Genomic DNA, 57,671 nt, shown 5'->3' with positions numbered 1-57,671 from the left:
GGAAGAAGCGGGGCCGAACTGAAATATGACAACGGTGCAGGATCTATGAATCTTCAGGATCAGGGAGGAGCTAATATGCATTTTGACGGAGCAGGCAATGCAGCTACCAACGCAGCTGTTTCCAAAACGATTAATGTAGGAAAAGGAAGTGAAAGTCTGCTGAAAATGGACAATGCAGGAAATATATCTTTAACGTGCAATACCAATATTACGCTTACAACCGGTAAAAGTTCGCTGACAATGAAATCAGACGGAACGATCCTTATCAATGGAAAAGTGATCGGTTTGGATGGTTCTGACGGAGTAGGTGTAAAAGGAGGACAAGCGATAGAGATCAATTCTCCTAAAAACCACATTGGAGGTGAAACCAAACTTGACGGCGGTGATGTATTCGTAAATTAAGGGCTATGGGAGTTGAAATTATTAATGAAAAAGATTTTTGGATATGCTCTGAAGGAGCAATGCCGACTCCTTTTCAAGGCACCAGAAAAAGTAACAAAACGAGTGATGGTAAAGTATACATCACCGTAGAAGATACCAGTACCGTCAGCTGGATTGATTTCGGCTGTAAAAAATATATGCTCTTACTGGCCATCGTTGCTGCACTGGCAGTTGTTGTAGCGGTAGCGGTAGGGGTGCTCACAGTAGCAACAGGCGGTATGGGACTTGTACTCCTGGGAGCTGTGGCCGGGCTTGTAGGAGGCGTCATCGGAGCTGTCGTAGGCGGATTGTTATGCGGGCATAAAATGGGACCTGCAAGAAAATGGATGGGAAATAAATCCGATTTTATTTCTACAGGAACAAAAACCATTACAGGTGCCCATCAGATGGAATGCAAGGCAGGAGGACTCATCCAGTTTGCTCCTAACATTAAAAGCTGGCTGGACGCTTTTGGCTTTGCTGCCGTCAGCTACAGTGCCAAGCTCACAGAATGTTTCCTGACCGGAGCACTTATCGGAACAGGCGGACAATTGATCGGAGTAGGATCCATAACAGGTTCTGCGACAGCTACCACCAGTACTCTCGCTGGAAGACTGGGACTTGGAAGAGGTCTTTCTGTTTTAGGCAGGGTAACTTCTTCCGGAGGTACATTGGGGACAGGACTCAATTTTTCCCGAGCAGCGATGGCACTGGCAAGGCCTACAGGAATGAGTATTTTACGTAATTTAGGAGCATCCATTGGAATAGGAGGCGGAAGCATAGGTGCTGTTCTACTCGGCGGAAGGGTAACTCATGGAGGGGAAGCAGCCTGGCGTGACTATGCATTAGGTCAGGAAGATCCCACAGCATTAGCCAACAGCGCTGCAAAAGGAGCATTACCGGAATACGAGTTCGGAAACCGTATTGCAGAACAGGGAATAAGCGGACTCCGTTTTTCAGATGCTATGTTTCTGTTTTATGGACTGAATTTTAAAGCTCTTCCCAAAGGTATGGCCATGAGCCCAAGCGGAAAACCTTATTATACCAGGAACAATCCATGGGGAATAAAACCCGGAACTCCGGTCCCTAATGAAGCTAATCCGTTCTTTAAACCTCCTTCCGGCAGGGCTTACGATGATGGACGACCAAGTTTCAGAAATGAAGCAAGACTCAATGAGCAGATTTATAATAACGCAAAAGGGCCGAATGGAAAAGTGTATGACCCTGTTCCGAATGGTAAAGAAATAGTCTGGCGACCAGGTGAACCATTAAGAGGAAACTGGTACAAAGGCCATAAACCCGGATATGAATACAGGCATCTTGTGAGAGCATTAAGAGAAGGAAGAATTACGGAACAGGAGTTCCTTGATTATTATAATGATCCACAATATTACAGACCGGAAACACCTGAGACCAGCAGTTCCCATTCCCATGAATCTGATGTTTCGCTATATCCTTTTGACCAATAAAAATTTTATAAAATATGAATATTCATCAAGCAGCCATAAAAGAAAACTCAGCGGAATTAAAAAAAATATTGGAAGAACATCCAGAAAGCGTCAACGAACCGGAAAAAGGAATGTTGCATACTGCACTAATGTTTGCCGTTAAGATGGAGCGTATAGAATCTGTACAGCTTCTGTTGGATCACGGCGCAGATCCTAATCTGCAAAACGTTGAAGGCAGAACAGCTTTACATCTGCTTCCCGAGCATCAGCCCATTGCATGGACCAGTGTCAGCAATAAAATAAAGATAGCAGAATTACTGCTTGAGAATGGAGCAGATCTCACCATTACAGATCGTTTCGGAGGACAGCCGTTATGGTATGCTGTTTTTTATGTTAAAACTCCGGAAGATCTCAACCTGGTCAAGATCTATCTGAAATATGGCGCAGATCCTGACTACAAAAACAACGGACAAAGTTCTTTAGATTTTGCCAAACAAATAGATTACCAACCTTTAATAGAAACGCTGGAAACCTAATAACCTGATTTATATTTTAAAATAAATGATTAAACAAAATATGGAGCTAAGAAAAATATTACACAGTGAATCAAAAAGTCATAATGAACCTCCTCTTACTTATGATGAAGCTGTAGAATTATTCAATAAACTGGACTGGACTGATGAAAACACTTTTTACAATCAGGACTTTGGGGATTCTTATTTGCAGCTAAAAGCGATGAGAAATGACGAAGTTTTTGACAATAAAGACATCAAAGTAGAAATACTGGTTGATGAAAATATTATCAAATTTGCCGTCACTAAAGTAAACAGACAGGAAGCGCTGGATCTGATAAAATATTATTTTGAGCACAGTGAAATTGGGGATATCACATCCTATACTACAGAATTTATTTAAGATCATAAACCTATGCTGCACCATAAAATCATCATTAGTCAACCATTCAATGAGCAATATGAGCTGGTGATCGAAACGAATTCCAAACTGATTGACAATCATATGACCTCAAGAACGATCATGAGGTATGATTTTACCGTCATCAGATGTAATGAGAACGAAATAGAGTGCCGTCTCATCTTACTGGATCTTTTTCTGGATCAGTCTAATAATGATCTGGTAAAAGAAATAGCACAGGTTACGGCTGCCTTCAACAGAATGTTTAATGAGCTTCATCTGAAATTATCGCAGAAAGGAGAAATCCTGCAGGTTCTGAATATGGATCTTGTACTATCAAAATGGCAACAGACAAAAACAGAAATGACAGCAGCACTTTCCAATAATGATGAACTGAGAAAACTGATTGCCGTCAATGACTCACTGTTTACCAACAAAGAAAAACTGGCACAGACTATCCAGAACAGCGAATTTCTGCATATGTACTTCGGGCAGGTATTCAATATTGAACTGCCTAAAACCAAAAGGTTAACAGGCGCCAACATCCTGAATACCGCCAATCTGGAATGGGATATGAACATCAGTGAACAAAACGGGAATAATCCAAATGACATTCATATTCTTGTCAATACTTATCCGGTACGCCCACTTTCTGAAGGGTATCTGAATGCTGCTTACGGCCAGTTCAAAGACAGAATAGACCTGGATCTGCTCAATTTTACAATGTTTCAGAAAGAAGAACGGTATATCGACAGAAATACAGGAAAACTGAAACAATCCATAGTGGAAAAAGTAGAGGAAATAGGTCATGAACAGGTCTATCAAAAGTTTTCCTATCAAATGATCAGCGATACTGAAAAGAAAATACAGCAGAAGACACCTGTGATTTCCTGAGATAAAGTCTACCCCCAAATATACACGCAATGAAACCAATAATTTCTAAAGATCATACAGAGGAAATCCGGGAAAAAAGATGGAGCAGGTCTTTCCGGATCGGAAATAAGGAGTTTCTTTTGGGGGCATTAAAAGAAGGAGCTGTTTTTTTTGAATATAAAACTGTAAAAGGAGAAAAAATTTATATCAAAAGACATCTTATCCGAAGACTGTTCATTGATAACAGATTAAGGCTTGTGCATCAGTCACAGCATAAAATTCTTAAAAAGCTATAAACAAAGGCTATTTAATACTTATTTTCCGTAAATTCAGGCCCAGACAGTCTGAATCTGCGGAAAAATTTTGTATACAATAGTCAACATCTGAAAGAAAGAAGAAACAGGAAATGGTCAGACAGAATTAAACTGTAATAAATTTTGTTACATTAATGAAATGTAGTAAATTTGCAGTAACAATTTGATTTAAAATAAATACAATGAAAATAGAAATCTGGTCGGATGTAATGTGTCCGTTTTGTTATATAGGAAAGAATAATTTTGAAAAGGCTTTAGAAAAACTGCCGTTTAAAGATGATGTGGAAGTAGAGTGGAAGAGCTTTCAGCTTGACCCTACATTAGACGCTGAAAAAACTCAAAACACCATTCAGTATTTCAAAGAAAAGAAAGGAGTTCCTGAATCTCAGGCAACACAAATGCTCAGTCAGGTTACCCAGATGGGGAAAGGAGCCGGAATTGATTTTAATTTTGAAAAAGCATTAATCACCAATACCTTTAGTGCTCACAAACTGCTTCATTTAGCCAAAAAACACAATAAATCCAATGAAATGGAAGAAGCTTTATTCATCGCTCATTTTATTGACGGTAAGAATGTGGCTGACCCTGAGGTTTTGGTTTCCCTAGCTGAAAATTTAGGAATTGACAAAGAAGAAGCAAGAGAGGCTGTGACTTCAGACCAATTGGATTATGAAGTAAACCAGGATATTCTGGAAGCTAGAAATAATGGAGTTTCCGGGGTTCCGTTCTTTGTTCTTAATGGTAAATATGCAGTTTCGGGGGCACAACCCGTAGAAGTATTTGAAAATGCTCTTCAGCAGACCTATAAAGAAACTGTGAGTCCTTTTAAAGATCTCTCCGGAAGCAATGGGGCTTCCTGTGATGCGGATGGATGCAGTATCTGATAAAATTTTAACCCCAAAACATATGCTTGTTTTGGGGTTTTTAGTATAATATGTTCTATTTTTGATTGTATTTAGAAACACAAGAATATTTACATTTAAAATAGAACCATATAAAATGGCCGCAACGATTCTGAAAACCGTTTCAATTCTTGCTTATTTATTCATAATTTTAATGGGAACCATGACTGCTATTCCATTGGTTATCTGGTTGCTGTTCACTGCTTTTGATTTTGGGAATTTAGATCAGATTTTTGCTGTTTTGGGAATATTCGGAATTCTTCTGAATCTGGTAAAATGGAAAAATAATGTTCCACCGGCAATTTTAAGTTTTCTTATGATGCTTTCCCCTGTGATAAGCAGAATAATACAGGTCCCCTTTGAACAGTTTAATTACTTATTATTTCAGATTCCTCTGGCAATATTCATCATTGGTTATCCTGTGTCTATCATTCTTACTGCGAAAAGACAGAAGGAGAAGACAGCATAATATTTGTTCAAACACAGAAAAACTGCCGTATCTTTGTCATTCAGTATAACACCTGAAAAAATCTACTATATCAATGATAAAAATTAATAATGAACTTCAGTATCCGGTGGCAGACACTCTTTTTGTTTTTGCATTGGATTCTGAAGCAGGAAAGGAATTTGACGGAAAAAATAAATTAATTACAGGCATCGGAAAAGTGAATGCAGCGATTGAGCTTACGAAAGAAATTCATACCAGAAAGCCTAAGCTGATCGTTAATTTAGGTTCGGCCGGAAGCAAAGGTTTTCATAAAGGAGAAGTCGTATGCTGCACAAAATTTATTCAGAGGGATATGGATGTAAGAGGGCTTGGATTTAAACTCTATGAAACACCACTATCCGGAGTTCCTCCTGTTTTGGAATATGGCCTTAAAATGGATGCCTTGAAAGAAGGGATCTGTGGAAGCGGTGACAGCTTTGAAATGAACCACTCAGAAACAGATTATAATATCGTGGATATGGAAGCGTATCCTCTTGCATTGATCGCCCAGCAGGAAAACATTCCGTTTTTATGTTTAAAATATATTTCTGACGATGCAGGAAGTGAAGCAGCAGATGACTGGAGTGTGCAGGTACACCTGGCGGCGGAAGCATTTAAAAAAATCCTTTTTTCATAAAATTCGAAAGTAGAATGGCATCAATTATCATCAATAAAGCAGTATCGGAAGATCTGGAAATCATACAGAATCTGGGAATACAGACCTTTTCAGAAACATTTTCAGCAGACAATTCTGAAGAAGCAATGAAGAAGTATCTTGAGGAAAGTTTTAATACTGAAAAAATAAAATCAGAACTCAATAATCCGGATTCGCAGTTTTATATTGCTTGGGAAGAAGATGAACCTGTAGGCTATCTGAAAGTAAATTCCGGAAAAGCTCAGACTGAATTGCAGGATGAAAAAAGTCTTGAAATCGAAAGAATTTATGTGAAGAAAAGCCATCACGGTAAAAAAGTAGGACAACTTCTTTATGACCAGGCCGTAGAAACGGCAGGAAACCTTAATAAATCTTATCTATGGCTGGGTGTTTGGGAAGAAAACCTGAGAGCATTACACTTTTATAAAAAAAACGGGTTTGTGGAGTTTGATAAGCATATTTTCAGGCTTGGAGAAGAAGAGCAAACGGATCTGATGATGAAGAAAATACTGGATTGAAAATAAAAATTTCTAAATACTGGAATAGCTTTTTTAAAATATCTGTGGTTATGTCAGTCACTGATGAAGTAATGATTTATTGTGCATCAGTGGCAATAAATGGTCTCGCAGATTACGCAGATTTTCTTTAATTTCATAATTATACGTTCTTTTGGAACTAATGAATACTTCAGAATTTTTACAACAAATCAGTCAGTATCATCCGCTATCAGATGAAACAATCAATGCCTTATTAGAAATCTGTACGGAAGAAGTATACCTTAAGAATGATCATCTTCTGGAAGCCGGAAATATGGCAAGGTATTATTATTTCATAAAATCAGGACTGGTAGGGTATTATACTATAGATGAGGGAGGAGATTCCATTTATAAAATTTTCTTTGAAGAAAACAGTTTTGTGGCTTCTACAGCGGCCATTATTAAAAATGAACCGAGCAAATTCAGTATTATTGCACTTGAAGACTGTGCAGTGATTCAATATCCGGTAAAAGCCTACCGGGAACTGCTTGAAACACATCATGATCTTGCACTTTTTCATATTCATTACCTGGAAAAGAACTGGGTGGTAAAAAAAGAACCGTTAGAAGTTTCTCTGAAATATGAAACAGCAAAGCAACGTTATTTATTCCTTCTTGAAAACCGGTCTCTATACAACCGGCTGAAACAAAATCAGATCGCTTCTTATCTTGGCATCACCCCTACGCAATTGAGCAGGATCAGAAAGGAACTTAGTTAAATTTACCATAGATATAAAGAAAAATAAATGAACAAGCTTCAACATATGTTGAGGCTTTTATTTTTTTTCTGCCACATCTTTGTTCTATTATAAGATCATTAACAGGAACGAGGTTTGGTTTTAAAATAAAACATCATACATTTATAAAGGTGTTTTGATAGAATGCCATCATTCGTTAAACATTATTACAACATGAAAAAGTTAATCAACATTGTCATTGTCCTGACTGTCTGTACCCAGCTTTCAGCGCAAAAAATCATTCATCAGGAAATCTTCAGTCCCAGAATGAACAAAAAGATCAAAACAATCATTATTACCCCGGATATTCAGCCGCAAACCACTTATCCATCTGTATATATTCTTCATGGTTTCAGCGGCAATCCGGACAGGACAATTAAACAGGATATTCCTGATCTGGTGCAGAAAGCCCAGGAATATAAGACAATATATGTTTTGCCGGATGGTAACTACAGTTCGTGGTATGTAGATAGTCCTATTGTTAAAGATTCACAGTATCAGACTTTTATAGGAAAGGAACTCGTAGAATTTATTGATAAGAATTATCCGGTGAAGGCTGAAAAAAAATTCAGGGGAATTCTAGGCTGGAGTATGGGAGGTTATGGAGCTACTAACATCGGAGTTATATACAATAAAACCTTCGGCATTGTAGGAAGCTCATGCGGTGCTCTGGATTTCAATTCTTTCGGACAGGGCTATGCCAAATATATGGTAGATAAGGTATTGGGACCTTTATTATCCATGAATCCGGTCTTCCTTACCGATTCTAAGATTAAGCTCATGGCAGAAGCAGGCCAGCATTATATCTTCGATTGCGGTACGGAGGATGTTCAGATGATCGGAATGAACAGGAATTTTCACAAAAAACTTACAGAATCAAAGATCCAGCATCTTTACATAGAATCTTTGGGAATTCACGATGATAAATACTGGAGCAGGTCACTCTCCGAACAATTAACCTTATTTGATAAATATTTCAGATAAATAGAAACTGCTTTATATAAATGATATATAATGCAGTTTTTCAAATGTTTACAATGTATATCGGAATTAAACTTTCATCATTTTATCATTCTTTTTGCCAATGGAGTGTAACATTTTTCAATTCCTTGTATTTTAAAGGTATATGGATTTCGAAAACTTATATCAGCTTTATTCACCCAAGATATTCAGACTCTGTCATGGATATTTCAATGATGCTGATAAGGCTAAAGATATTACACAGGAAACATTCATCACGGTATTTGAAAACCTGGGCACCCTGAAAAATAACACTAATATTCCGGGATGGATTTTCAGGATCGCTACCAATAAATGCCTTCGCCAGATTGAAAATGAAAAACGCCGTCCTGCAGTAAAAGATTATAATTTCACAAAGATAGAAGCATCAGAAACCATTCATGAAGATGAAAAACTGATCCACCTGAGGGCCTGCATCAATGAACTTTCTGAAATTGACAGGCTGATCATAGGATTATTTCTGGAAGATATTTCTCAGGAGAAAATAGGAGAGATCATAGGAATAAGCTACTCAAATGTAAGGGTTAAAATCTACAGGATCAAAGAAATTCTATCAAAAAAAATGAAAGCATATGAAAGATAATTTTGATGATATTAAAGATTTATGGCTTTCAGGAGATCATCAGGCTCCCGATATTGAAGCTGTAAAAAAAGAGGTTTTACTGCTAAGAAAACAGAAGAAAGATCAGATAATACGTTGGTATCTATGGGTGGGTGCATTTTCATTTTTCATCATTTCCTATGTGATCTATACAGATGATCTGAACAGTATTTATAAAAGTGTATCAGAATTTATTCTGCTTTTTACCGGCTGTTTTCTGCTCTATTATTCATGGAAATCCATACGGTATCACCAGAAAGAATATCTGCTTAACGGTCATGAATTTCTCAATAATATCAGGGATGAACGGATAAAGGATGAAAATAAAAGAATTATTGTGTCATGCCTCAGCAGCACATGGGTTACAATTGCCATTTTTCTTTACTTTTTTGAGACCTTATTAACTTCTGAAAAATGGCTTTTGATCACTTTCATATTACTGATAATCTTCAACATGGCCATCTGGCTGATCATTCATCCGTTCTATAAAAAAAAGAATGTGAAAAACTCAACGGTATTCATCAATACCATTGAAAGACTTCTTAAGGAGATACAATAAAATCCAGGCAGCTGGAAAATATTTCAAGTAGTTTTCAGGCTTTACTTTTCTTACTTCAATAACCTAAAACAATATACTATGATCTTAAAATGTATACTGCTGTTTTTTACAGCATGCTGTTCTTATGCCCTGTCCGGACAGACTAAAACTCTGCAGCATAATGATGTCAAGAGAAAATATATTATTTATACTCCAAAAGGATATGAAACAGCAACCGGAAAGAAATATCCTGTGGTTTTCAACTTCCACGGTGGCGGAATGACCCCGGCTGAACATATGCTGTATACCCAAATGAACAAAACAGCGGACCAACACGGCTTTATTGCAGTATATCCCAAAGGAATCAAAGAAGACTGGAATGTCGGCTTCGGAATGTCTTATAAAAAAGGAACAGATGATATCGGATTTATAGAAGCACTACTGAATCAGATCGAGAAAGACTATGCTGTTAATTCTCAAAAGGTGTATGCTGCCGGATTATCCAGAGGCGGTTTTTTCTGTCACCGGATTGCGGCTGAACTTCCCCACAGGTTTTCAGCAATTGCCACGGCAGGAGCTACAGTTCCGGATTCTGTAGCTTATTATCATCAAAACAGAAAAGAAATAGGAGTTCTGATGGTACATGGAAAATCTGATGCTATTGTAAGCTATGACGGAAAAGACTATGGATACTTGTCTGCCCGGCGCTCTTATCAATTCTGGCAGCCGACCAATGTAAAAAAAGAAAAAGAAATTACCAGGGTTATTAATAAAAATAAAAATGATCAGACTTCTGCGGAGATCAGAGAAATAAAAGCAGGAAACAAATACATCACGCTGATTTCTATAGAAAATGGAGGACATACCTGGCCGGGATCCGATGATTTTAATATCGGACTTCCTATTGGTCTCACCTCAAAGGAAATTGACTTTAATGAATATATGTGGAATTTTTTTAACAGGCAGAAGTAGGTATTTTCACTATCTTAAAATAAAAACAGCTTGATATAAACTTTATATCAAGCTGTTTAATAAAAAATTAAATCTAACAAGTTCTCACTTCATTCACCTTCATCTTATAGTTTTTAAGTAAGAATAATGTCACAATTCCTACAACAAGTTCTATCAGTGCACTTCCCCAATAAATGCTTTTGATTCCAAAATAATGCGGTAGAATCAGCATCAGCGGAATGTACAGAATAACCTGACGAAGGAAAACCAGGAAGCTGGCTTTCTTGCTCTGATTTACTGCCGGATAATAGGAAAGTGCCAATACCGTAACCGGAAGCAATGGCAATACGGAAAAGAACAGCCTGAAATCAATAATCTGATGATGTTCTGCAGAATACCCTGGAAGCATCAAACCGATCAACCGCTCCGGAAAAATCAATGCCACAAGAAAAAATGGCGAAAGTATACCGACACCGGCGAAAATATACGTTCTCAGAAATTTATCGGCCCTGTTAAACTGCCCTGCGCCAAAATTGATCCCCACCACAGGCTGTAACCCCCGCATCAACCCGAATAATGGAGTGAGCAGAAACAGGAAAAACCTGTTCAGAACCGTAAAAAAAGAAATGTCTTTTTCCGTTCCGTATGCTGCAATCGCATTGAATATGATAATACTCTGAATGACTCCCATCACAGAAAGGATCATTTCAGGAAGCCCCAGTTTTAAGATTCTTTTTCCAATAGCTGCATCATAGGAAAAAGACTTCCAGCGGGTTGAAAACGAGCTTTTTCCCTGAGCATAATAATAAAACCCCAGCAATGAATAGATCAGCATTCCGCAATTGGTGGCCCATGCCGCACCGGAAACACCCCATCCGAATACAGAAATGAAAACGGGTTTCAGGATAATATCAATAATAAGTCCTGCCGTGATCATTACAGCAGCGGTTTTCATCTTTCCTTCTGCTCTCACCAGCATATTCAAAGCCAGACCGTAGATCCAGAAAATCGTTCCGATGAGTGTTACCCGGAAGTATTCCACTGCAATGGTCTGAAGGTCTCCTTTTGCCCCCATCATAGCCATTAATTCATGGGCAAATATGTAAGCCGGAATAGTACACAGCAATGAAAAGAAGATACAAAGAACATTGAAACTCCCAAATAACCTGTACAGCTTATCCTGATTATTTTCCCCGATCCATATGCTTACAGCAGCTCCGGCACCGGTTCCGGCAAGTCTTCCGAATCCCAGAACAATCTGCGACAGGGGATAGGCCATCCCAACAGCTGCCAAAGCCTGCGTATTGATAAGGTAGCCCACAAAAATAGCATCCAGAAAATTGTTGATTCCATACAGGACAATAGCCGCAACGGCAGGCCATGAAGTTTCCCACATGACCTTTTTTGTATCACCTTCTAGGATGAATGTTTTGCGGTCCATGTTTTTTGGGTATTAAACTCCTGAAAAGCAATTCTTTTTTCTACCTTATACACCTCTCTTCCTGCAACAGCATTGATGATCAGTGCATTTCTGTAAGCTCCCATTCCCAGGTCCGGTGTCACAAAACCATGCGTATGAAGCTCTGCATTCTGTACAAAAATGTTTTCAGCCTCGTCGATGGTGTAATAACGGCTTACCTCGAACAATCCACCCTCAGTTCGCTGGATCAGGTTTTCAATGCCCTTCAGGAACTTAGGCTCTTTATATTTGTAACCTGTAGCCAGAATGATATAATCTGAAATATGGGTGAAAGTTGCATGATCCTGCACATGGGTAAAATTGAGTGCATATGAATTCCCTTCGGGTGCAATACCATCCAACTGGCAGCTTGGTTTTAAAGCAACGTTTAAAGGGGTATTACCAACGCTCATTCCGTATAGGGTATCAAAAATATCATTGATCAGCTCAAAATTGATTCCTTTATAAAGTGGTGGCTGCTTAGCCAGGACAGATTTCCGTTGTGAAGACGGCATATTGTAAAAATGATCCACATATTCCGGAGAAGTCAGCTCAAGCGTTAGTTTGGAATATTCCATAGGAAAAAAACGGTCCGGCCTTGTAAACCAGCTCATGAAAATACCATCTTCAGTTTCCGGAAGAAGATCCTGAAATATTTCCGCCGCACTCTGCCCGGAGCCTATGATTGAAACAGAATCCGCACTCAGAATATCTTCCTTATGATTCAGGTACTCAGAAGTATGGATAACATTCGGGAAGTTCTTACCTTCCATAAAAGCAGGAAGATTGGGTTGGGTACCTGTTCCTAATACAATCTTTTTGGCGGTATATTTCATTACATCATTATTTTTAAGATCCAGAACATCGATGATGAATAACTGTTCTGTTTCGTTAAAATGAATATTCTCCACTTTTTTCCCGAACAGACAGCTCTGAAGCTGATCAGCCGCCCACTGGCAGTACAGGTTGTATTCTTTTCTTAAAATAAAAAAATCTTCTCTGATGTAAAATTTATACAGACGGTCAGTCTCCTTTAAAAAATTGAGAAAACTGTATTTACTTTTCGGATCGGCCATGGTGACGAGGTCTGCCATAAAAGGAACCTGTAATGTAGCATTATCCAGCATCAGTCCCGGATGCCAGTCAAAACCTTCAGCCTGATCAAGAAAGAGTGCTGAAATACTTTCTACTGGCTCAAGAAGTGCTGCTAAGCCCAGATTAAAAGGACCAATCCCGATCCCTATAATATCATATATTTTATTATTTTCCAATGTATTTTGTTTTTATAAGTTAATATTAAAAAAGGCTTCAGCTTATTTCAGCTGAACGGAGCCGAAGCCTTGTATATTTATTCTCGCAGATTTTAAAATTACTTTTACGTGAAATCTGTATAATATGCGAGATAGAAGCTCATAATGAAGCTATTACTCATTAAGCATTATTTGTTTCCAGTCTGCTTTCAGGACACTTTTCCCAGTAATTTTCACGGGTACAGAAAGTAAGATATGCTGTTTTATGAGGCATGGTAATCACTCCTTCTCTTGTATATCCCAATCTGGTAATCAGCCTGTCTGTAGGAACGGCCTCTACAGAAGCTTCTCCAATACATTTACCAACTTCCGGAAGTGAAAAAATATAATCTAAAGCAACCTGAAAGGACTCAAAAGAGTACTTTTTATCTTTACGGGTTTCAGCAACAAAGAAGTGTGTTCCGTAATCTGAAGGAAGTGAATCATAATAAGCACCCACAATATCTCTCATCGGCCAGTAAGGTTCAAAACTGAACTGAGGAACTCCATTTATCTCTCCGATAAAACTATGCTGTTCGTCACTGGGAAGAATTGTTCTGAACCAAAGTTCAAGATCCCTTTTTGGGCCATCCATTTTCCAGTACGGCTTGGCATGCTCCATGTTGAACCACTCATGAACCATTTCAAAATCACGGTCTATATCAAAAGGTCTGATGCTGATGGTGATATTTTCATCCTCAAAATGACGGGAATATACTGTTTCAATGGTAGTTGGTTTGATCAGCTGCTGGCTGTAGAAATATTTATTAAGAGGATTCGGTGTATCCAGAAAAACAGCAGGATATTCAAGTGATTCATCTGCTTCGTTGATGTTCTGCAGGCTCGTGATCAGGTTTCCTTTTGTATACCAGTTTCTTTTATTCGTAATATAGCTTACCAGGCCGGTTTCATCTTCATTTTCAAGTTCTTTAAATGCTTTATATACAAGATCGATCAGTTTCTTTTCATCTGCTAATCTGTTGCAACCCAAAGCATTTACAACCCCAAGGATATTGTTGGTAACCAGATAATAGGTATATTTCGGGGCTAATGATTCTTCATCAATAATCGACTGACTTTCATCTGCAATACCGGGAAGAGCAGCAGAAACCATATCTTTTCTTCCTTCTCTGAAGAAAAATCCCTGATTATCTCTGAAATAAATCTTTGCCGGGAAGCCGTTTTTATCCAGTTCTATCATTACATTCTGCTGATGAAATTCACAAGCCAGCCCGTATGTATTCAGAATTCTGACAATAGGTCTCACACAAAGATGAAGGTATTGCTTGAACCATTCTACAGCAATCTTCTCTACAGATTGTCCAAGCTTTTCAGCTGTAGTGGTAATAATATTCTGAAGTCTTGAAGGCTTTCCAAGAATACCGTCCTGGCATAGTGCAGCCAAAAGCGTTACATTTTTATTCTTCTGTTCTCCCTGGAATGGGTTTCTTCTGATGCTGATATTAAACCCGTTAATGACTTTTCCATTGAAAGTAACCGCCATAAAGGCAGGATCTACCATAAAATCTATTTCCGGGAAATCTTTCTGGAGATTTTTTCCCCAATCTGTTTTCAGAAGCATGCTGATGTCATAGCCACGGTGAAGCTCCGGATACAGGTTAATTCTTTCGGAGTTGGTGATTTTTACATGAAGGGAAAACTTAAACATCCATTTATTGTCTTCATTGTAGACCGTTCTTACTGACGAAGTAGGAGTGAAGTAATCTCCATAATGTCCCAGAGCGAAAAGAATTCCCTGCTCTTCCATGATCTGTACGTTTTCCTGTCCCATAAGATAATCTGCTTCCCATGGATGCATTGGTAAAATATGGTATTCCGGATGCTGATCCCAGAGCTTTTTATGTTCCGGATTAAGGGTTGGGTAGATCTTTTCAGCCAATTCTTTGCTCACAAGTTCTCCATCTGCATTTTTTTCAATCATATTTTCCGGATTGACAAGGAAATAGAACAGCTGGAATCTTCCCGAAGTTTCCGGAGAATATTTCAACAGATCCTCACCAACGAACCCCTGTTTCGATTTTGGAACCGGGTGAAGGATATGGCCTAAGATCAGAGACTGTTCTGCCTCAATAAAAGACATTTCCAGATCATTGATCGTTTTTTTAGTGTGCAGGGAATGATACAGATATTCTGTCAGGTTATCAATACTGTTATTTAATCTTTCTAAAACATTCGCAGCATCAATTCCCGGATGAATTTCTTTTGCATATTCTGCGGTAAGGGTCATAAATCCGTAAACATCCAGTTCAGAAACTTCATCAGTCTTCAGAGTTCTCATCAGAACAGGAAAATCAAAAAGATGTCTTCCGCTTTCTGAAAAGTAAACAACAGGAATATACACATCGCATCCTATTGAAGAAAAATCGATGCGGATATGAAGATTCGTAGGGGTTTCCTTCAGGTAAACAGCAATGCCTTCGTCATATTTTGGAATACCAAGGTACCGGCTCCAGTTGGTAAATTCTTTCAGGTAGCAGTTGATAAGCGATGTATAGTTTATCTTTTCTGCATATTCAGAGATATTAGTTGACTTCAATGTATTCATTTCCGTATTTTTTAATAATTTTAAGTACTGATTTAATGTCTTCAATTGTGGTAAGAGGATTTAAAATGGTAAACTTCAGATAGAACTGTCCGTTTACTTTGGTTCCCGCCGTAAGGGCATTCCCTTGTCTATAGAGTTGTGATTTGATGTAAGTATTGATCCTGTTCAGGTCAAATGTTTTAAAAGGATCTGCCGTATAACGGAAGACCAGTGCTGAAATATCCGAAGTGTTCAATAATTCAAAATGAGAATCATTTTCCAGGATATCAACGGCTTCACGGGCAGTCATGATAATTCTGTCGATATAATTTCCCAGTCCCTTTTTACCAATGATTCTAAGCGTAAACCAAAGCTTTAGGGCATCAAAACGTCTGGTAGTCTGTATCGATTTATTCACCTGGTTCGGGATCTCATCTTCATCATGATCTTTGGGATTCAGGTAATCCGCATAGTGGGTGATCAGTCTGAAATAGTTTTTATCCTTTACCAGAAATCCGCTGCTGCTTACCGGCTGAAAGAATGCTTTATGATAATCTACCGTTACGGAATCTGCCTCTTCAATTCCATTGAGTAAATGGCGGTATCTTTCTGTTAAAAGCAAAGCACAGCCATATGCTGCATCTACATGGAACCAAAGACCGTATTTTTTTGCTATTCCTGAAATATTGATCAGCGGGTCAACATTTCCGAAATCTGTTGTTCCTGCGGTAGCAACCACTGCAATAGGAATATTTCCGTTTTCAATTTCTTTTCTTATTGCATCTTCCAGCAGCACACTGTTCATACGGAAAGACCTGTCTGTCTTGATCTTAATGACTGCCTGCTCACCAAGTCCCAGCATGGAAGCACTCTTCTGAATGCTGAAGTGAGCCGCTTCGGAAACAAAAATCCTGAAACGGTGTGCTTCTTTGGGAAGTCCGTCTTTTTTAATGTTGTGATGTAAATATTTAACGGAAAAATGATCTCTTGCCAGAAGCATTCCCATAAGGTTGCTCTGGGAGCCTCCGCTGGTAAAGATCCCGTCTGAGGATGTATCAAATCCGATTTCATTGCAGGTCCATTCGATCAGTTTCTGCTCCATCAAAGTTCCTCCTGCACTCTGATCCCAGGTATCCAGAGAAGAATTGATAGCACTGATCATTGCTTCCGCAGCCACTGCAGGTATAACGACCGGACAATTGAGATGGGCTACATATTTAGGATGATGAAAAGCAACGGCATGCTGTGTATACAGCTCATTTACCTCGTCAAAAAGCTCTTCATAGCTTATAGGAGGTGAATTGAGATCGATATATTCAAACTGTTTTCTCAGCTCTTTGGGAGAAACCCCGCTGAAAGGCTGATGAGTGTCTTCTAAAAATGCAATGACACTCTGCTGCGTTCTGTGCATGGCATTCTGGTATTCGTGAATATTGATATCACAGAATAAATTTTCCAGATTGGGGAAAAGAGTCTCCTTTTCCGCTGCGGTATGCCCGGTAATAACTGTGTTCATAAATATGGTGTGTTTGTGCTCTTTTTACCCTTTGATCGTAAATTAGAGTTGAAAATTAACGATGCATTTTAAATCCATCCTGCAGGAATTTAAAATATTTAAACTTGTTAAATCTTTTAAATTTTTTCCGGCTTTCATGGTTTAAAATGCATCTGTATTGGATTGTTGGAATTTAATAGTTAATCGTGTAGCCTACAGAAAATGTTGTTCCCCGGCCCTGATAAGCAAATGCTTTTTGAGGTGCTCCATAGAATAATACGGAACGCTGCCCCCAAATCGTAGTATATTGCCTATTAAAAATATTCTGAACCCCGAAATTAATGGTTCCTCTGTTCAGTTTTACATCTCCCATAAAATTGAACAGGGTATAACCTGTGATTTTCATATCTGCGAGATCAGTATAATTCATAGAGTTCTGCATCTGCAGTCTCAGTGAAAATCTTTTGGCATTCCATCCTGTGAAAACCATAAACTTAGACGGGTTTGTGGTATAGACAGATTGGTTTTGCCAGCCCTTATCTTTGGTTTCGGTTTCAGATTGCATCAGGAGTACATTTCCCCCCAGTTCAAGGCCTTGTGCGAAACGATATCCCAAAGCTCCTTCAAAACCATAATTCCTGAGTTTTTGGTCAAGTAAAGAAATCGTGAAAGCGGCATTGTCAATTTTCAGGGTTTTGCTGGATAATGCATAGAAAATTGATCCCTGTGCATATAATCCTGCTTCCGAACCTCTGTTGTGCCTGAATCCTAATTCAATCTGATCGGTTTTAATTCCGCTTAAAGGCTGTTCTGAAATATTCATGCTATTCTGAAGATTCCAGCGGTTGTTGCTCAGCTGATATTTTCCGAAACCATAGGATTTGGCAGCGTCAGGAACGGCAAACCCCTGTGAAAAGCTGAACCAGGTCTGCCATGCGGGTGTAAATTTGTATAATATGCTTGCATTAAGTAGTGTAACGTCGTAATTATTTTTACCTCCTTTCACAACATCTGCAGAGTTACCATAGCCGAAATGCATATACACCTGCTCTTTAAAACCTACAAAATCATCCAGTTTTACATTGATGAACTGTTGTCTCACTCCTCCGGAAAGGGTAAGTTTCTTTGTAATATTCCAGTCTGCCTGAATAAAACCTGCCAGTGTAAAGATCTTGGTGTCCGGGTATCTTCCTACAAAAGCATCTGCCTTATTGATCAATCCTCCCGATTCACTGCTTATTTTAGGGTTAAAAATAGCCTGGTCTCCTTTAAAATTTTCAAAATCAAGGTCTGTACCGTAAGTAAAACTGAAAGCATTCCAGTTTTTGGAAAGAACAGCTTTTGCTCCATATACATCTGTATTTCCTCTGGCTGAAGAAAGAAATACGGGAAGAGTAACACCTGCCGGAGGTTTAGGTACTTCTGCGAAAGAAGCCCCAAAATCTGCCTCTTCACGTCTTCCATAAGCCTGAACAAGTAAATTGTGACCTCCTAAAATATTACGGAGACTGTATTGAATATTAGCCATAAAACGTTCTGTACGGGGAACCACATCAGAATCTGCACCTCCAAGTACATTGATCAGGTCAGGATTTTTTGTGGTAAATCCTGTAAACCCGGGACCGAAAGAAAGCCATTTTTTGTTTCTGACCTTAGAATTGTAGTACTGAAGATCTACATTCAGATCCTGATCAGGACTCAGTTTGAAGCTTATTCCACCCAGAAGATCTATTGATCTGTTGTATTGAAAATCTGCCTGTTTTACATCAGTAATAATCTGATCTCCATTGGCATCAAAAGCTCCTTCATTTTGAGTAAAGGCAGCCCCCAATCTGAATTTTACTTTATCATTCCCACCTTCAACAGACTGTGCGATCCTTTTATCAAGATCATCCTTATGAAAGCCTGTTTTTAATCCTACAGAGGTTTCAAAAGCAAGTTTATTTGAAGTGGGTCTTTTAGTGATAATATTGATAATTCCCCCTGTAGAATCTCCACCATAGATGGCAGAAGCACCGGACAAAACTTCAATTCTTTCGATATTAAAAGGATCAATGGCATCAAATTGCCTGCTGGCTGCTCTGGTACTGTTCAGGGAAACTCCGTTGAGCATTACCAGGACATTTCTTCCCCTCATATTCTGGGCATAATTGGTTCGCCCCTGGTTTCCGAAATCAAACCCGGGAATCATATTTCCCAATACCTCTTTCAATCCGGCACCGCCTTTTATTTGAGTCTGGAGTTCTTTTTCCCCAATGATCCAGACTGTTCCCGGAATATCGCTGATTTGCTTCGGGGAACGTGAAGACACCAGTACAATTTCGTTGATATCTTTTGTTGTAGTAATACTATCCTGCCTGCTCTGAGCAGAAGTATGTGCAGTAAAGGCAGTCAGTAGGATGACTGAAAGTACATATTGTCGTTTCATTTATTTAGAACAATTAAAAATAATGGGATAAATATAGAATATAATTGTCCAAAAATTAACAATGATATTTATCACATATTTCAAATCAATGTGAGTACAGTAAGAATAATTCTACAATCAGATACTTCCTTTTATATAAAATTCTGCACTATAGCTTATTTTTTATCAGTCCCAAAATGAGACAAAAAACAATGAAAAGAGAAATAAAAATCTTTAGAATTAACGAAAATGTAATATATAAAATCGAAGAAAATTTGAAAATAGCTTTAAAATTGAGGGTGAAAAAATCCCCAAAATCGTAAGTCAGCTGATCATTTTTGCATTTTTTGAAAAAACTTCAACACTTTTTTTCATTTCATCAGCATTCAAATCGCCAAATCCTAATCTCATGGCAGTAAGGTTTTTATTCTGATACAGAAGCGTCTTGGGGATAAAGAGATTATCCCGGGCACAATTACGGCTCAGCTTCATCAGATTGAGCGGAACTTTCCATTCTAACCAGATTGCCAGACCACCTGAAGGTTTCTGAAAGGTAATAAGATCATCCAGATTGTCCTGAAGCAACGTACAGAGATTATCCCGCCTCTCCTGATAGACCTTTAGAGATTTTTTCAGATAACGGTTGATTTCTCCTTCCGCAATCATTTCCCCCAGGGCTCTTTCCATCAGAATATCACCTTGTCTGTCGATGATCCCAAGGTATTTTCTCATTTCAGACATGAGGTTTTCCGGAGCTACAATAAATCCGGTTCTGAATCCCGGTGCCAATGACTTACCAAAAGAGCCGATATAGATCACCATACCATTCGTATCTGCGCTGGCCAAAGGAAGAATAGGGCTTTTATCATAATGGAATTCATAATCGTAGTCATCCTCAAGAATCACAAAACCATATTCCTGGGCGAGTTCCAGAAGCTCAAACCTTCTCTGGGCACTTAAAGCAACCGTGGTAGGATAGTGGTGATGCGGGGTAAGATAAAGCATTCTGATCTTCTGCTTTTTGCAGGCCTCCCGCACACTTTCTACAATAATCCCGTCTTCGTCTATAGGAATGGAAACCATCTGAACTCCGGTTTTCATAAAGATCATATTGACAGAAAAATAGCTTAAAGCACCTACCAGTACTACATCTCCGGCGGAAAGAAGAATCTCGGAAACAATATAGATACTCATTTCCGTACTTCGGGTGATCAGCAGATTATTTTTAGAAATAGGAAGCCCACGGGACAGGTTCAGATACCGTGATAAATGCTCCTTAAAGAATTCACTGCCGTCATGATTATAATGCCCGGATATTTTCTGATTAGACTTCCGTTTAAGAATAGAGCTGTAAAATCTCGAATGCTGTCCGATCTGTGTAAGCCTGATATCAGGAACACCATCATTAAAAACATAATCACAATCGGAATGTTCAAACGGATTATCCAGTATATTGGATGTTTTAAAAGAAAATCCGGTGGTTTTAGGATAATTCTGAAGGCTTTTTTGCTCAAAATCATTCATTTTTACGGGTTTTTCCTGTTCTTTACCAATAATGAAAGTTCCTCTGTTCGGAAGAGATTCTGTCCAGCCCTGTGCAGATAATTCATCATACACAGCCACAGCAGTATTTCTGTGGATGTCCAGCATTTCACTGAAAGTCCTTGTTCCCGGCAGTTTGGTTCCAAATGGCAGAAATCCTCTTTGAATGGTATTGATCAGCTGATTGGCGATCTGTAAATAGATCGGAGTTTCTGATTTTCTGTCAATTTTTATAAAACTTTCATAAGGAATTCTAACCGGACTATCCATAATATCAAAACTGGCACCATTGAACCATCCGGCAATATACTACTTTTGACATCAAAATAAAAATCTATGGAGTTTCATCATCTGTTAAATAAAATTGTACAGGAAGAAAATACTCATGCCAAATGGCTGAATACGCTTTCTTTTATGGAAAATGCCGGGGCAAGAAAAATATCAAAATGTGAACATCCTGTTCTGGTTACTCAGATTCAACTGAAACATGCTGCAGAAGAGCATCGCCATGCTTATTATCTGAAAAAACAAATCGGGAAAATAAATCCGGAGCTTTGCAAAACCTATGAAAACGAAGAGCTTCTTGCAGCAACGGCAACCCGACAGTATCTTCATTCCCTTGATATCAAAGCCTGCCGTTATCTTCAGAAAGTATTTAAACTTAATAAAGAAGACCTAAAATACGCAGCCTATCTTTTTGTAACCTATGCTATTGAAGTCCGTGCAGATGAATTGTATCCCGTATATCAGGATATTCTGACCAAAGAATCTTCAAAGATTATGGTAAAATCTATCATTCTTGAAGAAGAAGGCCATCTGGAAGAAATGATCAATCAGCTTAACGATTTTTCTGCTGAATGGAAAAGCCATGCAGACCACATTCTTACCATTGAAAAAGAATTGCACGAAAAATGGATTGGTGCTATTGCCGAAGAAGTAGCACAATTGAATTATGCATAACGGCACCTTATATTGTCAACAATCTCTCGATAAAAGAAAAAAGGAAGGAAGATTACGGCGCTTACAACCCAAATCTGAAGGAATTGACTTTTATTCTAATGATTATCTGGGGCTGGCCCGAAATGTAGAGTTTCAACAGATATTGTTGAAAAATGTCAATGACCAACCTGAACTTCTTTCGGGAAGCACTGGCTCAAGACTCATCAGTGGAAACAGTTCATTAGTTTTGAAGACAGAAGAATTTGTTGCTGAAAAACACCAGTTTCCGGCAGCATTGCTTTTCCCGTCAGGTTACAATGCCAATCTTGCGTTGTTTTCAGCGATCCCCAACCGGCATGATACAATTATTGTAGATGAACAGATTCACCGTTCCGTACATGATGCCTGCAGAATGTCAAATGCAAAAAAGCTGAAGTTCAGACATAATGATTTGCAAGATCTTGAAAAAGTGCTGCAAAGACAAAACGGCCCCTGTTATATTGCTATAGAAAGCCTTTACTCAATGGAAGGGGATTTTGCACCTATTTTGGAAATTGCTGAACTTGCCAGTCAGTATGGAGCAGATCTCATAGTAGATGAAGCCCATTCTTTTGGCATTTTAGGGTATGGGATGATTGAAAAGTATCAATTACAGGATAAGGTTTTTGCGGCAGTGGTAACTTATGGAAAAGCTTTAGGCACGCACGGAGCTGCCATACTCTGCAATGAATCGGTAAAAGAATATCTGGTCAATTTTGCTTCACCATTTATTTATACTACTTCCGCACAGGATTTCCAATGGATGAGTATAAAAACAGGATATGAATTTCTGGAAACCCATCAGGATCTGAATATAAGACTTCAGGAAAATATAAGAATTTTCAGAAATCAGGGATTATGTTCGCCTTCGGTTGATGGTAGCCCTGTTCAGGCCATAATAATTCCGGATAACCTGAAGCTGAAAACACTGCAGAATACTTTAACCGATGAAGGATTTTTAACCTACGCTGTATACAGTCCGACCGTAAAACAAGGTAGTGAGAGGCTAAGGATATGTCTTCACAGTTTCAACACGGAAGAGGAAATTTTGAAACTGACAGGAATTATTAAAGAATTTATTTAAAGTAAAGAACACGTAAACAAATTTGATTCTAAAATCACCCCGAATCTCAAAAAACATGAAATTATTTATAACAGGAATAGGTACCGAAGTTGGAAAGACTGTATGCTCTGCTGTTCTGGTTCAATATTTTAAAGCAGAATACTGGAAGCCTGTACAATCCGGAGACCTGCATTATACGGACAGTCATAAAATTGAAGCCTGGACTGATCAAACAGTCTGCTATCCGGAAACCTACAGACTGCAATTAGCCGCTTCTCCTCATCAGTCTGCCCGGGAAGAAAACCTCCATATCGATCTTGATCGTTTTCAACTACCGGAAACAGATCAGCCTTTGATTGTAGAAGGAGCAGGCGGGTTGATGGTTCCTCTTTCTGACAACAGATTTATTATCGATCTGATAGAAGTATTGAATCTTCCGGCGGCACTTGTGATCAGGAATTATCTGGGATGCATCAATCACAGCCTGTTGTCAATCATGGCATTGAAACAGAGAAATATAAAACTCGGCTATTTAATTCTCAATGGAGAATTTCCCGAAGATACGGAAAGGGTCATCTGCAGCTTCGTTGAAGAAGGAACAGAAATAATCAGAATTCCTGAGATAGGAACTCCTGACAGAGAACATATAAGAGCTGCCGCAAAGCAGCTGACAATAACAAAATTATGATAATGGATAAGAAAACAACAATCAGAAACAACTGGACCAAAGAAGAAATTGAGGAAATCTATCATTTGCCGCTGATGGAACTCATCTATAAAGCCGCCACCGTACACAGAGAATGGCATGACCCTTCAGAAGTACAGATCTCCACATTATTATCGATCAAAACAGGAGGCTGCCCGGAAGACTGCTCCTATTGCGGACAGGCTGCCCGCTACCATACCAACATCAAAGTACAGGCTTTATTACCTACTGAAACAGTGATTGCCCATGCCCAGAAAGCAAAAGATTCCGGATCATCGAGGTTCTGTATGGCTGCAGCATGGCGTGAAGTACGTAATAACCGTGATTTTGACAGAGTAATTGATATGGTAAAAGGAGTGAATGAGCTGGGGCTGGAAGTATGCTGTACTTTAGGAATGCTTACGGAAGAACAGGCTATCAGACTTCAGGAAGCCGGATTGTATGCCTATAACCACAATCTGGATACTTCTGAACAGTATTATGAAGAAATTATTTCCACAAGAACCTTTGATAACAGGATCAATACAATTAATAATGTACGGAAAGCAGGGATCACAGTATGCTCCGGAGGAATCATAGGCCTGGGAGAAACCCACAGAGACAGGATTTCAATGCTGCTGACTCTGGCTACAATGCCTAAACATCCGGAATCTGTTCCTATTAATGCTTTGGCAAGGGTAGAAGGAACTCCGTTAGCAGAAAATGAAAAAGTAAATACCTGGGAAATGGTAAGGATGATCGCTACGGCAAGAATCATAATGCCGTCTTCAATGGTAAGACTTAGTGCCGGACGTATAGAAATGGATGAAACGGAACAGGCATGGTGCTTTATGGCGGGTGCCAATTCTATTTTTACCGGAGAAAGAGAAACCTTACTGGTTACCCCGAATCCGGGAGTATCTGAAGATATGCAGATGCTGCAGACCCTTGGCTTAAAACCGATGATGAAAAAAGAAACATGCTGTTAGAGCTATAAAAAATATAGATTAAAGATTATGGGGAGTTGGATCATCAGTATATTAATATGCATCATAATGTTGCTTTCTGAGTTTTTGAATCATTTATTCTTAACGTTATAGCTCATAGAAAATATTGATTAAATGTAAAAATATTCGTTCGCAAAGGCATTCTATTCAGCAAGGCATAATGCTTTTTATTGCTGAGTGAAACGCCCTTGCGAACTTAAGACAACAGCACACAAAGTAAAACTTAGCGATCATTGCATTATTTAAAAACTCATCACTCATTACCCTATTTTACATCAATATATGAATACAATAATAAACAAAATCAGCCTGCAGAAAAGAGACAAAGCCGTCAACTGGCATCCTTATACTCAAATGAAGACGGCCAATAATACCCTTCCCATTGTAAAAGGAAAAGGAATTTATCTCTACGATGAAGAAGGGAAAAAATATATGGATGTAGTTTCTTCATGGTGGGTTACACTTCATGGGCACGCTCATCCTTATATTACACAGCGTGTTTTTGAGCAGTTGAATACATTGGAACAGGTTATTTTTGCAGGTTTCACTCATGAACCCGCCGTAGAGCTTTCTGAAAGACTTTTAAAACTATTGCCGTCTGATCAGGAAAAAGTATTCTATTCTGACAATGGTTCTACGGCAGTGGAAGTAGCATTGAAAATGTGCATTCAGTATGCTCATAACCAGGGAAAAAAGAAAACCAAGATTCTCGCTTTTAAAAATGCCTATCACGGAGATACTTTCGGAGCAATGTCTGTAAGCGGGAAAAGCTATTGGACCCAGCCTTTTGAAAGCATGCTGTTTGAAGTGGTTTTCATTGATACTCCCAATCCGGAAAATCTGAAACAATTACAGGCTCAGATTACAGAACTGGCTGATGAAGTGGCATGTTTTATCTATGAGCCTTTAGTTCAGGGAGCGGCAGGAATGCTGATGTATAAGGCAGAAGATCTTAACAGCCTGATGAAAATATGTAAAGAACAGGGAGTCCTTATGATCCAGGATGAAGTTTTTACAGGGTTTGGGAGAACAGGAAAGCTTTTTGCAGCAAATCACCTTACTGAACAGCCGGATATTATGTGCTTTTCAAAAGGACTGACAGGAGGGACCATGCCCATGGGAATTACTACATGCAACAGCCGTATTTACGATGCATTTCTGTCTGATGACCATCATAAAACCTTATTTCACGGACATTCTTTTACGGCGAATCCATTAGCCTGTGCTGCTGCTTTGGCCAGTATGGAAATATTACTACAAAAAGACACTCAAATGAATATCAACCGTATCACTCAACAGCATTCAGTGTTTGTAAAAGCACTTTCCACACATTCTCAGGTAGAAAATGCCCGTCATATCGGAACTATTCTGGCTTTTGATTTTAAAACAGGTCAGCGAACCTCTTATTTTAATGAAATAGGAAAAAAACTCTACAATGAATTTTTACAGAGGGGAATTATCATGCGTCCCCTTGGAAATGTTCTGTACCTGGTGCCTCCTTATTGTATTTCGGCTGAAGAACTTGATTTTGTGTATCAGAATATTATGGAAGTCCTGGAACAGTTTAAATAAACTGATCCTCTTCAGATAATAATTATTTTTAATTTTTTTAATGTACCTTATAGGTTTCCGGAACCTGTAAGGTTTTCTTGTGTAATGATGGTGGATGTATTTTTACAGCTCCAGTTCGGCTTTCTTCAGAATAGGAATCAATTCCTTTAATTTATCTTTATTGAACTTCAATACATTCTTATTCAGATCATAAGAGGGAATTTTGATATAATTCCATGAAGAAACTTTTTCCAGGATAATTGCTTCCGAATTCAATATTGCTCATGATCATAAATCAGTATTGAATTGCCTGATCTGCGTTTTCATTTTTAAATAGTTTTTATCCCGGTTCATTTCCCCATGAGTGAAGTTCAGAAAGAATAGGCCCCAGTTTTTGTCCTTTTTCCGTTAGCTTATAATATACTTCCGGAGGAAAATTATAAACTTCAATCCGTTCAATAATAAGATCATCTTCCAGCTGTTTCAGCTGCTCTGCCAGTACTTTCTTAGAAACACGCGGCATACTCCGCCAAAGCTCTACAAAACGTACCTTTTCCACTTCAAAAAGGTTATGAAGGATCAAAGGTTTCCATTTACCAGAAAGGATATTCAGGCTTCGTCTTAATCCGCAGTTCTTAAATTCTTCAAAATTCATCAGTCAAATGAATATTTATGGTTAACATTTTGGTAACCTTCGATTGTTTTACTTTTACCAGATAATATCTTTGTTCAACAAAAATACTCAAAAATGAAATTACAATTATGGCGTAATGCCACATTGGTGCTGAATATTGATGAACTTTCCATCCTTGTGGATCCAATGCTTGGAGAAAAAGGGTCTATGGGAAAAATGCCTATGACAGAAAGTGAATTACTGAACCCCCTTGTAGATCTACCTTTCAGCAGGGAAGAATTGCATAAAAAATTAAAAGGGATTGATGCTGTTGCTGTAACCCACCTTCATCCTGACCATTGGGATGCTGCTGCTGTCGAACTTTTAGACAAGAATATTCCAATCATCTGCTCCGATGTTATTTCAGATCACATGGCAGGACAGGGATTTACAAATATAGTGATCGTAAATGATCGGCTGCAATGGAACAACATTGAAATATCAACTACCAATGGCCGCCACGGAACCGGAGAAATCGGAGAGAAAATGGGAATCGTCAATGGATTCGTTTTTAAAAAAGAAAATAAATCCGTTTATATTGCAGGAGACACTATCTGGTATGATGAAATTGCCTTTGAAATAGATAAACATCAGCCACAGCACATCATTGTAGCCGGAGGTGCTGCTACTTTTGATGTTGGAGATCCTATTATTATGACAAGTAATGACATTATAAAAGTCTGTAAATATGCTCCGGGATCTGCTGTTTGGGTAACCCATCTGGAAGCGGTAAGCCACTGCAGAGAAGACCGGAAGTATACCAGAAAAAAGATCAGTGAAAATGGACTTGAGAACAGATGCTTCATCCTGGAAGACGGAGAAGAAGTGGAACTTCATTTGTAATCTCTGAATACAGAAAACCATTCGAAAAGAATAAATACAGATCCAAAACAGAAAAGGATAGAATTTTCTTCTATCCTTTTCATGTGCAGAATGGCGGCTAATCTTCTACATACTTATTTCTCGCAGCCTTCATTCCGAAAAAGAACATCAGTACTACTGCAGCACTCAGAAAATAGAATGAGCTGTTCCAGGACACATCCCAGTCATGCAACTTCCCAAACAGCGGCGGACCGAATGCTGCAATCAGATACCCTACAGACTGAGCCATTCCGGAGATTTTTACCGCATTGATACTACTCTTGGTTCGGGCAGAAAAGAACAGAATAGACAAACTGAAAGACAACCCGTTAGAAATACCTATAATCACTGCATTCACATAGATCCACTCAGACTTCAGAAATACAAACATCATCGTGCTTCCAAACATTAAAGCGCAGATAAAAATAATCATAATGCGCTGATCTTTCATTTTACTGGCGATAATCGGGCAGCAAAACGTAATAGGGATCATCGTAATCTGGATCACAAAAAGTACCCATCCCGAACTTTCCCCCTGCATATGATAATCAGCAAGAAATGAAGGTAGCCAGGCCACCATACAGTAATAAAATAAAGACTGCAGACCCATAAAAGCACTGATATTCCAGGCCTGTGAGGACTTGAACATATTAAAATCCGAAGTACTCAATGCCGTTTTAGGCTGTTCAGGATTCTTTTTATTGAATATAAGTTCGAGGATCAAAACCAGTAATCCTAAAGCTGCAATTACCAGCCAGATTCCCAGAGAACCACGCCATCCGAATCCTGTCCATTCACCAATTTTCACACTGAATCCGGAAGCCAGCGCTGCAGTAAGGTTCATCGATACAGCAAAAATACCGGTCATCAGGCCTATTTGTTGGGGGAAATTATTTTTAACATATCCCGGAGTCACCACATTGCCGATGCATATACCCAATCCAATAAACAGTGAACCAAGGAATAATAGCCAAAGTGATCCTGTAATACGAAGGAATAATCCGAAACTTAAAATAATAACGGAATACATCAGAAGCTTACTGATCCCCAACGTATTTGAAAATCTGCTTACCAGAACAGAACAGGCTGCAAACATAAAAAGGGGAATAGACGTAAGCAGGCTGACCTGAAAATTATCCAGTTTCAAAGCATCCCTCACATCTCCCAGCACCGGAGATACGGCAACAATAGGGGAGCGAAGATTACTGGAGATCAGAATAACTACCAGAACATTAATGATCAGCAAAGCATACGAAGCATTTCTTTTTATTTCATTCTTCATCATAATAAAATCTTTTGTGCAAAATTAGCATAGTAATTTTGTTTAATTTTGCCAAAGTTTTAACATAAAACGACATGAACACCAACAACAGTATTGAAGTAGATGAATTGAACAAGCCTTATTTTGTATGGTTTGAAGAAAACTGGATGCATGATGACGTACTCCATAAGCATCAAAAAGGACAATTGGTATATGTGGAAAGCGGGTTCCAGTATATTACCATTGAAGAAAGGATCTATCTTCTGCCACAGAACCATGCCGTCTGGATACCACCTGGCGCTGTTCATAAGACCAATTCACATTCCGAAAAGATCAAACTGATGATTATGTTTGCCGACATGGCTGGAAAAGGTTCTTTTTATCAGGAGGTGAATGTTTTTTCTGTACCTCCTGTGCTGAAAGAAATGATCAGATATGCTGAAAAGTGGTCAAAGCTTCTTCCCGAAAACCATGATGAAATGATATTTCTACAAGCTCTTTTTAATGAGCTTCCCCGTTTTGTGGAACATTCTCTGAGACTTCATATCTGCCTTCCAAAAGACAAGCGCTTAACAGGTGTTATTGAGTATCTTCATCACCATTATCACGAAGATATTACAATAGAAGAACTGAGTGATATAGCTTTATTATCTTTACGTTCATTGGAACGGATCTTCAAGAAAGAAACAGGACTTACTTTAATTAAATATCAGCAAATGCTCCGTATAATTAAAAGTCTGGAATTGCTGAGTTCGGGAAATTTTACCATTTCAGAAACTGCATATGAAGTAGGGTATAAGAGTGTACAGGCCTATACCCGGAGTTTTCAGTCGGTGATGCAGTTCAGACCTAGTGATTTTATAAAAAATATCCAGCAATAATAAAATATAAAGCAGACGAAAATAAACACCTAAAAGTGATTTAATAAAAGAGTGAAAGCTTTTAACCTTCTTAATAAAAGATGTTTTACTTGTGTTTTAATATCAATAATTCACATTTTGTAAATTTCGAAATAAATTGTAAATATTCGATTATATCATCAATAAAAACAAAAAAGGTCCCCAAGAATGGAGACCTTAAAAAAACACAAATGATGAAAAAAAATTATTTCGATTCACAAATATAAGTAAAATTTATATTATGTAATGCATTATATCGGTATTTTTTTTAAATATTATTTATTTTAAGTAAAAATAATTATCATTTAAATCCTTTGTATTTTATTCAATATTCCGGAATTCAGCCTTAGACTTATATAGAACCCAATTTTACCGGATTTTGTCATTCAGAAAAAATCTTTTTAAAAAAATTATTCCGTAAAGAAAATTTTCATTTTTAGAAAAAATATTTCAACCTTAATGGATTTAGTATCCAAAAGCATGGTCTTTTTTAGTCTCATCAGAGTAAAAAATAATGGGGTGTGATCTGACTCCGGATTTGCCCTTGTGATTATACTCATAAAAAAAGAGCCGGAATTTCCATTTATTTGTTTTTAAAATTCATCGCATGAAGCCAAAGTCAATAAAAGGAGTGCCTCAGCAAAGAGCCGGCGGTTTTCATGATACTGAAAGTTATAAACAATTTGATGAGGCACATCTTCCGTTAAAATTTGAGATCCTGAAGAAAAGATTCTGCCTTATCAACCGATGGAAATCCTATTGTGGAGAAGCTTTTGCTGCATTTAAGCTCTATGACTCCAACGGTTCTCCGGTAGAACGTGAACCGCAGAAAGGTGATTTTGTACGGATCAATATTCCCGGACCGGGAGAAACAGAAGCTAAAGGATACGACTGGGTGGAGATTACAGATATCTGCTTTTATCAGGATGCCTATTCTGAAAGTGTTACCATGACCTGCAGACCTTCTCAGGATCCCAAGCATGGAAAAAAGGGACATATTGCACATTTTTACAGTTCCCGGGCCACATCCACTTTTATGATTTCAAGGAATACGACTCATTTAAAAGCTGCTGTATATGGGCGAAACGAAACTCCTAATTTTAATGCCAACTGGTTTGATGTTATCAGAAATATTATGGTGGCAGCAGGAGGAATTATGGGAATTGCCAAAATTCAATGGAAGCAGCTTACCGATGGATTTCTGGATTTTGATTAATACACAAGGAGGTGAGAAATAAAATTATAAGGCTGGAAGAGGGAAGTTACTAATGCATGTAATTAATGATTTCATATTCAATAAAATAAAACTATGTTTGTTTTTAGGACTTTAAATTTCTCCATTCTTCCGGCCCTATAAAATCTTCTTTCCTTTTTGATCTAAGTCAAAGTTCTGCACGAAGTGACTTTTTATTTTCGCAGCTTTAAATAAAGCTATGGTAGAACTTGAAAAAATCATCTGGATATCCATTATTCTGATCATCATCATCTCTGTAAAAGATAAAATAAAACTGGCGCTTCCTCTCTTGCTTGTAATTGCAGGCCTTATTCTGAGCCTCACGCAACTGGTGCCATCTATTGACATGAGCCCTGAAATGATCTTTTATGTGGTACTTCCTCCCATATTATTTGATGCAGCCTGGAATACTTCCATTCCGGATTTCAAAAAGGAGATCCGTACAATTTCAGTTCTGGCCATAGGATTGGTTTTTCTCACCACAACAATTGTTGCCTGTATTGTACATGCCATTATTCCAGGATTCAGCTGGCCTGTTTCATTTGTTATGGGAGCTGTTATTGCTCCTCCTGACGCTGTAGCAGCAACAAGCATTACAAAGACACTTCCGCTGCCCCGGAAGTTGACAACTATTCTGGAAGGGGAGAGTCTGCTGAACGATGCTTCCGCTCTTATTGCTTATAAATGTGCTGTTGTAGCCATTACCAGCGGAGTATTTTCATTTTGGGAAGCAGGATTTCAATTTATCAGCAGCAGTCTTGGCGGAATTATCATTGGCCTTGTCATGGGTTTTGTATTTTTAAAACTGCACAGATACTTCAACGGTAACAGCAGTACTGAGACTTTTGCCGTTATTCTGCTTCCTTTTGCTGCCTACAGTCTGGCAGAGCATCTTGATTGTTCCGGAGTACTGGCAGTCGTTATTCTGGGTATGTTTCTTTCATGGAATTCTATTTCATTATTCAGAAGTGAGAGCAGAATGCAGATGAGCCATTTCTGGGACGTAGCTGTTTTTGTTCTTAATGGTCTGGTATTTCTTATTCTTGGAATGCAGTTGCCCGGCATTATTTCAAACATCCCGGAAACCGATTTACCTGTGCTTATTTTCTATGGACTTTTGTTATTTATTGTTCTGGTAGCTATACGACTGGCTGTTCTTTTTTTATTTCCTCTGTTTTCCAATAAAACAACCGAAAAAAAGGAACCATTTCTGACCCCGTCAAAAAAAGAATATATCATTCTGTCATGGTCCGGAATGCGGGGGGTGGTTTCACTGGCTGCCGCACTTGCTTTACCGCTCCGGGATGATCTGGGGATGGTTATAGCTCAGAGAGACACCGTTTTATTCATATCATTTGTCGTAATTATTTTCACTTTACTCATCCAGGGTTTAACACTGCCGAGGCTTATCAGCATGATAAAACCTTCAGTATCAGACAAGGAAGAAGAAAAAGAACTGAACTTTCTTCTTTTAAAAAAATCTTTGTCTTTCCTGAATGATTATCAAACGGATAATGAAACAGACGAAAATGCACTGAAAATGATGATCAAAAAACTTGAAAAAGAAGAAGTACAGTTAAAAAACAATAATATCAATACCCATTTCTCACATCATACCGCATGGAAAAAGGCTTATTTTGAGCTGGAACTGGAGCTTGCAGCCTGCCAACGGGAAAATCTTATAGAATCTTATCACCACGGCATATTTTCACTTGAAACCATCCGGAAAAAAGAAACAGAGCTGGATTTCTGGATGACAACTATCCAGCATGAAATAGCATCTTCCGGCTCTTATTCTGAATAATCATATTCCTTTTTTGATCTAAGTCAAAGTTTGGCATTGTCCATACAAAGACATTTGCATCCGAATAGTATTTAAAACAAAATTTATGAATCTAACATTAGAAAAAGGGCAGACCCTTGATTTTTATAAGGCAACTACTCCTATTATCATTTCAGTGTTTGGGGTATATCTTACCATAGGAATTGCGTTGGGAGTATTGCCGGAATTTGTTCAGAAGCATTTAGGATTTGGCAGTCTTACCGTAGGTCTTGTCATTGGGCTTCAATCTCTGTCAACCCTTATGACCAGAGCCTATTCCGGAAGGATAACAGACACCAGGGGAGCCAGGAAGAGTAAGATGGCCGGGGTTGTATTAGCTGTTATTGCAGGAGTTGCTTATGTTTTGGCCGTATTATTTCAGGCAGATCATTTCTGCGCACTTGCTTTTTTACTGCTGGCAAGGATCATTCATGGGATTGGCGAAAGTTTTCTTGTTACAGGAGCACTTACCTGGGGAATTGGTCTCGCAGGGCCTTCGAAATCAGGTAAAGTAATGACCTGGAACGGAATTGCTATGTATGCGGGAATTGCTGTCGGAGCACCGCTGAGTATCTGGCTGAGTAAAGAATATGGGGTACTCCCGGCATTTGTCTTTATTATATTACTTCCTCTGGTTAGCTGGCTTTCTACGGCAAAGCTACCATCAATTCCGGTAGATAAAGACCATATCAGGACTCCTTTTTATAAAGTGATCGGCGCTATTTCGGGACAGGGGCTCAGTCTTGCATTCTCTTCTATGGCATTCGGATGTATTGCTTCTTTTATTGCTCTGTTTTTTACAGAAAAAAACTGGGGAGATGCTTCATCCGCATTTATGGTTTTCGGGATTTGTTATGTGGTAACCCGGGTTCTGTTTGCTTCTTTTCCTGATCGGTACGGAGGTTTTAAAATTGCCTTTATCTCTCTGATCATCGAAGCAGCTGGGCAGATCCTGATCTGGACCTCAGTTTCTGAAATGGCAGCTATTATCGGGTGCGGACTGACTGGAATTGGATTTTCACTGGTTTTCCCGGCCTTAGGGGTCCTGGCCATACAAAAAGTGAAACCGCAGATGAGAGGAACTGCTTTGGGTGCCTATGTAGCCTTTGTAGATCTTTCATTAGGCCTTGCCGGTCCTGTAGCGGGGCTTATCGCCGGATGGCTTGATTATCAGTCGGTATATCTGTTTGGTGGGATCAGCTGTGCACTTTCTCTTCTTATCTTACTGTTTAATAAAAAATAAAATACATTGTATGACAACTCAGAAAATACGTTCTGTTTTCAGAATGAAAGACAAAAAATTTCTTACGCCTCATCTTATCCGTACGGTATTTGAGATTGACGATCATCAGGCTGAGCTATTAGCTTATGTACGATCCGGTTCCAATAATAAAATATTTATTCCTCACAGTGCTGAAGAACATGATGTATCGGTAAGAACTTACACAAACCGGAAGATCGATCTGGAATCCAGGGAATTAACGGTGGATTTCGTATCTCATGGAGATAATGGTCCTGCTTCTGCATGGGCATTACAGGCTGTTCCCGGAGATACACTGGAAATAGGAATGAAGCAGAGTACAAGGCCTCTGGTGCCGGAAGCCGACTTCTATCTTCTCGTAGGAGATGCTACAGCACTACCGGTAATATGTGCCATTGCAGAGCAGCTGCCATCGTATGTAACAGCAAAAATAATACTGGAAGTGCATGGAAAAGAAGATGAACTTATTGTATGTTCCGCTGCTGATATTTCTGTAGAATGGCTTCATAATCCCCAGCCCGAAAAAGGGAGCCACCTGGCAGAACAGGCCCGGAAAACAGAATTTCCTCAGGGAATACTGAAGGAATATGTATACATTGCTGCCGAATATACTACGGTACATGAGCTTCGTCACTACTTCAGAACAACTCTGCAATGGGATCCGCATGGGCTCTATGCGTGTTCGTACTGGAGAGCAGGCCAGTCGGAAGATGAACATTCTGAAAAAGGGTAATCCATAGAAAAATAAGGGCAGATAACAGCATTTATCGCTACATTTGCCAACGACTGATCTTATACCCAATGGAAGAATTACTGATTTCATATATTAAAAGTAAAATATCGGTAACAGAGGAAGAAACGGAAACCATTCTCTCTTATTTCAAACCGATCAAACTCAAGAAAAACGAGCTGCTTCTCACCAATGGACAATCCAGCCAGAGAACCTTTTTTGTAACGTCAGGATGTCTCCGTATATTCTTCATCAATGAAGAAGGGCAGGATTCCACCAGATATTTTGCTTTTGAAAATCAGTTTGCCACGGCACTTGTAAGCTTTATTACTTCTGAACCGTCTGAAGAATTTATCCAGGCAGTTGAGGATTCGGAAGTGTATTATATCACCCACAAGAACTTTTATCATCTTCTGGATATTATCCCGCAATGGGAAAAGTTTTACAGGATTTATCTTGAGATCGCCTATGTCACCAACACCAAAAGACTTATGTCTTTTCTGGTTCAGGACGCTCTGGAAAAATACCGCCAGCTGTTGGATGAAAATCCTATCATCGTGCGCAGGCTTTCCAACAAGATGGTAGCCTCATATCTCAATATCTCACAGGAAACGCTGAGCAGGCTGAAATCTAAGCTCTGAATTCAGCTCGGTTTAAGAGCCTGTGATTTTCAAATGTGTAATTATTTTTTTGACAATGAACAGTCTCCCAACGCCGGTTCTGAATATTTCCACAGGAATTATTCTGCTGAAAAACAAAATAGCAGCCCACACTTATCACATTAAGATTCAGAGTCAGGATTTTTCACAGATTCAATCTGTAATGGGATCAGCTATAGATATTTATCAGTCTAACCCACATTATGATCTTCATCCGGTAGTTCAGCAATATGTTTTCTGGGATTATGAGCCTATTCATCATATTGCAGATATTGCCATTACTGCATGTTCTGATGATGATGAGAAAAAATGGATAGAAAGCCTTCAGGAAAGAGATACACTCTTTTTCAGACTGCTTTCCGGATCATGGATACCGGACCAGGCAACTGATCATTATTTTCTGATCAGTGATGTAAAAGCATTATCCCAACTCTACGAAATCAACAGGTCATTGCCCGTAAGCAAAACGGTAACAGCTGTTGCTTATTCAGAACAGGAAGATTATTTTTTCCCGGACCTTGATCACAGCTTCCCAGTACAAACCTTCGTTATCCAGCCGATAGATCCGATAAAAATTATGGAATGGATCCTGAGATTTTACCGTAAAAATATTCAGAATGCAGTAATATATGTATTGGGAGATTCTCCGGCAGTTTCTTTCATCTATCAAGATTTAAAAGATCAGCCTCTTTTGGGAATCCGTGCTATCTATTTAAATCCTTTTTAAACTGCATAAATTCTTAAAAAATTAATACAGGCAGGCTTTTCAGAAAAAATTTAAGCCTTATATTTGCAGGACAATGTTAAAATGGTTTTCTATATTATGCTCGATGATGTATGTACTGGCTACCACCAATGCGGGGGAAGTTCTTAAGGTACCTATGTTTGTAGAACATTATATGGAATATCATGGAAGCCTGTCAGAATTTGTTATGGAACACTATGACAACCATAAAAAAGATGCAGACTGGGATCTTGATCAGAAACTACCTTTTATTAATCCGCCTATTGTACTCACGGTACATGCCCAGCTTCCGGAACTTGGTTTTGAAATAAAAAAACCTAAGGAAATTACTATTCCTCAAAAAAACAGTATCTATCAGGAAAAAGATTTCTCCAACCTTTATCTTTCCAGTATATTCCAGCCTCCACGGCAGTCTTAGCTGATATAACAATTAAAATCAATGCTTTACAGTCTATGCAAAGCAATCCATTTATTACGTATCAATTAACCCGTCGTGCCATATTATTTCACCACAAAAACAATCAGGATCTTATTTTAAAAAGGTTTAAGAACCATAATTATCTCTGATCTTTTTGACTTTTTTTGTGGCCAGATTCAACTTTAGCCAGTTATATAAGCATTCCGGGTTAGCAATTAATCATTTTTCATGTTAAATAAAATTATTGAGTTTTCTGTAAAGAATAAACTCATCATAGCCTTGTTTACCATAGGTCTCGTACTTTTTGGGATTTATGAAACCACCAAACTTCCCATTGATGCACAGCCTGATATCACCAATAATCAGGTTCAGATCATCACCACTGCACCGTCTTATGGAGCTGCAGACATAGAACGTCTTGTTACCTTTCCTATTGAACAGGCCACCAGTAATATCAGCGGAATTACTGAGCTCCGCAGTCTTTCACGTTTCGGGCTTTCTCTGGTGACCGTAGTTTTTGATGATGAAACGGATGTGTACTGGGCCCGTCAGCAGGTACAGGAACGCTTACAGCTGGTGCAGGATAATATTCCTGACGGAATTGGAAAGCCGGAGCTTGGACCTATTTCCACAGGTTTGGGAGAGATTTTCCAATATGTGGTAAGGGCCAAAAAAGGGTACGAAAATGTATATGATGAAACTGAGCTCAGAACCATTCAGGATTGGGTGGTAAGACGCCAGCTGCTGGGTACCAAAGGAGTTGCAGACGTCAGCAGTTTCGGAGGAAAACTGAAGCAATATGAAATAGCCATCAACCCGAATAAACTTCAGGCATACAACATCAATATCAACGATGTTTTTGCTGCTCTGGAAAAAAATAATCAGAATACAGGAGGAGCTTATATCGAGAAAAAAGAAACGGTTCTTTTCATCAGAAGTGAAGGACTTCTTGGAAGTACAGAAGATATCGGCAGCATTCAGGTTGCAGAAACCGGAGAAGGAATTCCTGTTCATATTAAAGATGTAGCATCTGTAAAAATAGGTTTTGCTACAAGATACGGTGCAATGACCTATAATGATACCGGAGAGGTTTCAGGAGCCATTGTACTCATGTTGAAAGGAGAAAATGCCAATAAAGTAATTGCCAATATCAAACAAAGGCTTGAAAAAATCCAGGAATCTTTACCGGAAGGCGTAGTCATTGAGCCTTTCCTTGACCGTGCTAAAATGGTGAACAATACCATCAGTACGGTAAAAACCAACCTTATGGAAGGTGCTTTGATCGTCGTATTTATTCTAGTATTGTTCCTGGGCAATTTCAGGGCAGGTTTACTGGTTGCTTCAGTGATTCCCCTTGCGATGCTTTTTGCGATCATCATGATGAATATCTTTGGTGTGGGAGGAAACCTGATGAGTCTCGGAGCGCTGGACTTCGGTCTTATTGTAGACGGGGCCGTTATTATTGTAGAAGCCGTACTGCATCAGCTGGCCCATAAAAAGCATTTCGGAAAAGACAATATGCTCAGCAAAAAGGAAATGGATGAACAGGTGTCAGGCTCAGCGACTAAAATGGTCAACAGTGCTGTATTCGGGCAGATTATTATCCTGATAGTGTACCTTCCGATCTTTACCCTTCAGGGAATTGAAGGTAAAATGTTTAAACCTATGGCCCAAACGGTAGCATTCGCTCTTATTGGCGCTTTCATTCTTTCTCTTACTTATATTCCGATGATGAGTTCTCTGGTTTTGAGCAGAAAGAAAAAGGAAAAAGATAATATTTCAGACAGGGTAATGACCAAAGTAGAAGCGGGCCATCAGAAACTCCTGATAAAAGCTCTTAAATACAAGAAAACCATTATACTTACCGTTCTGATTCTTTTTGCAGGCGCTGTATTCACATTATCTAAAATGGGAGGGGAGTTTATTCCGTCTCTGGAAGAAGGTGATTTTGCTGTAGAAATGAGAATTCTTCAGGGAAGTAATATCAATGAAACAAAAAAAGTGACCACCCAGGCCTCCGGAATTCTTTTAAAACAATTTCCTGAGATACAGAAGATCGTTGTTAAAATAGGAAGTGCTGAAATTCCTACAGAGCCTATGCCTATGGACGCCGGAGATATGATCATTGTTTTAAAACCTAAGAAAGAATGGACATCTGCAAGCTCATTCCCGGAGCTTTCTGAAAAGATGAGTAAAGCCTTAAGCGTTATCCCAGGTCTTACTACCAGTTTCCAGTTTCCCGTACAGATGCGTTTCAACGAATTAATGACCGGAGCAAGACAGGATGTAGTTTGTAAAATTTATGGAGAAAACCTGGATAGTCTCACTGTATATGCCAAAAAACTGGGAAGTATTATCAATACTGTAAAAGGGGCTCAGGATCTTTATATAGAGCCTGTAGTAGGGGCTCCGCAGGTGGTCATTGATTACAACCGTCCGGAACTGTCACGCTATAATATTTCCGTGGCAGAGATCAACAGGGTGATCAATATGGCTTTTGCAGGACAGACAGCAGGCGCTTTATATGAAGGAGAGAAAAAATTTGATATCGTTGTCCGTATGGATAATGAGCATAAAAAGGATATTACAAGTATTCAGAATCTTCTGGTACCTACCGCTTCAGGAGAACAGGTTCCGTTATCTCAGCTGGCCACGGTGGAACTTAAGGAAAGCCCTAATCAGATCCAGAGAGAAGATACCAAAAGAAGAATTATTGTTGGGTTCAATGCAAAAGGAAGAGATGTACAGACCATTGTAGAAGAGCTTCAGCAGAAAGCCGGTAAAAATCTTAAATTTTCTCCGGGATATACCATTTCTTACGGCGGTACATTTGAGAATTTAAATGAAGCTAAAGCCAGACTCGGCGTTGCTGTTCCTATTTCCCTGGTGATGATCTTCCTGTTGCTGTTCTTTGCTTTCGGTTCTGTAAAGCATAGTTTGCTGATCTATACGGCCATTCCTTTATCTGCTATTGGCGGGATATATTTTCTTGCGCTGAGGGGGATGCCTTTCAGTATCAGTGCAGGAGTAGGATTTATTGCCTTATTTGGGGTAGCTGTACTTAACGGAATTGTTTTGATATCGGAATTTAACCGTTTGAAAAATAACGGAGTAAGCAATACCAGCAGAATTGTACTCATGGGAACCAGAATCAGGCTTCGTCCGGTGCTGATGACTGCTTTTGTAGCATCTTTAGGGTTTTTACCTATGGCTTTAAGCAACGGCGCCGGAGCAGAAGTACAGAGACCTCTGGCAACTGTTGTTATCGGTGGTCTGATGCTGGCCACTCTTCTTACCTTATTTGTACTTCCTATTCTCTATGTCTTATTTGAACATATTAATAAAGATAAAATGAAATTTTCTAAAACAACCAACTATAAAAAACTATCTGTTCTCTTGATCCTGCTTTCTTTCGGAAACATTCATGCCCAGGAAAACATTACCTATGAGCAGGCTCTGGAAAAAGCTTTTCAGCAGAACGGAACCCTTAAAAGTTCAAAATTAATTTCTGAATATCAGGATAAATTAAAAGCCAGTTATCTGGATATTCCCCAATTGGAAGTTACAGGTGGATTTGGACAGATTCAGGGAGAAGAAACGGATAATTCTTTCGGGATTTCCCAAAGGTTCAGCTTTCCCACAGTATATTCCAAAAGAAAACAGATGCTGGATGCAGAATGGGCGGCAAGTGTGATCAGTCAAAATCTTACCAAAACACAGCTTACTAAAGAAGTTACAGAGGTTTTCTACAGAATTTTAGTACTGCAGGAAAAGAAAAAAGTACTGGAATATATCAGCAGGCTGTATAACAATTTTGCCGAAAAAGCATCTTTAAAATTAAAAAAAGGAGAAGCCAATATCCTTGAGGAATCAACTGCTGAGATTCAGAAGGAACAGGTACAAGTGCAGCTGAATTCCCTTGAAAATGATCTGCATATTTCAAAGCTTCAGCTTCAGCTATTACTCCAATCCGAGCAGTCTTATCAGCCGGTCGCTGACAAGCCGGTGATGAATGTAGGACTTCAGATTTCAGAAGATAAGGTGAAACAACATCCTGAGCTTCAGTATCTGCAGCAACAGATCAAAATAAGTGAGGCAGAAGTACAGCTTGAAAAAAGCAAATTGCTGCCTGAACTTCTGATAGGGTATACCAATCAGAGTATGAAGAATATCAATAATAACCGCTTCAATTCGGTTCAGTTAGGTGTTGGTATTCCATTGTTTACAAAAGGACAGAGAGCTTTAGCTAAGGCCGCTCAGACGAAAATCGCAATCACTGAAAACCAGTATCAGCGTAAGGAAATTGAACTTAAAAACAGATTGGGACAGCAGATCAGCAATTATATGAATTTGCAAAGGATCATTGAAAACTATGAACAGAAACAGCTTCCCAAATCTGAAACGATCTTACAAACCGCACAAAAGCAAATGGAAGTAGGTGAAATTGATTATCTGAACTGGGTGATACTCGTTAATCAGGCCGTGAAAACAAAAGCAGATTACATCGATCAGCTGGAAAAGCTTAACCAGACCGCAGCGGAACTTAATTTCTTAATTTCAAAATAACAGCGTAATGCATTTCAAAAAAATATCCATACTCAGTCTTGTTTCAGTACTTGTTCTTTCTTCATGCTCAGGAAAAAAAGAAGAAGAGAAAACAGTGTATGAAAATACAAAATTCAGCAAAAGCACTGAAAATACCGTTCATCTTACAGAAAAACAGATACAGTCTGTAGGAATAACCACAACTTCCATTCAAAACAGAAATATGGAAAAACTGGTAAGGCTGAACGGGAAAGCGGTAATAGCACCGTCTCATATCAGTTCGGTTTCAAGCATCATGGGTGGTCATATCAAGGCAATCAATATAATCAATGGCAGCCGTTTCAGTAAAGGGCAGGTACTGGCAGTGGTGGAAGACCCTCAGTTCATACAGCTTCAGCAGGACTATCTGGTGACGAAAGCACAGCTTGAGGCAGCACGGTTGAACTTTAACCGTCAGAAAGATCTCAATACCAGCAAAGCCAGCAGCGACAAAACCATGCAGGCGGCTCAGGCAGATTATGCCACATTAAATGCTACCTTAAAAGGACTTGAAGAGAAACTCCGCATTATCGGAATCAATGCCAAAGGCCTTACCACCGGAAATATCCGCAGCAGGATCAATATTTATGCTCCGTTCAGTGGTTTTGTAAGTAAAATTCTGGTTAATAACGGTCAATACATCAACCCTGCAGATACTTTATTTGAGCTGATCAATCCGGCCGGATTACTGCTGGAACTTAAAGTCTTTGAAAATGATGTAAATGATATAAAAACAGGGCAGGAAATCCTTGTGTACAACAATCAGAATCCTGATGTGAAATCCAGTGCCAGCATTGTAAGTGTTTCTCCAAGTATTGAAACCGGAGGTGCTGCAACCGCTGTAGCCAGACTGTCTTCGGTGAATACTGCTTTTGTAAAAGGAATGTACATCAATGCAGAAGTCAATATCAGCAGCCGTTATACCCAGGGGCTACCCAACGAAGCCGTGGTTGCTTTTGAAAACAAAAATTATGTGTTTGAAGACCTGGGAAAATCCAATTATAAAATGATTCCTGTGGTTACAGGAATTGCGGATGATCAGTTTACAGAAATTATAAAAGCAGATTATTTAAAAGATAAAAAGATAGTACAGAAAGGAGCTTACAGTCTTCTGATGATGCTGAAAAACAAGGCAGAATAATTATTCAGTACAATTAAAATAAGGGAATTCAGCAACAGAATTCCCTTATGAAAATAATAAATTTGTATGAAAAAATTTCTTTTAAAACAAGCTTCTCTTATGCTTTAAATGTTGAAAAATGAAATGATTTATGATTCTTAAAATTACTGTTAATACATCCTATACAGCAATACCGGAATGGCAGGAAATTTTTACACCTGTTTTCAGGTAGTTTCCAGAAATACAGATCATGAAATAACATCCTTAATTCAATTCCAGCCTGAAGCCTGAAATAATAATCTGTGTATCATGATTTAAAAAAAGAACCGAGCCTGCTATCATCAGTTTTTTATAATAATTGGCCGGAAATTCTCAAAAAACTGACATTTGACATATTTCTCAATATTAGAGTTACTATTTACTGCATAATTAATTTTAAAATGATATTTTTAGCATGAATAGTTTGAAAGGATTTTTAGTTGCCTTATGAAAAGATTTTTTTTTGAAAATATGACAACAAAACCTTTGCACAATTTCCATATTCCTGTAATGGGACTGGCTTATACAATAGACAGCCCGATCCGTGTTGCACAGTATGGAATATCTTCTGTGATCTCTATTATTGACGATGAGATCCTGGAAAAAATGAAAAACTTTTACAATAAAAAGTTTAATCTGGACTATCTGGGAATCTCAACCAAAACAGAAGATTACAGAGCCAAAAGAATCACCGCCTATCTGGATATGGTGGATGATATCGTGAACGAAAAATTTGAATCGTTCAAACAGGAAATCAGCAGAAATACAGAGTCTTTAAAAGATTTTATAGCCATGCTTCCGAACACTTCGGATCTGAAAAACAGCCTTCAGAACCTTATCAGCCAGAAAGACAACTGGAGCTCCGGTATCAAAAACTTTATTGAAGCCAATCTGAAGCCGGGAAGTATTGATGTCAATATCATGACAAAAGTGGATAAGGACAATTACAGCAATAACGAACAGCTTCCTGTGATGTATAATGATGCCCATGCCTCATTGCGTGGATTTGCAAAAAGTAAATTGTCTTCATCAATGGTCCTTTCTGCCGGAATGAACCCCCGTCTGTACAGCTATATGGAAGAATTTGATGATTTTTTTCCGGACGAAAACGGAATGATCAAAAAGAAGATCATCCTTAAAGTAAGTGATTTTCGTTCTGCCATGATTCAGGGAAATTTTCTGGCCAAAAAAGGATTGTGGGTTTCAGAATACAGAATAGAATCCGGTCTGAACTGCGGAGGCCATGCATTTGCTACGGAAGGAATGCTCCTTGGTCCGATCATGGAAGAATTCAAACAAAAGAAAAATGAGCTGATACAATCTGCCCACACCCTCATGATATCAGCTCTGGAAAAGAAAGGAAAACCTGTTGTAACTGAACCTCTGGAGATGAAAATAACCGTTCAGGGCGGGGTAGGTACTTCAGAAGAACATGATTTTCTGCTTCAGCATTATGATGTGGACAGTGTAGGATGGGGATCACCGTTTTTACTGGTTCCCGAGGCCACTTCTGTAGATACCGAAACCAGAAAGCTTCTTTTACAGTCGAAAGAGCAGGATTTTTATTTAAGTAATATTTCTCCACTGGGCGTTCCTTTCAATACTGTACGGGGAACTTCCAACGAAATTTTGAAACAGCAAAAAGAAGCCAAAGGAAAATACGGAAGTTCATGTCCGAAAAAACTCCTGGCACTGAGCAAAGAATATTCTCCGGAAGGCACCTGCACTGCATCTAGGAAATATCAGGACATCAAGCTGAAAGAACTTGAAATTTCCAGGGAAACTTTAACAGAAGAAAATTATTACAGAAAAAAATCTGAAATTACAGATAAGGCCTGTCTGTGTGTAGGACTTGTGAATGCTGCGTATATGGAGCAGAATCTTGAGATAAAAGGTGAAAAACAGGGTGTTGTGATATGTCCCGGACCTAATATTGCTTTTTTTGATAAAGAAGTTTCACTCTCCAGCATGGTGCAGCATATCTATGGTAATGCCAATGTACTTTCAGATAACCGGAGACCGAACATGTTTATCAACGAGCTGAAAATGTATGTAGATTATCTGAGAAAGGAAATTACAGATTCAGTACAGATTACCCATTCCCAAACTAAAAAATGGAATGTATTCAAAAAAAATGTACTTGAAGGAATAGCCTATTATCAGGATCTTTTCAAAGGTTCTTCATTCTTCAGAAGCCATTCGCAGGTGATCAGCCTGCAACTGCAGAACTATAAACTGGAGCTTTCGGCCATTGAGATTCCACAGGTTGAAAAGTGAAAGTATTTTTAATTGTATAGATGAAAAAGCAGCCTTTATCGAGGGCTGTTTTTTTGTATAATTGATAAGTAAAACAGCTTATTTTGTAACGGAAGAATGCTTTCTTATTCGTGAATTAGTGACAATTATAATGGTCCCATAAATAAACAGATGATTCAGTTTTCCATAAACATCTGCGATATCTGTAAAATCAGCGTGAGACTGTATTATACTTTTAAGAAAATAAATCAGCCGATATTCAAAATAATTGAGGAATTATGGGCTTTTCCATTTATAATAACTATGATTCGAATGGCTTTTTTAAATGCTTTTAAGGCATAATATTTCCTACCTTAGAGGATAGTTAGTAAAATTATTTTTATGGAAAAAAGAGAGATCAAAAACACAGATCTTGCCGTAGCTCCTGTCAATTTTGGAGGCAATGTATTTGGCTGGACACTGGATGAGCAACAGTCTTTTGATATACTTGACCGGTTTACAGAAGCCGGATTCAATTTTGTAGACACTGCAGATACCTATTCATGGTGGGTAAACGGTAAAGGCGGACAATCTGAGGAAATTATCGGAAAATGGATGAAAAGCCGTGCCAACCGTAATGATATCGTACTCGCAACCAAAGTAGGTTCGGAAACAAAAGAACATGGCTTTGATATCAGTAAGAAACATATCTTACAGTCTGTTGATGAATCGCTGCAAAGACTTCAGACCGATCATATTGATATTTATTATACGCATTTTGACGATCATACCACTCCGGTAGAAGAAACACTTTCTGCATACGATGAGATCATCAAAGCAGGCAAAGTACGTTATATTGCGGCATCCAACCTATCTCCCGAACGTTTGAAAGCCTAATTTGAGGCATCAGAAAAGTACAATCTTCCTAAATATGTAGCATTACAGCCACATTACAATCTAATGGAAAGAGAAGGCTTTGAAAAGAATTACGCTCCTCTGGCAGAAAAGTTTAATCTGAGTGTATTCCCATACTGGTCTCTGGCTGCAGGATTTCTGACAGGTAAATACCGTAATGAAGCCGATCTTACAAAAAGCGCAAGAGGAGAAGGCGTAAGAAAATACCTGAATCCTAAAGGCCTTGAAGTCTTAAAAGCTTTGGATCAGGTGGGAGAGAAGCATAATATCCCTCAAAGCACTGTTGCTTTAGCATGGTTGTTAGCAAACCCGTTGATCACAGCACCTATCGTAAGTGCAACCAGTGCATCACAGCTTGAAACATTATTTAATGCTCCAAAACTTGTATTGGATCAGGAAGATATTGATCTGCTGAATAAAGCAAGTAACTGATTTTAAGACTTCATTAAAGATTAAATTTAAATCCGTTCAGCGAAATGTTGAACGGATTTAAATTATTTCAGGTAATAGTATGATTTGTAAATGGTTGCCATTCAATAGAGACGGGCTTTAGCCCGTTTAATAAAAACAATAATTCCACCGGCTTTAGCCAAAACCTGAAGAAAAGTAAACGGAATTGATATTCTTATCAAATCCTCTCGTTATCTATCATTTCTATTTTGTAATTCCCACTGTCTTTGTCATTCCGGAAGGAATCCGGTCTTCATGGTTCAGAATTAGCAGTCCTAATCAGAATATTCTTTCAATAACTGTCTGTAGCTCATTAGAATAGAAGATTTTGAAATAAACCCTATAAAATCATTGGCTTCACTCACTACCGGGAGATTCCATACACCGGTATCATCAAAAGTCTGAAGGATTTCCAGAGGTTTATCTTCACGATGGAGAATCGCAGGAGGAGCTTTCATCACCTGGATCACCGTCTGCAAAGAATCACCTTCTTTGTTGAAAAGGTAAGGCCTGATATCATCCAGAGTAAGAATTCCTTTCAGTTTTCTGTGATCATCCACTACGGCAAAAATATTTTTATTTCCGTTTTTCACAAGCTCGAAAAGTTCTGTAATAGAAGCATTCTCATTGATGGTTTGTGAATATTGATCAATAAAATCTTCTGTTCTCAGTGCAAAAAGAAGGTTTTTATCATGCTTATTCGTAAAGATTTTACCTTCGTCTGCCAGCGATTTCAGCTCAGGAGAAATAGGAGAGAACCATTTGGCAATAAGATAGGACATCACAGAAACAATCATAAGCGGGATAAACAGATCATATCCAAAACTGGATTCTGCAATCAGGAATATTGCAGTAAGCGGAGCATACAGCACGCCACTCATTGCCCCTGCCATCCCCACAAGGACAAGATTGGTAACAGGTACATCTGTGAAACCTATATGCTGGCAAACCAGGGCAAATAAATAGCCCAGTGTTCCTCCTGCAAAGAGTGAAGGGGCAAAATTCCCTCCGTTTCCGCCACTGAATATGGTAAAAGAGGTTGCAAATGCTTTCAGAAGCAATACCAGCACGAGAAATACAATAATCGTCCAGTCACCGATTTCAAAATACCTGAAGAAACTGTTTTCAATGATCGAATAAGTATTGCCGTTGGTAAAAGCCTTTACAGTTTCATATCCTTCTCCGAATAAAGGAGGAAAAAGAACACAAAGCAGCGACAGTACAGCACCTCCGAACATTGCTTTACGCATCTTTGAAAGCTGAAGCCCCTTGATGAAATGCTCTACTTTCTGGGAAATGATCACAAAATAACGGGCATACAGTCCGGTGACCAAACCCAGGATAAGATAATAGGGTACATTTTTATAATTGAAAGGCTCTCTGGTATAAAACCTGAAAAGCACGTCTTCCTGAAGTAAAATCCGGGATAAAAGACTTCCGCAGACTGCCGCCACAACCAATGGAATAAAATCTGTAAAGACAACCCCGGTGAGCAGGATCTCAAATGCAAACATAATTCCTGCAATAGGTGCATTGAACGCTGAAGCAATACCCGCAGTGGCCCCCGCTGCCAACAACAGGGTGCGCTCTTTATAACTGAGCCTGTAGGTCTGGGCATAATTCGATCCGATGGCCGCTCCGGTAACGGCTATAGGACTTTCTAGCCCGGCAGAGCCTCCCAAGCCCACGGTAATCGCACTCTGAATGACCTGTGAATACATTTTAACAGAAGCTACAATGCTGGAATTCTGTGCAATTTCATACAAAATGGCCCCTATTCCTTTTCTGTCCTGACCTTTAAAAAGAGTCAGAACGATCATTGTCGTCAGTACAATTCCCAAAAAAGGAAATACGATATAAAATAAGATCTGGTATTCAAAATGAACTTTATTGGTAATAAAATAATGGATGTTGTGTACCAGTGTTTTCAGAATGACTCCGGCAAGCCCCGCTGTACAGCCTACCAGAATTCCGGAAAGCACGAGAAACTGATTCCTGCTCAGCCTGTTGTTCAGCCAATGCAGAATAAGTTCATAGCTGCGTGCTTTTTCTAATCCGTATTTCTGGAAATCTCTTTTAAATTTAAGGAAACTTAGGTACTTTTTTTTGTTGTGAATTTTCACCGGAGAAACATTTTAAACTGTTATCAATTTGATACAGCACTGTAAATTTATGAAATATCTTACAAAAACCCGACAAATGCTCTTTTTAAATCTATAATTAGACGGATGATGATCTCACTCAATTTTTTTATTCTTCCGTGAAAATAACATTCCTGCAGCAATGGCTCCCACAATTCCTGCCCCCGCCATAATGAGTGTATTGGAAGGGATCGAAAACAAGGTCTTTCCATCAATTCCTGTATTTCCTCTGGAAGGTGCCAGAATATTTCCTGCCGTATCTTCATCTTTACGGGCTTTCTTCATGATCAGCCGCATACCTGCAGAAGAAACGTAGCGGATCATACCTGGAAACATTTCATACAAATTTTTAAAAACCACAGCAGACCAGTCGGGATACGAAGCTTCTGTCGGGTTTTTAGCTGTCTTTACAATCGAAGCTGCCAGCTCACGGGGATCAAATGCCGGTGGAGGAGTACTCAGTTTTATGCCTAAATAGTTGGCAGCATGTTCTATCCCGGAAGATTTCTGGAATCCTGGATAGAGCGCACAGATATGAATATCAGGAAAATCCGAAACCTCTCCCTGCAGCGTTTCCACCATTCCGCGGATACCGTATTTTGAAGCCGTATAAGCTGTTCCGTAAGGGGCAGGCATCCAACCGCCAATAGAAATATTATTAAGCAAGACCCCTCTTTTCTGCCGTTTAAAAACAGGAAGTACTGCATGTGCTGCATGCATATATCCTAAAAGATTGGTTTTAATGATCTGGTCTGTAATTTCGGTGGGGATTTCTTCAAATTTTCCAAAAGCCAATACTCCGGCATTATTGACCCAATAATCAATCTTTCCGCTAAACTCAAGAGCCTCTGCTACAAGTCTTGAAACGTCTTCTGCAACAGACATATCCGTAGGAACAGCAATAACGGAAACTCCGGATTTTCTGCACAGTTCTGCTGTTTCCTTCAGAGCTTCTTCATTACGTGCAGCCAGAACAAGGTCTGCTCCCTGCTCTGCAAAAGCTTCTGCCGTAGCCTTACCAACTCCGCTGGAAGCTCCGGTGATGACTACTGTTTCTCCGAAAAAGGGAGGTTTTCTTTGATTTTTCATAATATTATCGATTTGAGAGTGATTGAGATACTATTTTAATGTTATCCGTTCCCTGTATTCCTTTTTGGCATAAGAATAAGCCTGATCGAAGGATTATTGGTAATAAACAACCGGAACCAGTCCAGTGCCAGCTGAATTTTACTTCTGAATCCCACCAGGGGAATAATATGGATAAAAAGCCAGGTAAGCCATGCGATGAATCCTTTAAAGGAAGTCTTCGGAAGATCCACCACGGCATTGTACTTTGAAATAATTGCCATACTTCCCTTATCATTGTACCGGAATGGTTCCAGTACCTTACCATCTTCTATCCGTTTAAAATTGGCCGCAAGATTCTTTCCCTGCTGAATGGCTACCTGAGCCAGCTGAGGGTGCCCGTTCGGATATTTTTCTTCAGAAAGCATCAGACAAATATCTCCCATTGCATAAATATTTGCAGTCTCTTCAACTTTATTATATCCATCTACGAGTAGCCGTCTTCCTTTTCCTATGCTGTTTTCCGGTAATCCTTTTATCTCTCTTCCCGTTACTCCGGAAGTCCAGATCAGGGTTTCCGTATCGATCGTTTTTCCATCGCTTAATATCACCTTGCAGTTGATATAGTCTTTTACAGAAACATTCAGAAGGATTTTGACTCCTAATTCTTTCAGTTTATCATAAGCGGTTTGCTGAGCCAGCTTACTCATCGGAGAAAGAAGGGAGGGCAATGCATCAATCAGATAAATGCTTGAGAGATTTAACTTTATTTCCGGATACTCTTTTTTGGCAATATATTTTCCCATTTCAGCCAGCATCCCTGCCAGTTCCACTCCTGTAGGGCCACCACCGGCAATGACGATATTCTGTAGTTTTTCAGCTTCGTTGATGTTCTTATTTCGTGCAGCTTCTTCAAGTGTCAGTAATACATGATTTCTAAGGTATAATGCTTCTTCAATATTTTTCATGGGAAGGGCATGTTTCTGTACATTTTCCATTCCAAAAAAATTAGACTCCGTTCCTAACGCAAGAACGAGGTAATCATAGCTGAGATTACCGGTATCTGTTTCAATGGTTTTGTTTTCTGGGTGCACCCGGATCAGGCTTCCCATATGAAATTTCACATTTTTATTTTCTGAAAACAGCTTCCGGAAAGGGTAGCTGATATTGGATGCCTCTATAAAGGAAGTAGCGACCTGATAAATCAATGGTGGAAAAAAATGATAATTATTTTTATCTACCAGAGTAATTTTGAACCTGTTGTCGTTTTTGAGGGATTTGATAAGATTGATGCCTGCAAATCCTCCTCCTACGATCAGAATATGCTTTTTCATATTAAGTGGATATTGAAATGGTGTATTCAATTTCATTCAATAACAGGACCAAAGGAGTTGTAAAACAAATATTTAACATTAAATAAACATTTTCAAAATCCTTCTGCCAATTCATTTTTCTCAATGTTTTAAATCACATAACAGAAATATCTTTTTAAATTTTTATCCGGGTCTGCATGATGTTTGCTGCCTGTTTATTAATCCAACACTTAAATATTTTAATATGAAAACCGAAATTTTAACAGATCTCCATCAATTGGGAATTGGTGGGGTGGCCATAGGAACAGCTTTTGAAAATATAACAGACGAACAGTCCTCTGAAATTCTACAGACCGCATGGGATACCGGGGTCAGGTACTATGATACTTCGCCATGGTACGGTCTTACAAAGAGTGAAAGAAGATTCGGAAACTTCCTGAAGGAGAAAGACAGAAGCCAGTTCATTTTTTCAACCAAAACAGGCAGACTGTTTCATGAAGTCTCTGCGTCTGAAGTTCCGCCCACCATGTGGAAAAATCCCTTACATTTTGATTTCCGGCATGATTATACGGCTGATGCTGTTAAAAGATCTATTGATGACAGTCTGGAAAGAACGGGGCTTGAATATATTGATATTGTATACATTCACGATCTGTCTGAAGATCAGGTAGGAGACCGTTATCCGTATTTTCTTGAGCAGGCCAGGAAAGGGGCTTTTAAAATACTTTCCGAACTGCGTGACCAGGGAATCATCAAAGCATGGGGAATGGGCGTCAATAAGATAGAACCTATTTTAGACTGTATTGAATCCGCAGATCCTGATATCTGTCTTTCTGCTATCCAATATTCTATTCTGGAACATGAAGATGCTGTGGACCGCCTTCTCCCCGCAGTTAAAAAAGCCGGGGTAAAACTGGTTTCAGGAGCAGGGTATAATTCCGGATATATTGCAGGAAGAGAACGTTATAATTATAAAGAGATCATCCCGAAAGGAATGCATGAAAAAAGAGCCAGAATGACCGCTATTGCAGAGGAATACAATATCAGTCTGATTGATGCTGCACTCCATTTTGTTCTTGCTTCCGATGAATTTGTTTCCATTATTCCAGGAGCCAGCCGGCCGGAACAGGTGAAAGATAATGCAGAAGCATTACAGACTAAAATTCCTTACGATTTCTGGCAGGAACTGAAAACAGAAGGTCTTATTTATGAAAAGGCACAGATTCCAACAGAATAAAATATAAAATAATTTGAATATTCTATTTTTAAGAGAGTAAAGCAGAAATGAGTTAGCATTATTAACTCAGCTTTGCTATCTTAAATGAAAAGCACAGAAACAGAAATTTCAGCTTTTAAAATTTAAATCAGATTTTATCAGACCACCTTTGCTTTACGGATAACTTTGGCCAGTAATCCCGGAAAAAATCTTTTCAGGTAAACGCCTAATACTTCTTTACCACCTATTGCTTTTTGCTTTTTCTGTTTTTCAATGGCATGGAGCATTTTTCCTGCAAAAACATCCACGGGCATTCCATGTTGTGTGGCATTATCCATTGTTCCCTGTTGTGATCCGTCTCCGGTGACGGCGTGTATAGAAATATTGGTTTGTATAAATCCGGGACAAATGATGGTAATCTGAATATTATGATCATACAGCTCTGCCCGTAAAGCATCGAAAAAACCATGTAAAGCATGTTTTGCAGCAGCATATCCGCTTCTCATAGGAGCCCCGAATATTCCCATCAGGCTGGAAACAACAGCAATCTGTCCGCTGCCATTTTTAATCATATAGGGAAGAACAGCTTTGGTAAGGGCTACGGTTCCTATATAATCAACTTCTATTAAATGTTTATCCACTTCTATATCTGTTTCTATCGCTAATGAACGTTGGGATAACCCTGCATTGTTTATAAGAAGATCAATCTTACCAAATTCTTCTACTGCTTTTGCAGCTATATCCTGCATATTTTTATAATCGGCAAGATCCAGAGGAAGTACAGCAAACCTGTTACCGGGAAGTCCTGCTTTTTGTGCTACAGCAAAGAGCTGTTCTTCTTTCCTTGATGAAAGAATGATTTTTGCCGTGGACTTTGATGCCAGCTCTTTTACCAGAGCCTCACCAATGCCTGAAGAAGCTCCTGTAATCCAAATGACTTTATCATTAAAATAATGACTCATATGCGTTTATTTATTATTAAGCTTATTTCAATTTCGCAATATATTGTCCGGCTTTCATTCCTGAAAAGATACATCCGCCCAGGAAAGTTCCTTCCAGTGCCCGGTAGCCATGCATGCCTCCGCCTCCAAAGCCCGCCGCTTCTCCGACAGCATATAGCCCTTCAATAATACTGTCATCAGCCCTCAGAACTTGTCCGTTAAGATTGGTTTTAATGCCGCCCAATGTTTTACGGGTCAGAATATTAAGACGTACCGCAATCAAGGGCCCGTTTTCCGGAGCGAGAATTTTATGGGGAGCAGCAACACGGCCAAGTTTATCTCCCAGATAACTGCGGGTACTCCGGATATAGTTCACCTGGGTATCCTTAGAAAATTTGTTGTCTAATTCCCGGTCTCTGGCTTCAATCTGTGCTTTTATTTTTTCATAATTTAAAAGATGATCACCTGACAGTTGGTTCATCCTGGTTACCAGATCTTCCAGATTGTCTGATACAATGAAGTCTTTTCCATGCTCTTTGAACGCTTCTACCGGTCCCGGTGCTTTTTTGCCAAAGATCCTTTTAAGGAAGAGAGAATAGTCTTTATTGGTAATATCAGGATTCTGTTCTGAGCCTGAAAGCGCAAATTCTTTTTTGATAATTTTCTGGGTAAGGATAAACCAGGAATAAGAGTAGCCTGTTTCCTGTATATATTTTAAAGTTCCCAGTGTATCAAATCCAGGCAGAAATGGAGCAGGAAGCCTTTTTCCTTTTGCATCAAACCATAGGGAAGATGGCCCGGGCAAGATACGGATTCCGTGGTTGGGCCAGATCGGACTCCAGTTTTGCAGTCCTTCCGTATAATGCCACATTCTGTCACGGTTAATAATATCTGCACCGGCATTTTCTGCAATACCAATCATTTTTCCATCCACATATGCAGGCACTCCGCACACCATGTTGTCAGGAGCTTTTCCAAGTCTTTCAGGCCAGTTTTTGCGTACCAGTTCATGATTGGCACCGATGCCCCCGGAAGCAATAATAATATTTTCAGCAGTATATTCAAATGATGAAATTACATTTCTGTTGGTTTCAGCACCTCTTTCTTTGTTATCATTTTCAAGGATATCTCCCTTTAATCCTCTGACCTTTCCATTCTCTACCATCAGATCAGTGACCCTATGCCTGAATTTCATCTGTAAAAGGCCTTTTTCTTTAGCCTGATACGCTTTTTCCACAAAGGGTTTTACAACACCGGTTCCGGTACCCCAGCTGACATGAAAACGGGGAACTGAGTTTCCATGGCCCGTTGCAGATCCGTCACCACGCTCTGCCCAACCGACCATAAACATCAGCTTGATCCCAAGCCTGGAAATATAACTGTATTTTTCACCGGCAGCAAACTTCAGATAGGCTTCTGCCCATTGGCGGGGCCAGTAATCTTCCTTACGATCAAAGCCGGCAGTTCCTTTCCAATCCTGAAGAGCCAGCTCATAAGAGTCTTTAATGCCCATTCTCTGTTGTTGTGGGGAATTGATCAGAAAAAGCCCTCCGAATGACCAGAAAGCCTGTCCTCCGATATTTTCTTCTGTTTCCTGATCCAATAGAAGTACCTTTTTGCCGGCATTGGTAATTTCCATAGCGGCAGTAAGCCCTGCAAGTCCGGTTCCTATAATGATAGCATCTGGCTGGAATTTTTCTTCCATTTTTATGAGATGTTTTTGTTGAATAATACTTTATCTAAATGTATAAAATATTTGTACATCAATAAGGTAAGGAAGTTTAAAAAAATAAAAGTTCTGATCAGAAAACAGCCTCTGCAAAACTTTTATCCTATAAAATCAAATTCTGCCTGAGCTCCCAAATCTTTCAGCTGATCATAATCTTTTTGGAGCCATTTGTAATAACCTTTCCTAAAGAGAATTCTGCTATTCTTACTCAGCTCAAGAGCTTCAGCCCCTGAAAGATGATGCTCCTTTTTAAGCAAAGCAATAATTTTCATTTTATTGGGACCGATATCTGTGATGTATAAGTTGGCTTCTCTCCAGTCTGATAATTCATTTATCTTTTCTTCAATAGTTTCTTCTGACATTTCTTCCTGATTTTCGATCGCTTCATAAACTTCTTTCCAGAAAGGATTTTCAGAATCTTTATGATGTTCGAAATAGTCTGTTAATGCCTTTTTATCAAATCTCACAGAGTGCATATGATCTATTATTTCCTGAAAGTCTTCTAAACAGTCGGTAATTTTCAAAGGCTCCCAATATCCCTGTCCGTGATAGGCAAAATATACAGGAAACCCGACAGCATCTTCATTTAAATCAATAAAAAAAGGATCGGCAAAATAATTCGTGGCCAGTACGATCCAATCAGGTTTGAAATCGCCTGAACCGTCTCCTGTAAGGACTTTATTTTCAACCGAATTGTAATGATAACCATCCTGAAAATAGTAGATATGTTCTGCCACAGCATAATTTTCAGGCAGTGAAAGACCTTCTGTCGTTACAGCTTTTTCAAGAAATTTTAAAATATCAGGATAGGAGGAGATTTTCTGAAACAAAGTTTCATTGTCTATGGCTTTTTTCTTAATTTCTTCGGCAGACAAAGTGATCTGTGCCTGATCAAAAGGAAATCTGCGCTGCATCCAATGCAACAGATCCCGGTCCAGAACCTTCAGTAATTCTTTCTGTAAAACCCCATATGAACTCAGATAAACTTTGGGATCATTTTCTTTTTTTGATATTACGGCAACCTGCCCGCCGGAATCATCAGCTACGGGAATATAACCGGGAAGAAATTCTTCAAACTGATACGTATCATACCTTTCCTGAACCTCTGCCCGGTTCCGGAATACACGCACCACATCAGCAACAATCTCATTATCAGATTTTCTGTTAAAAACTTTTATAAATTCCAGCCAATGATTTGGAAAATTGATTTCCATAAAAATGAAATAAGGTTAAATAATTGAGGAAAAGACCATCAACAAGCCGATTCTTATCTACGAAAATACAAAAAGTGAATTTATTTTTTAAAAAAACAAGGCCTTATTCTGGGGTGTGAACCAGGCACATTTAATATAATTTCTTATCATCAGTTACAGAAAGCTCAACAAAACATTTTTATCTTTGTGAAAAATAGAAGTATGAAGTATTTGCTTATTATTGCGTGTTTTGTCTGCTCTGTATTCAGTCAGGCACAGCAAAAAACAGATCCATGGAAAGACAGCCAGCTGATGGATCCCGCATTGCTGGCCTCCAGAATTGAGAAAAAGAAAACTCAAGATCTGGTCATTATTTCGGTAGGGCCCGAAGCTATTATCAAAGGTTCTGTAGACATCGGACCTACCCGTGAGCCTGAAAATCTGGAAAAGCTAAGGAGTTACCTGAAAGATATTCCTAAAGACAGAGAAGTGGTTATCTACTGCGGATGCTGTCCTTTCGTAAAATGCCCTAATATCCGTCCGGCCTTTAATTTACTGATGGAAATGGGCTTTAAGAATGCGAAACTTCTGAACCTCCCAAAAAATATCAAAACAGACTGGTTAGATAAAGATTATCCTACAAATGATTAATATGAAGATCCGCACTATAGTATTATTTCTGATGATGGTATCAGGTTTCGTTTCTGCCCAGAAAGTGATAGAGATAGGGAAGAAGGCTCCCGAGATCATTATGGCTAAAGCAGACGGAAGCTCATTTGCTCTTTCCACACTGAAAGGAAAGATGGTATTAATTGATTTCTGGGCTACATGGTGCGCTCCGTGCGTTGAAGAGCAGCCTGAGCTGAAAAACCTGTATGAAACATATGCTGAACAGGTAAAAAACAACAGGTTTGAAATCCTTGGGGTTTCTTTAGATAAGAATAAAGAAAGTTGGGAGAAAGCCATTGAGCGTTTTAAAATCAACTGGATCCAGATCAGTGATCTGAAATTCTGGAAAAGCTCGGTAGCAAAAACTTATGAAGTGGATGAACTTCCTTTTAATGTCATTATAGACGGACAGGGAACAATTTTAGCCAAAAACCTTCATGGTAAAGAGCTCGAAGAATTTTTAAAGAAAAATCTGAACTAAAAAAAGTTATTGAATAATACAAAGAGTGGTATGATGGCATACCACTCTTTTTTTCAATTGTGATTTGTGTATTTAGAACCACCTTTATTAAGTCATTATTTTGAATAAAAAGGATATTCAGAGGGAAATCATATCACTTCTTATTTATAATTCCTGATAGTTTTTAAACCGGTATAAAAATAATAATTATATTTAAAATATCACTATATGTTGAAATAAAATATAAAAATTAATATTACTACAATATATTCTTAACATTCAGACTTTATTCAACATTTATATACACTTAAAAGTCATTAATATACAGAAAAATTCAGCGGACCATTCTTCTCTATAATTTTGGTCTATGAAAAAGAACTTCTTCCTCCGTTTTGCGCTGTCAGTCATATTGCTGATGCATAGTGTGATCTCCATTTTCAGTGGTGATGTCAACAATTTCGGACTTCATTATCTGGATACCATAGGTTTCAGTCCTATAGGTCTTTATTTGGCATGGGCAGTTAAACTGACTCATCTTATTTCGGCCCCGGCTCTGTGGTTTGACCGGTTTATTAAGCCTGTTGCGGTCTGTAATATCCTGATATTTGCTTTCGGAATTTATTA

Annotated in this window: 51 protein-coding genes and 1 pseudogene (2 of these 52 only partly in view); 37 read left to right on the top strand and 15 right to left on the bottom strand. The window is 38.8% G+C overall.

Features of this window, described 5'->3' with window-relative positions; genetic code table 11:
• The 15 genes from ACTJJF_RS05265 to ACTJJF_RS05195 all read left to right on the top strand — a co-directional run.
• Positions 1-402 carry the 3' portion of a type VI secretion system Vgr family protein gene (locus ACTJJF_RS05265; RefSeq protein WP_440698932.1) on the top strand. The gene continues 1,680 nt to the left of window position 1, outside the view, so the window shows 402 of its 2,082 coding nt (coding positions 1,681-2,082); the start codon falls outside the window, past its left edge; it ends in the stop codon at positions 400-402.
• Between the two features lie 5 nt (positions 403-407).
• The gene (locus ACTJJF_RS05260) at positions 408-1,889 is read left to right on the top strand and encodes an HNH/ENDO VII family nuclease (RefSeq protein WP_440698931.1); all 1,482 of its coding nucleotides are present in this window, start codon (positions 408-410) and stop codon (positions 1,887-1,889) included.
• A 14-nt stretch (positions 1,890-1,903) separates the two neighbouring features.
• Positions 1,904-2,404 (top strand): ankyrin repeat domain-containing protein, encoded by a 501-nt coding sequence (locus ACTJJF_RS05255; protein ID WP_440698930.1) that lies wholly within the window; start codon positions 1,904-1,906, stop codon positions 2,402-2,404.
• A gap of 25 nt (positions 2,405-2,429) precedes the next feature.
• The gene (locus ACTJJF_RS05250; protein ID WP_440698929.1) at positions 2,430-2,783 is read left to right on the top strand and encodes a hypothetical protein; all 354 of its coding nucleotides are present in this window, start codon (positions 2,430-2,432) and stop codon (positions 2,781-2,783) included.
• A 12-nt stretch (positions 2,784-2,795) separates the two neighbouring features.
• Complete coding sequence (locus tag ACTJJF_RS05245) at positions 2,796-3,674, top strand: hypothetical protein (RefSeq protein ID WP_440698928.1); 879 nt, start codon at positions 2,796-2,798, stop codon at positions 3,672-3,674.
• A gap of 29 nt (positions 3,675-3,703) precedes the next feature.
• Complete coding sequence (locus ACTJJF_RS05240; RefSeq protein WP_312305224.1) at positions 3,704-3,949, top strand: hypothetical protein; 246 nt, start codon at positions 3,704-3,706, stop codon at positions 3,947-3,949.
• 200 nt (positions 3,950-4,149) lie between these two features.
• Complete coding sequence (locus tag ACTJJF_RS05235) at positions 4,150-4,851, top strand: DsbA family oxidoreductase (protein ID WP_312305212.1); 702 nt, start codon at positions 4,150-4,152, stop codon at positions 4,849-4,851.
• A 115-nt stretch (positions 4,852-4,966) separates the two neighbouring features.
• Complete coding sequence (locus ACTJJF_RS05230) at positions 4,967-5,338, top strand: hypothetical protein (RefSeq protein ID WP_440698927.1); 372 nt, start codon at positions 4,967-4,969, stop codon at positions 5,336-5,338.
• A 73-nt stretch (positions 5,339-5,411) separates the two neighbouring features.
• Positions 5,412-5,993, top strand: a complete 582-nt coding sequence (locus tag ACTJJF_RS05225; protein WP_440698926.1) for a 5'-methylthioadenosine/S-adenosylhomocysteine nucleosidase family protein — start codon at positions 5,412-5,414, stop codon at positions 5,991-5,993.
• 14 nt (positions 5,994-6,007) lie between these two features.
• Positions 6,008-6,529 carry an N-acetyltransferase family protein gene (locus tag ACTJJF_RS05220; RefSeq protein ID WP_440698925.1) on the top strand — a complete coding sequence of 174 codons (522 nt, stop codon included), beginning with the start codon at positions 6,008-6,010 and terminating at the stop codon, positions 6,527-6,529.
• 160 nt (positions 6,530-6,689) lie between these two features.
• Entirely contained in the window at positions 6,690-7,265 is a 576-nt protein-coding gene (locus ACTJJF_RS05215) for a Crp/Fnr family transcriptional regulator (RefSeq protein ID WP_440698924.1), read from the top strand.
• Between the two features lie 192 nt (positions 7,266-7,457).
• A complete protein-coding gene (locus tag ACTJJF_RS05210; RefSeq protein WP_440698923.1) occupies positions 7,458-8,267 on the top strand; it encodes an alpha/beta hydrolase in 810 nt (269 codons plus the stop codon).
• A 142-nt stretch (positions 8,268-8,409) separates the two neighbouring features.
• Positions 8,410-8,886, top strand: a complete 477-nt coding sequence (locus tag ACTJJF_RS05205; protein ID WP_312305160.1) for an RNA polymerase sigma factor — start codon at positions 8,410-8,412, stop codon at positions 8,884-8,886.
• On the top strand, positions 8,876-9,463 hold the full coding sequence (locus tag ACTJJF_RS05200) for a hypothetical protein (RefSeq protein ID WP_312305149.1): 588 nt from the start codon (positions 8,876-8,878) through the stop codon (positions 9,461-9,463). The genes ACTJJF_RS05205 and ACTJJF_RS05200 overlap by 11 nt, the downstream gene beginning before the upstream one ends.
• 78 nt (positions 9,464-9,541) lie before the next feature.
• A complete protein-coding gene (locus ACTJJF_RS05195; RefSeq protein WP_440698922.1) occupies positions 9,542-10,414 on the top strand; it encodes an alpha/beta hydrolase family esterase in 873 nt (290 codons plus the stop codon).
• A 73-nt stretch (positions 10,415-10,487) separates the two neighbouring features.
• Here the strand turns inward: ACTJJF_RS05195 and ACTJJF_RS05190 are convergent, their stop codons facing one another.
• The 6 genes from ACTJJF_RS05190 to ACTJJF_RS05165 all read right to left on the bottom strand — a co-directional run bounded on the left by ACTJJF_RS05190 (position 10,488) and on the right by ACTJJF_RS05165 (position 21,400).
• Positions 10,488-11,834, bottom strand: a complete 1,347-nt coding sequence (locus tag ACTJJF_RS05190) for an MATE family efflux transporter (RefSeq protein WP_440698921.1) — start codon at positions 11,832-11,834, stop codon at positions 10,488-10,490.
• A complete protein-coding gene (locus ACTJJF_RS05185) occupies positions 11,810-13,123 on the bottom strand; it encodes a lysine N(6)-hydroxylase/L-ornithine N(5)-oxygenase family protein (RefSeq protein ID WP_440698920.1) in 1,314 nt (437 codons plus the stop codon). Before ACTJJF_RS05185 ends, ACTJJF_RS05190 begins: the two co-directional genes overlap by 25 nt.
• Positions 13,124-13,283: 160 nt before the next feature.
• A complete protein-coding gene (locus tag ACTJJF_RS05180; RefSeq protein ID WP_440698919.1) occupies positions 13,284-15,707 on the bottom strand; it encodes a GNAT family N-acetyltransferase in 2,424 nt (807 codons plus the stop codon).
• The gene (locus tag ACTJJF_RS05175) at positions 15,685-17,202 is read right to left on the bottom strand and encodes a pyridoxal phosphate-dependent decarboxylase family protein (RefSeq protein WP_440698918.1); all 1,518 of its coding nucleotides are present in this window, start codon (positions 17,200-17,202) and stop codon (positions 15,685-15,687) included. The genes ACTJJF_RS05180 and ACTJJF_RS05175 overlap by 23 nt, the downstream gene beginning before the upstream one ends.
• 172 nt (positions 17,203-17,374) lie before the next feature.
• Positions 17,375-19,609: a TonB-dependent receptor gene (locus ACTJJF_RS05170; RefSeq protein ID WP_440698917.1), complete on the bottom strand. Its 2,235-nt coding sequence runs from the start codon at positions 19,607-19,609 to the stop codon at positions 17,375-17,377.
• Between the two features lie 303 nt (positions 19,610-19,912).
• Complete coding sequence (locus ACTJJF_RS05165; protein ID WP_440698916.1) at positions 19,913-21,400, bottom strand: PLP-dependent aminotransferase family protein; 1,488 nt, start codon at positions 21,398-21,400, stop codon at positions 19,913-19,915.
• A 66-nt stretch (positions 21,401-21,466) separates the two neighbouring features.
• On the opposite strand from ACTJJF_RS05165, the gene ACTJJF_RS05160 reads away from it, so the two are divergent.
• From ACTJJF_RS05160 to bioA, 5 genes are all read left to right on the top strand, one after another.
• The gene (locus ACTJJF_RS05160; RefSeq protein WP_440698915.1) at positions 21,467-22,090 is read left to right on the top strand and encodes a hypothetical protein; all 624 of its coding nucleotides are present in this window, start codon (positions 21,467-21,469) and stop codon (positions 22,088-22,090) included.
• Entirely contained in the window at positions 22,083-23,192 is a 1,110-nt protein-coding gene (locus ACTJJF_RS05155; RefSeq protein ID WP_440698914.1) for an aminotransferase class I/II-fold pyridoxal phosphate-dependent enzyme, read from the top strand. The genes ACTJJF_RS05160 and ACTJJF_RS05155 overlap by 8 nt, the downstream gene beginning before the upstream one ends.
• A 55-nt stretch (positions 23,193-23,247) precedes the next feature.
• On the top strand, positions 23,248-23,859 hold the full coding sequence (gene bioD, locus ACTJJF_RS05150) for a dethiobiotin synthase (protein ID WP_440698913.1): 612 nt from the start codon (positions 23,248-23,250) through the stop codon (positions 23,857-23,859).
• 2 nt (positions 23,860-23,861) lie between these two features.
• On the top strand, positions 23,862-24,845 hold the full coding sequence (gene bioB / locus ACTJJF_RS05145) for a biotin synthase BioB (protein WP_440698912.1): 984 nt from the start codon (positions 23,862-23,864) through the stop codon (positions 24,843-24,845).
• Between the two features lie 300 nt (positions 24,846-25,145).
• On the top strand, positions 25,146-26,435 hold the full coding sequence (gene bioA / locus ACTJJF_RS05140) for an adenosylmethionine--8-amino-7-oxononanoate transaminase (RefSeq protein WP_440698911.1): 1,290 nt from the start codon (positions 25,146-25,148) through the stop codon (positions 26,433-26,435).
• Between the two features lie 102 nt (positions 26,436-26,537).
• On the opposite strand, the gene ACTJJF_RS05135 is transcribed toward bioA, so the two are convergent.
• Both ACTJJF_RS05135 and ACTJJF_RS05130 read right to left on the bottom strand, forming a co-directional pair.
• Positions 26,538-26,690 carry a hypothetical protein gene (locus ACTJJF_RS05135; protein ID WP_312305073.1) on the bottom strand — a complete coding sequence of 51 codons (153 nt, stop codon included), beginning with the start codon at positions 26,688-26,690 and terminating at the stop codon, positions 26,538-26,540.
• Between the two features lie 64 nt (positions 26,691-26,754).
• On the bottom strand, positions 26,755-27,069 hold the full coding sequence (locus ACTJJF_RS05130; protein ID WP_440698910.1) for a winged helix-turn-helix transcriptional regulator: 315 nt from the start codon (positions 27,067-27,069) through the stop codon (positions 26,755-26,757).
• Positions 27,070-27,162: 93 nt separating this feature from the next.
• Here ACTJJF_RS05130 and ACTJJF_RS05125 point away from each other — a divergent pair, with 93 nt between their 5' ends.
• Positions 27,163-27,930 carry an MBL fold metallo-hydrolase gene (locus ACTJJF_RS05125; protein WP_440698909.1) on the top strand — a complete coding sequence of 256 codons (768 nt, stop codon included), beginning with the start codon at positions 27,163-27,165 and terminating at the stop codon, positions 27,928-27,930.
• 97 nt (positions 27,931-28,027) lie between these two features.
• Here the strand turns inward: ACTJJF_RS05125 and ACTJJF_RS05120 are convergent, their stop codons facing one another.
• Positions 28,028-29,233, bottom strand: a complete 1,206-nt coding sequence (locus ACTJJF_RS05120) for a CynX/NimT family MFS transporter (protein WP_440698908.1) — start codon at positions 29,231-29,233, stop codon at positions 28,028-28,030.
• 71 nt (positions 29,234-29,304) lie between these two features.
• Between ACTJJF_RS05120 and ACTJJF_RS05115 the strand changes: the two genes are divergently transcribed.
• The 12 genes and pseudogenes from ACTJJF_RS05115 (at position 29,305) to ACTJJF_RS05060 (ending at position 46,302) form a co-directional block, all read left to right on the top strand.
• Positions 29,305-30,090 carry an AraC family transcriptional regulator gene (locus tag ACTJJF_RS05115; RefSeq protein WP_312305039.1) on the top strand — a complete coding sequence of 262 codons (786 nt, stop codon included), beginning with the start codon at positions 29,305-29,307 and terminating at the stop codon, positions 30,088-30,090.
• 625 nt (positions 30,091-30,715) lie between these two features.
• Complete coding sequence (locus tag ACTJJF_RS05110) at positions 30,716-31,324, top strand: hypothetical protein (RefSeq protein ID WP_312305025.1); 609 nt, start codon at positions 30,716-30,718, stop codon at positions 31,322-31,324.
• 217 nt (positions 31,325-31,541) lie between these two features.
• The gene (locus tag ACTJJF_RS05105) at positions 31,542-33,146 is read left to right on the top strand and encodes a Na+/H+ antiporter (protein ID WP_312305023.1); all 1,605 of its coding nucleotides are present in this window, start codon (positions 31,542-31,544) and stop codon (positions 33,144-33,146) included.
• Between the two features lie 85 nt (positions 33,147-33,231).
• Entirely contained in the window at positions 33,232-34,407 is a 1,176-nt protein-coding gene (locus ACTJJF_RS05100; protein WP_312305020.1) for an MFS transporter, read from the top strand.
• Between the two features lie 10 nt (positions 34,408-34,417).
• Positions 34,418-35,158 carry a siderophore-interacting protein gene (locus ACTJJF_RS05095; protein WP_312305018.1) on the top strand — a complete coding sequence of 247 codons (741 nt, stop codon included), beginning with the start codon at positions 34,418-34,420 and terminating at the stop codon, positions 35,156-35,158.
• A 68-nt stretch (positions 35,159-35,226) separates the two neighbouring features.
• Positions 35,227-35,796 (top strand): Crp/Fnr family transcriptional regulator, encoded by a 570-nt coding sequence (locus tag ACTJJF_RS05090; RefSeq protein WP_312305015.1) that lies wholly within the window; start codon positions 35,227-35,229, stop codon positions 35,794-35,796.
• Between the two features lie 55 nt (positions 35,797-35,851).
• A complete protein-coding gene (locus ACTJJF_RS05085) occupies positions 35,852-36,541 on the top strand; it encodes a hypothetical protein (RefSeq protein ID WP_312305013.1) in 690 nt (229 codons plus the stop codon).
• 73 nt (positions 36,542-36,614) lie between these two features.
• Positions 36,615-36,977, top strand: a complete 363-nt coding sequence (locus tag ACTJJF_RS05080; protein WP_312305011.1) for a hypothetical protein — start codon at positions 36,615-36,617, stop codon at positions 36,975-36,977.
• A 228-nt stretch (positions 36,978-37,205) separates the two neighbouring features.
• The gene (locus tag ACTJJF_RS05075) at positions 37,206-41,543 is read left to right on the top strand and encodes a CusA/CzcA family heavy metal efflux RND transporter (RefSeq protein ID WP_440698907.1); all 4,338 of its coding nucleotides are present in this window, start codon (positions 37,206-37,208) and stop codon (positions 41,541-41,543) included.
• 7 nt (positions 41,544-41,550) lie between these two features.
• Positions 41,551-42,702, top strand: coding sequence for an efflux RND transporter periplasmic adaptor subunit (locus tag ACTJJF_RS05070; protein ID WP_440698906.1), 1,152 nt, complete (start codon positions 41,551-41,553; stop codon positions 42,700-42,702).
• A 489-nt stretch (positions 42,703-43,191) separates the two neighbouring features.
• Positions 43,192-44,997: a hypothetical protein gene (locus ACTJJF_RS05065; RefSeq protein ID WP_440698905.1), complete on the top strand. Its 1,806-nt coding sequence runs from the start codon at positions 43,192-43,194 to the stop codon at positions 44,995-44,997.
• Between the two features lie 360 nt (positions 44,998-45,357).
• Positions 45,358-46,302 (top strand): annotated as a pseudogene (locus tag ACTJJF_RS05060) (aldo/keto reductase).
• A 293-nt stretch (positions 46,303-46,595) separates the two neighbouring features.
• Here the strand turns inward: ACTJJF_RS05060 and ACTJJF_RS05055 are convergent.
• The 3 genes from ACTJJF_RS05055 to ACTJJF_RS05045 form a co-directional block, all read right to left on the bottom strand.
• A complete protein-coding gene (locus ACTJJF_RS05055) occupies positions 46,596-48,443 on the bottom strand; it encodes a chloride channel protein (protein WP_440698904.1) in 1,848 nt (615 codons plus the stop codon).
• 114 nt (positions 48,444-48,557) lie between these two features.
• A complete protein-coding gene (locus tag ACTJJF_RS05050) occupies positions 48,558-49,550 on the bottom strand; it encodes an SDR family oxidoreductase (protein ID WP_440698903.1) in 993 nt (330 codons plus the stop codon).
• A 41-nt stretch (positions 49,551-49,591) separates the two neighbouring features.
• Positions 49,592-50,860, bottom strand: a complete 1,269-nt coding sequence (locus ACTJJF_RS05045) for an NAD(P)/FAD-dependent oxidoreductase (RefSeq protein ID WP_312304997.1) — start codon at positions 50,858-50,860, stop codon at positions 49,592-49,594.
• Positions 50,861-51,083: 223 nt separating this feature from the next.
• Between ACTJJF_RS05045 and ACTJJF_RS05040 the strand changes: the two genes are divergently transcribed.
• Positions 51,084-52,076, top strand: coding sequence for an aldo/keto reductase (locus ACTJJF_RS05040; protein WP_440698902.1), 993 nt, complete (start codon positions 51,084-51,086; stop codon positions 52,074-52,076).
• Between the two features lie 137 nt (positions 52,077-52,213).
• Here the strand turns inward: ACTJJF_RS05040 and ACTJJF_RS05035 are convergent, their stop codons facing one another.
• From ACTJJF_RS05035 to ACTJJF_RS05025, 3 genes are all read right to left on the bottom strand, one after another.
• Positions 52,214-53,017 carry an SDR family oxidoreductase gene (locus tag ACTJJF_RS05035; protein ID WP_440698901.1) on the bottom strand — a complete coding sequence of 268 codons (804 nt, stop codon included), beginning with the start codon at positions 53,015-53,017 and terminating at the stop codon, positions 52,214-52,216.
• 22 nt (positions 53,018-53,039) lie between these two features.
• Positions 53,040-54,701 (bottom strand): FAD-binding dehydrogenase, encoded by a 1,662-nt coding sequence (locus ACTJJF_RS05030; RefSeq protein ID WP_440698900.1) that lies wholly within the window; start codon positions 54,699-54,701, stop codon positions 53,040-53,042.
• Between the two features lie 122 nt (positions 54,702-54,823).
• Positions 54,824-55,939: a hypothetical protein gene (locus ACTJJF_RS05025; protein WP_312304989.1), complete on the bottom strand. Its 1,116-nt coding sequence runs from the start codon at positions 55,937-55,939 to the stop codon at positions 54,824-54,826.
• 201 nt (positions 55,940-56,140) lie between these two features.
• Here ACTJJF_RS05025 and ACTJJF_RS05020 point away from each other — a divergent pair, with 201 nt between their 5' ends.
• The 3 genes from ACTJJF_RS05020 to ACTJJF_RS05010 all read left to right on the top strand — a co-directional run.
• A complete protein-coding gene (locus tag ACTJJF_RS05020) occupies positions 56,141-56,569 on the top strand; it encodes a rhodanese-like domain-containing protein (protein WP_312304985.1) in 429 nt (142 codons plus the stop codon).
• A 1-nt stretch (position 56,570) separates the two neighbouring features.
• Positions 56,571-57,068, top strand: coding sequence for a TlpA family protein disulfide reductase (locus ACTJJF_RS05015; protein ID WP_312304983.1), 498 nt, complete (start codon positions 56,571-56,573; stop codon positions 57,066-57,068).
• A 346-nt stretch (positions 57,069-57,414) separates the two neighbouring features.
• Positions 57,415-57,671, top strand: partial view of a DoxX family protein gene (locus ACTJJF_RS05010; RefSeq protein WP_440698899.1) — the 5' portion only. It continues 130 nt past the right edge of the window; the window shows 257 of its 387 coding nt (coding positions 1-257); it begins with the start codon at positions 57,415-57,417; its stop codon lies off the right edge, out of view.

It is taken from the genome of Chryseobacterium sp. 22458, assembly GCF_052044975.1.
GTDB lineage: Bacteria > Bacteroidota > Bacteroidia > Flavobacteriales > Weeksellaceae > Chryseobacterium.
The sequence above is the reverse complement of the archived record's forward strand: the minus strand, read 5'-3'. Positions and strand labels throughout refer to the sequence as shown.

What these genes read in the sequence shown, in the direction of transcription:
- ACTJJF_RS05260 (WP_440698931.1), top strand. Translation starts at nt 408, where the DNA reads ATGGGAGTTGAAATTATTAATGAAAAAGATTTTTGGATATGCTCTGAA.
- ACTJJF_RS05255 (WP_440698930.1), top strand. Translation starts at nt 1,904, where the DNA reads ATGAATATTCATCAAGCAGCCATAAAAGAAAACTCAGCGGAATTAAAA.
- ACTJJF_RS05250 (WP_440698929.1), top strand. Translation starts at nt 2,430, where the DNA reads ATGATTAAACAAAATATGGAGCTAAGAAAAATATTACACAGTGAATCA.
- ACTJJF_RS05245 (WP_440698928.1), top strand. Translation starts at nt 2,796, where the DNA reads ATGCTGCACCATAAAATCATCATTAGTCAACCATTCAATGAGCAATAT.
- ACTJJF_RS05240 (WP_312305224.1), top strand. Translation starts at nt 3,704, where the DNA reads ATGAAACCAATAATTTCTAAAGATCATACAGAGGAAATCCGGGAAAAA.
- ACTJJF_RS05235 (WP_312305212.1), top strand. Translation starts at nt 4,150, where the DNA reads ATGAAAATAGAAATCTGGTCGGATGTAATGTGTCCGTTTTGTTATATA.
- ACTJJF_RS05230 (WP_440698927.1), top strand. Translation starts at nt 4,967, where the DNA reads ATGGCCGCAACGATTCTGAAAACCGTTTCAATTCTTGCTTATTTATTC.
- ACTJJF_RS05225 (WP_440698926.1), top strand. Translation starts at nt 5,412, where the DNA reads ATGATAAAAATTAATAATGAACTTCAGTATCCGGTGGCAGACACTCTT.
- ACTJJF_RS05220 (WP_440698925.1), top strand. Translation starts at nt 6,008, where the DNA reads ATGGCATCAATTATCATCAATAAAGCAGTATCGGAAGATCTGGAAATC.
- ACTJJF_RS05215 (WP_440698924.1), top strand. Translation starts at nt 6,690, where the DNA reads ATGAATACTTCAGAATTTTTACAACAAATCAGTCAGTATCATCCGCTA.
- ACTJJF_RS05210 (WP_440698923.1), top strand. Translation starts at nt 7,458, where the DNA reads ATGAAAAAGTTAATCAACATTGTCATTGTCCTGACTGTCTGTACCCAG.
- ACTJJF_RS05205 (WP_312305160.1), top strand. Translation starts at nt 8,410, where the DNA reads ATGGATTTCGAAAACTTATATCAGCTTTATTCACCCAAGATATTCAGA.
- ACTJJF_RS05200 (WP_312305149.1), top strand. Translation starts at nt 8,876, where the DNA reads ATGAAAGATAATTTTGATGATATTAAAGATTTATGGCTTTCAGGAGAT.
- ACTJJF_RS05195 (WP_440698922.1), top strand. Translation starts at nt 9,542, where the DNA reads ATGATCTTAAAATGTATACTGCTGTTTTTTACAGCATGCTGTTCTTAT.
- ACTJJF_RS05190 (WP_440698921.1), bottom strand. Translation starts at nt 11,834, where the DNA reads ATGGACCGCAAAACATTCATCCTAGAAGGTGATACAAAAAAGGTCATG.
- ACTJJF_RS05180 (WP_440698919.1), bottom strand. Translation starts at nt 15,707, where the DNA reads ATGAATACATTGAAGTCAACTAATATCTCTGAATATGCAGAAAAGATA.
- ACTJJF_RS05175 (WP_440698918.1), bottom strand. Translation starts at nt 17,202, where the DNA reads ATGAACACAGTTATTACCGGGCATACCGCAGCGGAAAAGGAGACTCTT.
- ACTJJF_RS05170 (WP_440698917.1), bottom strand. Translation starts at nt 19,609, where the DNA reads ATGAAACGACAATATGTACTTTCAGTCATCCTACTGACTGCCTTTACT.
- ACTJJF_RS05165 (WP_440698916.1), bottom strand. Translation starts at nt 21,400, where the DNA reads ATGGATAGTCCGGTTAGAATTCCTTATGAAAGTTTTATAAAAATTGAC.
- ACTJJF_RS05160 (WP_440698915.1), top strand. Translation starts at nt 21,467, where the DNA reads ATGGAGTTTCATCATCTGTTAAATAAAATTGTACAGGAAGAAAATACT.
- ACTJJF_RS05155 (WP_440698914.1), top strand. Translation starts at nt 22,083, where the DNA reads ATGCATAACGGCACCTTATATTGTCAACAATCTCTCGATAAAAGAAAA.
- bioD (WP_440698913.1), top strand. Translation starts at nt 23,248, where the DNA reads ATGAAATTATTTATAACAGGAATAGGTACCGAAGTTGGAAAGACTGTA.
- bioB (WP_440698912.1), top strand. Translation starts at nt 23,862, where the DNA reads ATGGATAAGAAAACAACAATCAGAAACAACTGGACCAAAGAAGAAATT.
- bioA (WP_440698911.1), top strand. Translation starts at nt 25,146, where the DNA reads ATGAATACAATAATAAACAAAATCAGCCTGCAGAAAAGAGACAAAGCC.
- ACTJJF_RS05130 (WP_440698910.1), bottom strand. Translation starts at nt 27,069, where the DNA reads ATGAATTTTGAAGAATTTAAGAACTGCGGATTAAGACGAAGCCTGAAT.
- ACTJJF_RS05125 (WP_440698909.1), top strand. Translation starts at nt 27,163, where the DNA reads ATGAAATTACAATTATGGCGTAATGCCACATTGGTGCTGAATATTGAT.
- ACTJJF_RS05120 (WP_440698908.1), bottom strand. Translation starts at nt 29,233, where the DNA reads ATGATGAAGAATGAAATAAAAAGAAATGCTTCGTATGCTTTGCTGATC.
- ACTJJF_RS05115 (WP_312305039.1), top strand. Translation starts at nt 29,305, where the DNA reads ATGAACACCAACAACAGTATTGAAGTAGATGAATTGAACAAGCCTTAT.
- ACTJJF_RS05110 (WP_312305025.1), top strand. Translation starts at nt 30,716, where the DNA reads ATGAAGCCAAAGTCAATAAAAGGAGTGCCTCAGCAAAGAGCCGGCGGT.
- ACTJJF_RS05105 (WP_312305023.1), top strand. Translation starts at nt 31,542, where the DNA reads ATGGTAGAACTTGAAAAAATCATCTGGATATCCATTATTCTGATCATC.
- ACTJJF_RS05100 (WP_312305020.1), top strand. Translation starts at nt 33,232, where the DNA reads ATGAATCTAACATTAGAAAAAGGGCAGACCCTTGATTTTTATAAGGCA.
- ACTJJF_RS05095 (WP_312305018.1), top strand. Translation starts at nt 34,418, where the DNA reads ATGACAACTCAGAAAATACGTTCTGTTTTCAGAATGAAAGACAAAAAA.
- ACTJJF_RS05090 (WP_312305015.1), top strand. Translation starts at nt 35,227, where the DNA reads ATGGAAGAATTACTGATTTCATATATTAAAAGTAAAATATCGGTAACA.
- ACTJJF_RS05085 (WP_312305013.1), top strand. Translation starts at nt 35,852, where the DNA reads ATGAACAGTCTCCCAACGCCGGTTCTGAATATTTCCACAGGAATTATT.
- ACTJJF_RS05080 (WP_312305011.1), top strand. Translation starts at nt 36,615, where the DNA reads ATGTTAAAATGGTTTTCTATATTATGCTCGATGATGTATGTACTGGCT.
- ACTJJF_RS05075 (WP_440698907.1), top strand. Translation starts at nt 37,206, where the DNA reads ATGTTAAATAAAATTATTGAGTTTTCTGTAAAGAATAAACTCATCATA.
- ACTJJF_RS05070 (WP_440698906.1), top strand. Translation starts at nt 41,551, where the DNA reads ATGCATTTCAAAAAAATATCCATACTCAGTCTTGTTTCAGTACTTGTT.
- ACTJJF_RS05065 (WP_440698905.1), top strand. Translation starts at nt 43,192, where the DNA reads ATGACAACAAAACCTTTGCACAATTTCCATATTCCTGTAATGGGACTG.
- ACTJJF_RS05050 (WP_440698903.1), bottom strand. Translation starts at nt 49,550, where the DNA reads ATGAAAAATCAAAGAAAACCTCCCTTTTTCGGAGAAACAGTAGTCATC.
- ACTJJF_RS05045 (WP_312304997.1), bottom strand. Translation starts at nt 50,860, where the DNA reads ATGAAAAAGCATATTCTGATCGTAGGAGGAGGATTTGCAGGCATCAAT.
- ACTJJF_RS05040 (WP_440698902.1), top strand. Translation starts at nt 51,084, where the DNA reads ATGAAAACCGAAATTTTAACAGATCTCCATCAATTGGGAATTGGTGGG.
- ACTJJF_RS05035 (WP_440698901.1), bottom strand. Translation starts at nt 53,017, where the DNA reads ATGAGTCATTATTTTAATGATAAAGTCATTTGGATTACAGGAGCTTCT.
- ACTJJF_RS05030 (WP_440698900.1), bottom strand. Translation starts at nt 54,701, where the DNA reads ATGGAAGAAAAATTCCAGCCAGATGCTATCATTATAGGAACCGGACTT.
- ACTJJF_RS05025 (WP_312304989.1), bottom strand. Translation starts at nt 55,939, where the DNA reads ATGGAAATCAATTTTCCAAATCATTGGCTGGAATTTATAAAAGTTTTT.
- ACTJJF_RS05020 (WP_312304985.1), top strand. Translation starts at nt 56,141, where the DNA reads ATGAAGTATTTGCTTATTATTGCGTGTTTTGTCTGCTCTGTATTCAGT.
- ACTJJF_RS05015 (WP_312304983.1), top strand. Translation starts at nt 56,571, where the DNA reads ATGAAGATCCGCACTATAGTATTATTTCTGATGATGGTATCAGGTTTC.